61 protein-coding genes, 1 tRNA gene, 2 pseudogenes and 1 riboswitch (1 of these 65 only partly in view) are annotated in these 54414 nt (G+C 56.7%); of the genes and pseudogenes, 28 read left to right on the top strand and 36 right to left on the bottom strand.

Annotated features, from left to right (window positions below; all coding sequences use genetic code 11):
- The 5 genes from ACR0C3_RS21010 to ACR0C3_RS20990 all read left to right on the top strand — a co-directional run.
- Positions 1 to 134 carry the 3' end of a trypsin-like serine peptidase gene (locus tag ACR0C3_RS21010; RefSeq protein ID WP_480760357.1) on the top strand. Its footprint begins 658 nt before the window's first position, so 134 of the gene's 792 nt are visible here — the last part of the coding sequence; its start codon lies beyond the left edge, outside the window; the stop codon is at positions 132 to 134.
- Positions 131 to 946: a trypsin-like serine peptidase gene (locus ACR0C3_RS21005; RefSeq protein WP_480760356.1), complete on the top strand. Its 816-nt coding sequence runs from the start codon at positions 131 to 133 to the stop codon at positions 944 to 946. The genes ACR0C3_RS21010 and ACR0C3_RS21005 overlap by 4 nt, the downstream gene beginning before the upstream one ends.
- A gap of 126 nt (positions 947 to 1072) precedes the next feature.
- Positions 1073 to 1540 (top strand): Hsp20 family protein, encoded by a 468-nt coding sequence (locus ACR0C3_RS21000; RefSeq protein ID WP_170484927.1) that lies wholly within the window; start codon positions 1073 to 1075, stop codon positions 1538 to 1540.
- A gap of 189 nt (positions 1541 to 1729) precedes the next feature.
- Positions 1730 to 2770: a glycosyltransferase family 2 protein gene (locus ACR0C3_RS20995; protein WP_480760355.1), complete on the top strand. Its 1041-nt coding sequence runs from the start codon at positions 1730 to 1732 to the stop codon at positions 2768 to 2770.
- Positions 2770 to 5010, top strand: a complete 2241-nt coding sequence (locus tag ACR0C3_RS20990) for a glycosyltransferase family 2 protein (RefSeq protein WP_480760354.1) — start codon at positions 2770 to 2772, stop codon at positions 5008 to 5010. The genes ACR0C3_RS20995 and ACR0C3_RS20990 overlap by 1 nt, the downstream gene beginning before the upstream one ends.
- Before the next feature lie 3 nt (positions 5011 to 5013).
- On the opposite strand, the gene ACR0C3_RS20985 is transcribed toward ACR0C3_RS20990, so the two are convergent.
- Complete coding sequence (locus ACR0C3_RS20985) at positions 5014 to 5982, bottom strand: glycosyltransferase family 2 protein (protein ID WP_480760352.1); 969 nt, start codon at positions 5980 to 5982, stop codon at positions 5014 to 5016.
- Positions 5983 to 6175: 193 nt separating this feature from the next.
- Between ACR0C3_RS20985 and ACR0C3_RS20980 the strand changes: the two genes are divergently transcribed.
- A complete protein-coding gene (locus ACR0C3_RS20980; protein ID WP_480760351.1) occupies positions 6176 to 8386 on the top strand; it encodes a glycosyltransferase family 32 protein in 2211 nt (736 codons plus the stop codon).
- Positions 8387 to 8395: 9 nt separating this feature from the next.
- Here ACR0C3_RS20980 and dxs read toward each other — a convergent pair whose 3' ends face one another.
- From dxs to ACR0C3_RS20950, 6 genes are all read right to left on the bottom strand, one after another.
- Positions 8396 to 10324, bottom strand: coding sequence for a 1-deoxy-D-xylulose-5-phosphate synthase (dxs, locus tag ACR0C3_RS20975; protein WP_480760349.1), 1929 nt, complete (start codon positions 10322 to 10324; stop codon positions 8396 to 8398).
- 16 nt (positions 10325 to 10340) lie between these two features.
- Positions 10341 to 11207, bottom strand: a complete 867-nt coding sequence (locus ACR0C3_RS20970) for a polyprenyl synthetase family protein (RefSeq protein WP_480760348.1) — start codon at positions 11205 to 11207, stop codon at positions 10341 to 10343.
- Positions 11208 to 11450, bottom strand: coding sequence for an exodeoxyribonuclease VII small subunit (locus ACR0C3_RS20965; RefSeq protein ID WP_170484940.1), 243 nt, complete (start codon positions 11448 to 11450; stop codon positions 11208 to 11210).
- A complete protein-coding gene (locus tag ACR0C3_RS20960; protein WP_480760347.1) occupies positions 11447 to 12373 on the bottom strand; it encodes a histone deacetylase family protein in 927 nt (308 codons plus the stop codon). Before ACR0C3_RS20960 ends, ACR0C3_RS20965 begins: the two co-directional genes overlap by 4 nt.
- A gap of 69 nt (positions 12374 to 12442) precedes the next feature.
- Positions 12443 to 13144 (bottom strand): response regulator, encoded by a 702-nt coding sequence (locus ACR0C3_RS20955; protein ID WP_170379735.1) that lies wholly within the window; start codon positions 13142 to 13144, stop codon positions 12443 to 12445.
- Positions 13141 to 13653, bottom strand: a complete 513-nt coding sequence (locus ACR0C3_RS20950; RefSeq protein WP_170661757.1) for a MarR family winged helix-turn-helix transcriptional regulator — start codon at positions 13651 to 13653, stop codon at positions 13141 to 13143. Before ACR0C3_RS20950 ends, ACR0C3_RS20955 begins: the two co-directional genes overlap by 4 nt.
- Before the next feature lie 159 nt (positions 13654 to 13812).
- Between ACR0C3_RS20950 and ACR0C3_RS20945 the strand changes: the two genes are divergently transcribed.
- The 4 genes from ACR0C3_RS20945 to ACR0C3_RS20930 all read left to right on the top strand — a co-directional run bounded on the left by ACR0C3_RS20945 (position 13813) and on the right by ACR0C3_RS20930 (position 16655).
- Complete coding sequence (locus ACR0C3_RS20945; RefSeq protein WP_170679620.1) at positions 13813 to 14679, top strand: branched-chain amino acid aminotransferase; 867 nt, start codon at positions 13813 to 13815, stop codon at positions 14677 to 14679.
- 111 nt (positions 14680 to 14790) lie between these two features.
- Entirely contained in the window at positions 14791 to 15741 is a 951-nt protein-coding gene (locus ACR0C3_RS20940) for an AraC family transcriptional regulator (protein ID WP_480760346.1), read from the top strand.
- Positions 15742 to 15852: 111 nt separating this feature from the next.
- A complete protein-coding gene (locus tag ACR0C3_RS20935) occupies positions 15853 to 16218 on the top strand; it encodes an SPW repeat domain-containing protein (protein ID WP_170459394.1) in 366 nt (121 codons plus the stop codon).
- Between the two features lie 251 nt (positions 16219 to 16469).
- Positions 16470 to 16655 carry a hypothetical protein gene (locus ACR0C3_RS20930; protein WP_480760345.1) on the top strand — a complete coding sequence of 62 codons (186 nt, stop codon included), beginning with the start codon at positions 16470 to 16472 and terminating at the stop codon, positions 16653 to 16655.
- Here ACR0C3_RS20930 and cobO read toward each other — a convergent pair.
- The 5 genes from cobO to ACR0C3_RS20905 form a co-directional block, all read right to left on the bottom strand.
- A complete protein-coding gene (gene cobO, locus ACR0C3_RS20925) occupies positions 16652 to 17251 on the bottom strand; it encodes a cob(I)yrinic acid a,c-diamide adenosyltransferase (protein ID WP_480760344.1) in 600 nt (199 codons plus the stop codon). The two genes, ACR0C3_RS20930 and cobO, sit on opposite strands and share 4 nt — an antisense overlap.
- Before the next feature lie 56 nt (positions 17252 to 17307).
- On the bottom strand, positions 17308 to 18243 hold the full coding sequence (locus tag ACR0C3_RS20920; protein WP_480760342.1) for a DMT family transporter: 936 nt from the start codon (positions 18241 to 18243) through the stop codon (positions 17308 to 17310).
- A gap of 54 nt (positions 18244 to 18297) precedes the next feature.
- On the bottom strand, positions 18298 to 18960 hold the full coding sequence (locus tag ACR0C3_RS20915) for an HD domain-containing protein (RefSeq protein ID WP_480760341.1): 663 nt from the start codon (positions 18958 to 18960) through the stop codon (positions 18298 to 18300).
- Positions 18944 to 20044, bottom strand: a complete 1101-nt coding sequence (gene aroC / locus ACR0C3_RS20910) for a chorismate synthase (protein WP_480760340.1) — start codon at positions 20042 to 20044, stop codon at positions 18944 to 18946. The genes ACR0C3_RS20915 and aroC overlap by 17 nt, the downstream gene beginning before the upstream one ends.
- Before the next feature lie 139 nt (positions 20045 to 20183).
- The gene (locus tag ACR0C3_RS20905) at positions 20184 to 20621 is read right to left on the bottom strand and encodes a 6,7-dimethyl-8-ribityllumazine synthase (RefSeq protein WP_480760339.1); all 438 of its coding nucleotides are present in this window, start codon (positions 20619 to 20621) and stop codon (positions 20184 to 20186) included.
- Positions 20622 to 20696: 75 nt separating this feature from the next.
- A riboswitch (FMN riboswitch) is annotated at positions 20697 to 20851 on the bottom strand.
- A gap of 54 nt (positions 20852 to 20905) precedes the next feature.
- Between ACR0C3_RS20905 and ACR0C3_RS20900 the strand changes: the two genes are divergently transcribed.
- Together ACR0C3_RS20900 and ACR0C3_RS20895 are read left to right on the top strand one after the other, a co-directional pair.
- Entirely contained in the window at positions 20906 to 21535 is a 630-nt protein-coding gene (locus ACR0C3_RS20900) for an FMN-binding negative transcriptional regulator (RefSeq protein WP_480760338.1), read from the top strand.
- 56 nt (positions 21536 to 21591) lie between these two features.
- Complete coding sequence (locus ACR0C3_RS20895; RefSeq protein WP_480760337.1) at positions 21592 to 22200, top strand: glutathione S-transferase; 609 nt, start codon at positions 21592 to 21594, stop codon at positions 22198 to 22200.
- A 3-nt stretch (positions 22201 to 22203) separates the two neighbouring features.
- Here ACR0C3_RS20895 and ACR0C3_RS20890 read toward each other — a convergent pair whose 3' ends face one another.
- Positions 22204 to 22647 (bottom strand): cytochrome c family protein, encoded by a 444-nt coding sequence (locus ACR0C3_RS20890; RefSeq protein ID WP_170679603.1) that lies wholly within the window; start codon positions 22645 to 22647, stop codon positions 22204 to 22206.
- 462 nt (positions 22648 to 23109) lie between these two features.
- Between ACR0C3_RS20890 and petA the strand changes: the two genes are divergently transcribed.
- Genes petA through ACR0C3_RS20875 form a run of 3 tightly spaced genes read left to right on the top strand, consistent with a single transcriptional unit; the run spans position 23110 to position 25846 of the window.
- On the top strand, positions 23110 to 23694 hold the full coding sequence (gene petA, locus ACR0C3_RS20885) for a ubiquinol-cytochrome c reductase iron-sulfur subunit (protein WP_170379708.1): 585 nt from the start codon (positions 23110 to 23112) through the stop codon (positions 23692 to 23694).
- A gap of 14 nt (positions 23695 to 23708) precedes the next feature.
- Positions 23709 to 25040, top strand: a complete 1332-nt coding sequence (petB, locus tag ACR0C3_RS20880; protein WP_170379706.1) for a cytochrome b — start codon at positions 23709 to 23711, stop codon at positions 25038 to 25040.
- A gap of 17 nt (positions 25041 to 25057) precedes the next feature.
- On the top strand, positions 25058 to 25846 hold the full coding sequence (locus ACR0C3_RS20875) for a cytochrome c1 (RefSeq protein WP_170644066.1): 789 nt from the start codon (positions 25058 to 25060) through the stop codon (positions 25844 to 25846).
- 140 nt (positions 25847 to 25986) lie between these two features.
- On the opposite strand, the gene mtaB is transcribed toward ACR0C3_RS20875, so the two are convergent.
- Together mtaB and dapF are read right to left on the bottom strand one after the other, a co-directional pair.
- Positions 25987 to 27243: a tRNA (N(6)-L-threonylcarbamoyladenosine(37)-C(2))-methylthiotransferase MtaB gene (gene mtaB, locus ACR0C3_RS20870; protein WP_480760336.1), complete on the bottom strand. Its 1257-nt coding sequence runs from the start codon at positions 27241 to 27243 to the stop codon at positions 25987 to 25989.
- On the bottom strand, positions 27240 to 28082 hold the full coding sequence (gene dapF, locus ACR0C3_RS20865; protein WP_480760335.1) for a diaminopimelate epimerase: 843 nt from the start codon (positions 28080 to 28082) through the stop codon (positions 27240 to 27242). Before dapF ends, mtaB begins: the two co-directional genes overlap by 4 nt.
- 212 nt (positions 28083 to 28294) lie before the next feature.
- On the opposite strand from dapF, the gene ACR0C3_RS20860 reads away from it, so the two are divergent.
- Positions 28295 to 28370: transfer RNA gene (locus ACR0C3_RS20860), tRNA-Lys, on the top strand.
- A 355-nt stretch (positions 28371 to 28725) separates the two neighbouring features.
- Here the strand turns inward: ACR0C3_RS20860 and ACR0C3_RS20855 are convergent.
- From ACR0C3_RS20855 to ACR0C3_RS20835, 5 genes are all read right to left on the bottom strand, one after another.
- Entirely contained in the window at positions 28726 to 29205 is a 480-nt protein-coding gene (locus ACR0C3_RS20855) for a hypothetical protein (RefSeq protein ID WP_480760334.1), read from the bottom strand.
- A gap of 273 nt (positions 29206 to 29478) precedes the next feature.
- Entirely contained in the window at positions 29479 to 29748 is a 270-nt protein-coding gene (locus ACR0C3_RS20850) for a hypothetical protein (RefSeq protein ID WP_480760333.1), read from the bottom strand.
- Between the two features lie 189 nt (positions 29749 to 29937).
- Entirely contained in the window at positions 29938 to 31362 is a 1425-nt protein-coding gene (locus ACR0C3_RS20845) for a S1C family serine protease (RefSeq protein ID WP_480760332.1), read from the bottom strand.
- Between the two features lie 102 nt (positions 31363 to 31464).
- The gene (locus tag ACR0C3_RS20840) at positions 31465 to 31968 is read right to left on the bottom strand and encodes a hypothetical protein (RefSeq protein ID WP_480760331.1); all 504 of its coding nucleotides are present in this window, start codon (positions 31966 to 31968) and stop codon (positions 31465 to 31467) included.
- Positions 31969 to 32027: 59 nt separating this feature from the next.
- Positions 32028 to 32459 (bottom strand): hypothetical protein, encoded by a 432-nt coding sequence (locus ACR0C3_RS20835; protein WP_480760330.1) that lies wholly within the window; start codon positions 32457 to 32459, stop codon positions 32028 to 32030.
- A 74-nt stretch (positions 32460 to 32533) separates the two neighbouring features.
- Here ACR0C3_RS20835 and ACR0C3_RS20830 point away from each other — a divergent pair, with 74 nt between their 5' ends.
- The gene (locus ACR0C3_RS20830) at positions 32534 to 32785 is read left to right on the top strand and encodes a helix-turn-helix domain-containing protein (protein WP_480760329.1); all 252 of its coding nucleotides are present in this window, start codon (positions 32534 to 32536) and stop codon (positions 32783 to 32785) included.
- Positions 32757 to 33539, top strand: a complete 783-nt coding sequence (locus ACR0C3_RS20825) for a hypothetical protein (protein WP_480760328.1) — start codon at positions 32757 to 32759, stop codon at positions 33537 to 33539. The genes ACR0C3_RS20830 and ACR0C3_RS20825 overlap by 29 nt, the downstream gene beginning before the upstream one ends.
- A 191-nt stretch (positions 33540 to 33730) precedes the next feature.
- Here ACR0C3_RS20825 and ACR0C3_RS20820 read toward each other — a convergent pair whose 3' ends face one another.
- Positions 33731 to 34066, bottom strand: coding sequence for a hypothetical protein (locus ACR0C3_RS20820; RefSeq protein WP_480760327.1), 336 nt, complete (start codon positions 34064 to 34066; stop codon positions 33731 to 33733).
- A 279-nt stretch (positions 34067 to 34345) separates the two neighbouring features.
- A complete protein-coding gene (locus ACR0C3_RS20815; protein WP_480526930.1) occupies positions 34346 to 34813 on the bottom strand; it encodes an SH3 domain-containing protein in 468 nt (155 codons plus the stop codon).
- Positions 34814 to 35201: 388 nt separating this feature from the next.
- Here ACR0C3_RS20815 and ACR0C3_RS20810 point away from each other — a divergent pair, with 388 nt between their 5' ends.
- From ACR0C3_RS20810 to ACR0C3_RS20785, 6 genes are all read left to right on the top strand, one after another.
- On the top strand, positions 35202 to 35552 hold the full coding sequence (locus tag ACR0C3_RS20810; RefSeq protein WP_480760326.1) for a hypothetical protein: 351 nt from the start codon (positions 35202 to 35204) through the stop codon (positions 35550 to 35552).
- A gap of 56 nt (positions 35553 to 35608) precedes the next feature.
- On the top strand, positions 35609 to 35842 hold the full coding sequence (locus ACR0C3_RS20805) for a hypothetical protein (protein ID WP_480760325.1): 234 nt from the start codon (positions 35609 to 35611) through the stop codon (positions 35840 to 35842).
- Between the two features lie 17 nt (positions 35843 to 35859).
- Complete coding sequence (locus tag ACR0C3_RS20800) at positions 35860 to 36027, top strand: hypothetical protein (protein WP_480760324.1); 168 nt, start codon at positions 35860 to 35862, stop codon at positions 36025 to 36027.
- Between the two features lie 9 nt (positions 36028 to 36036).
- Entirely contained in the window at positions 36037 to 36219 is a 183-nt protein-coding gene (locus tag ACR0C3_RS20795; protein ID WP_480760323.1) for a hypothetical protein, read from the top strand.
- A gap of 214 nt (positions 36220 to 36433) precedes the next feature.
- Positions 36434 to 36616 carry a hypothetical protein gene (locus ACR0C3_RS20790; protein ID WP_480760322.1) on the top strand — a complete coding sequence of 61 codons (183 nt, stop codon included), beginning with the start codon at positions 36434 to 36436 and terminating at the stop codon, positions 36614 to 36616.
- A gap of 221 nt (positions 36617 to 36837) precedes the next feature.
- The gene (locus ACR0C3_RS20785; protein WP_480760321.1) at positions 36838 to 37170 is read left to right on the top strand and encodes an ArsR/SmtB family transcription factor; all 333 of its coding nucleotides are present in this window, start codon (positions 36838 to 36840) and stop codon (positions 37168 to 37170) included.
- 1111 nt (positions 37171 to 38281) lie between these two features.
- Here ACR0C3_RS20785 and ACR0C3_RS20780 read toward each other — a convergent pair.
- From ACR0C3_RS20780 to ACR0C3_RS20765, 4 genes are all read right to left on the bottom strand, one after another.
- A complete protein-coding gene (locus tag ACR0C3_RS20780; RefSeq protein WP_480760319.1) occupies positions 38282 to 40117 on the bottom strand; it encodes a hypothetical protein in 1836 nt (611 codons plus the stop codon).
- 146 nt (positions 40118 to 40263) lie between these two features.
- Positions 40264 to 41493: a hypothetical protein gene (locus tag ACR0C3_RS20775; protein ID WP_480760318.1), complete on the bottom strand. Its 1230-nt coding sequence runs from the start codon at positions 41491 to 41493 to the stop codon at positions 40264 to 40266.
- Between the two features lie 238 nt (positions 41494 to 41731).
- Positions 41732 to 41965, bottom strand: coding sequence for an HGGxSTG domain-containing protein (locus tag ACR0C3_RS20770; RefSeq protein WP_170379274.1), 234 nt, complete (start codon positions 41963 to 41965; stop codon positions 41732 to 41734).
- Positions 41966 to 42236: 271 nt separating this feature from the next.
- Positions 42237 to 42995, bottom strand: a complete 759-nt coding sequence (locus tag ACR0C3_RS20765) for a hypothetical protein (protein WP_480760317.1) — start codon at positions 42993 to 42995, stop codon at positions 42237 to 42239.
- Between the two features lie 192 nt (positions 42996 to 43187).
- Here ACR0C3_RS20765 and radC point away from each other — a divergent pair, with 192 nt between their 5' ends.
- Complete coding sequence (radC, locus tag ACR0C3_RS20760; protein WP_480760315.1) at positions 43188 to 44105, top strand: RadC family protein; 918 nt, start codon at positions 43188 to 43190, stop codon at positions 44103 to 44105.
- Between the two features lie 44 nt (positions 44106 to 44149).
- Positions 44150 to 44545, top strand: coding sequence for a thermonuclease family protein (locus tag ACR0C3_RS20755; protein ID WP_480760314.1), 396 nt, complete (start codon positions 44150 to 44152; stop codon positions 44543 to 44545).
- 307 nt (positions 44546 to 44852) lie between these two features.
- Here the strand turns inward: ACR0C3_RS20755 and ACR0C3_RS20750 are convergent, their stop codons facing one another.
- Entirely contained in the window at positions 44853 to 45152 is a 300-nt protein-coding gene (locus ACR0C3_RS20750) for a hypothetical protein (RefSeq protein WP_480760312.1), read from the bottom strand.
- A 611-nt stretch (positions 45153 to 45763) separates the two neighbouring features.
- Here ACR0C3_RS20750 and ACR0C3_RS20745 point away from each other — a divergent pair.
- Positions 45764 to 46732, top strand: coding sequence for a trypsin-like serine peptidase (locus ACR0C3_RS20745; RefSeq protein ID WP_480760311.1), 969 nt, complete (start codon positions 45764 to 45766; stop codon positions 46730 to 46732).
- Here ACR0C3_RS20745 and ACR0C3_RS20740 read toward each other — a convergent pair.
- The 5 genes and pseudogenes from ACR0C3_RS20740 to ACR0C3_RS20720 form a co-directional block, all read right to left on the bottom strand.
- Positions 46726 to 47694, bottom strand: a complete 969-nt coding sequence (locus ACR0C3_RS20740) for a trypsin-like serine peptidase (protein ID WP_480760309.1) — start codon at positions 47692 to 47694, stop codon at positions 46726 to 46728. The two genes, ACR0C3_RS20745 and ACR0C3_RS20740, sit on opposite strands and share 7 nt — an antisense overlap.
- A complete protein-coding gene (locus ACR0C3_RS20735) occupies positions 47691 to 48434 on the bottom strand; it encodes a transporter substrate-binding domain-containing protein (protein ID WP_480760308.1) in 744 nt (247 codons plus the stop codon). The genes ACR0C3_RS20740 and ACR0C3_RS20735 overlap by 4 nt, the downstream gene beginning before the upstream one ends.
- Before the next feature lie 251 nt (positions 48435 to 48685).
- Complete coding sequence (locus ACR0C3_RS20730) at positions 48686 to 50788, bottom strand: S1 family peptidase (protein WP_480760306.1); 2103 nt, start codon at positions 50786 to 50788, stop codon at positions 48686 to 48688.
- A gap of 377 nt (positions 50789 to 51165) precedes the next feature.
- A pseudogene (locus tag ACR0C3_RS20725) lies at positions 51166 to 51345 on the bottom strand (IS3 family transposase); the annotation flags it as partial.
- Positions 51346 to 51454: 109 nt separating this feature from the next.
- Positions 51455 to 51697 (bottom strand): annotated as a pseudogene (locus tag ACR0C3_RS20720) (integrase core domain-containing protein); the annotation flags it as partial.
- A gap of 78 nt (positions 51698 to 51775) precedes the next feature.
- Between ACR0C3_RS20720 and ACR0C3_RS20715 the strand changes: the two are divergent.
- Positions 51776 to 52156, top strand: a complete 381-nt coding sequence (locus ACR0C3_RS20715; protein WP_480760305.1) for a GNAT family N-acetyltransferase — start codon at positions 51776 to 51778, stop codon at positions 52154 to 52156.
- Between the two features lie 51 nt (positions 52157 to 52207).
- Here ACR0C3_RS20715 and ACR0C3_RS20710 read toward each other — a convergent pair whose 3' ends face one another.
- From ACR0C3_RS20710 to ACR0C3_RS20695, 4 genes are all read right to left on the bottom strand, one after another.
- Positions 52208 to 52522 carry a hypothetical protein gene (locus ACR0C3_RS20710; protein ID WP_480760304.1) on the bottom strand — a complete coding sequence of 105 codons (315 nt, stop codon included), beginning with the start codon at positions 52520 to 52522 and terminating at the stop codon, positions 52208 to 52210.
- On the bottom strand, positions 52519 to 52965 hold the full coding sequence (locus ACR0C3_RS20705; RefSeq protein WP_480760302.1) for a DUF5681 domain-containing protein: 447 nt from the start codon (positions 52963 to 52965) through the stop codon (positions 52519 to 52521). The genes ACR0C3_RS20710 and ACR0C3_RS20705 overlap by 4 nt, the downstream gene beginning before the upstream one ends.
- A 104-nt stretch (positions 52966 to 53069) precedes the next feature.
- Positions 53070 to 54158 (bottom strand): bifunctional DNA primase/polymerase, encoded by a 1089-nt coding sequence (locus ACR0C3_RS20700; RefSeq protein WP_480760301.1) that lies wholly within the window; start codon positions 54156 to 54158, stop codon positions 53070 to 53072.
- Positions 54159 to 54365, bottom strand: a complete 207-nt coding sequence (locus ACR0C3_RS20695) for a transcriptional coactivator p15/PC4 family protein (protein ID WP_480760300.1) — start codon at positions 54363 to 54365, stop codon at positions 54159 to 54161.
- Positions 54366 to 54414: the final 49 nt, after the last annotated feature.

Below are 54414 nucleotides of genomic sequence, written 5' to 3'. Positions count from 1 at the left end.
TATCGCTGGGCACCGCGCTGGATGGATCGCTACAGCTGCTGCAGGCGGAACTGTCCAATGGAAATGGGTTTGGCCTGTCTTCGGGCAGCACCGGGTCTGGCAAGAATGTCGGAGCAAGGTTTATCCGGCCATGAGGAATGCCTTTGCCCTTTTCGTCCTGTGCGCCTCTTTGGTGGCCACGGCGGCGCAGGCCCAAAGCAACAAACGCACACTGACGGATCGCGATGACCTCTACGGGTGGGAGGCGATCGGCCGCCTGGATGTGGGCAAACGGTCTTTCTGTACGGGAACGCTGATTGCGCAGGACATGGTGCTGACAGCCGCCCATTGTGCCTTGGATAAACGCACCGGACAGGCCTATGAGCCGGGCGAGGTGACATTCCGCGCTGGGCTGAGCAATGGCGTCGCCCTGGCCGAGCGCAAGGTGGTTCAGATTGCCACGCTGCCAAGCTATGGGGCCAATGACCCTCTGTCGAATAAAGGTGTGCGCGAAGACGTGGCGCTGATGCGGCTGGACGAGCCGATCCCCTATTCGGTTGCCGACCCGTTTGTCCTGTACAAGGGCCCCGTCATCGGCTCGGAACTCAGTGTAGCCTCTTACGGGCGAGGCCGGTCCGAGGCCATAACGCGCGAAAAATCCTGTCGAATCCTAGATCGGAGAGACGGGCTGATCACCTTTGATTGCGATGTCACCTTTGGCTCATCGGGGTCGGCCGTTCTGACCAAAAACGGGTCGCGCTGGCAGATTTTGTCGGTTGTCTCCGCTATTGGCGAGAGTGGGGGGCGCAAGATCGGCTTCGGGATGGAGCTATCTCCGGTCGTCTCCGAACTCAAGGCGATCATGCGGCGGGATGCGCCCCAACCCAAAGCCACGATCCGCAGATTGCAGGTGGGTTCGGGCAAGTCCGGTTCAGGAGCGAAATTCATCAGCTCGGGCGGGGGTTGAACTTACGTAAATCGTTACCCATTTGATTTGTATCGGATCGCCACAACGGGGTCCGGTATCACCCGAGGCCCGTCCAGATTGGAGGGCTGAACATCGTAAATCGCTCAAGGATGAGGATAACGACACATGCGTAGTTTTGATTTTGCACCGCTGCACCGCGCCACCATTGGTTTCGACCAGATCGCCGACATGATGGACCGCGTTCTGACCAACGACGTGGCACAGCCCAGCTATCCCCCATACAACATCGAAAAAACCGACGCCGACACCTATCGGATTTCCGTCGCTGTCGCCGGTTTTTCTGAAGAAGACCTGTCCGTCGAAGTGAAGGAAAACGCACTGATCGTGGCTGGCAAGAAAGCCGCCGAGGACAAGGACCGCAGCTATCTGCACCGCGGTATCGCCACCCGTGCGTTTGAGCGCCGCTTTGCCCTGGCCGACCATGTTCGCGTGACAGGTGCCAGCCATGAAAACGGCATGCTGAACATTGACCTCAAGCGCGAAGTGCCCGAAGCGCTGAAACCGCGCCGGATTCAGATTTCCTCGGGTAAGGCCATCGAAAAAGATGTGGTTGATGCCAAGGCCGTGAACTGACGCGCCTTAAGTTCCTGCGGCGGTCTCCTCCTCCCTGACTGCCGCAACACCCGCCCCGCGTTCCTCCAGACGCGGGGCGTTGTTTTTTGGCGCTACCCAAGGGCTCTCTTCCCTGATCAACCACGTGGCTTTCCTGTTCCGATCTGCCTATAAGTGAATGAAAAGACCAAGAGCAGTCAGAGGTCATGCATGACCCTATTGGGCATCACATGTCAGAAGGATGACGGGCCGTTTCTGGTGGAATGGCTGGCCCATCACCTTGCGGCAGGCGTCGATCGGTTTCTGGTGCTGAGCCACGATTGCTCGGATGGGTCAGATGCGTTGTTGCAGGCGCTGGCCCAGGATGCGCGGATTGAGCATTTTCCATTCAACCCTAAGGGCAATAAGGCCGTGCAGTGGCAGGCGTTGAAACACGCCTCGGATCACCCAGCTTACGCTTCGGCCGACTGGGCGCTGTTTTTCGATTGTGATGAATTCTTGTGTCTGCGGGATGCCACTCTGCCAGATTTGTTGACCCGGTTTGAGGCAGCATCAGGGTCCTTCGATGCCCTTGCCTTGCCGTGGCGGTTTTTTGGCACGGGTGGTCAAGTACAGCGTGGCAGCGGTTTGACGCCCGAGAGGTTTACACAAGCCGCGCCCGAGGATTTGCATTTTCCGCTCGGCCACCTGTTCAAGACGCTCCACCGTCCGGCGGCGTTTCAGAAGCTGGGGGTGCATCGGCCCCGCAGCAAACCGTCAAAACCCGCGCGCTGGATCGGGCCGGATGGGGCGGACCTGCCGGTGGGCTTCGTGTGGAATGATAGCGCGATTTCGCTCTATGGTCTGCCTGTGGACGCGCGTCAGGTCTGGTTGAACCACTATGCCTTGCGCTCGCGCGAAGAGTTCATGGTTAAACGCGTGCGCGGTTTGCCGAACCACACGGAGCGCGAAATCGGGGTGACCTATTGGGCCGAGCGCAACTGGAACACGGTCGAAGAGACAAGCATTTCCGCAATGATGAACGTGACCCGTGCTGTTTACGCCGACCTGATGGACCTGCCCGGCGTAGCTGCCGCGCATGAGGCCTGCCTGAACTGGCACCGCGCCGCCTATGCGGCCTTGCAGCAAGATATCGAGGCCGTACGGCTGGAGTTCCGCCTAGGGCTGGTCAACAGCATCCCGCCCTCGGCGCAAGAGGGGGCCGCGTTTGTTGCCCGACAGGTCTCGCTTTTGTCAAAGGCGGCTGAGTGATGGGGCTGATCGAACGGCAGCTTGCAGGTCAGGATTTGGGTGTCGCGATCCTGCTCGATGCGGTTGTGCATCAGGATGGCGGCGCGCAGGTCGTCACGTTGTTCTTTGACCGTTTGATCGAGCCTGAGGACGTCATCCCCTCTGATGGCAGTAAGCTTGAGGAGATGGGCGCTGTGGGCGACGCGCGCATCCTGCGATATCGCTTGCCGCAACACGCTTTGCCTCGGTTCACGATCTGCGGTGTTCCGTTTGAGGCCAGTGCGCCCTCGGAATGCGCGCTGTTTGAGGGACAGAATGCGTTTATCGCTCAACGCAACGGCGAAAGCGTTGAGATCGTGTTGCAGTGGCTGACCTATCACATCGAAACGCAGGGTCTTGAGGCCGCGGTGGTCCTCGACCGTGCCAGGCCGGGTGCCGAGGATGGGTTTGCCGCCGCGCTTCGCGAGGGTCTGGAAGCTCACGCACTGACCTGTCAGGTGGTTCTCGTCCAGAGCCCGGTGCCGCTTGGTAAACCCGACCTTCCGCCCGAGGCGCACCCGTTTTGCGTTAGCGAGTCTCCGGGCAAGGACCGGATGAACGTCCCGCCCCCCAGCCCATGGGACAGCCCCCTTGGCGCGTTTTCGGTCTATGAGATCATGCGCACACGGTTTCTGGCGCAGGCGCGCGCTGTGGCAAATATCGACGTGCATGACCTTATGGTCGAAACAGATACATCTGTCTTCGACGCAGCCGTCGCAGCCGAGGGCGGGCTGATCGCGCTTTTCGGGCGGCATTGCTATCCGTGGCGCGTGCGTGCGGGCCAAAAGGCACATTTCGGCGATCATACATGCGTGCAGTTCGATGCGACGGGCGGTCGGCAGCGCTGGTGCATCGCGCCGGCCAAATCCGCCCCAGATGCGGTCTGGCGGTTGGTCCGGGTTGGAAATGCGCGCCCGGATTCGACCCTAACTATGGGGTTCTACCGTCATATGCTGTTGCGGCACCCAACACGCTCGATCTCGAAAATCGTGCCCAAGACCTCTCTGATCGAGCATGAGCCGTTGTTGCAATTGTCCGCCACGACCTGGGGGCACAAACCGGTGCGGATGCCCGAGTTGGAGGTCACCTCAAAGGAAACAGGGCGCGGACGCTGTGCCATCGTGACCACGATGAAGAACGAAGGCCCGTTCATTCTGGAATGGCTCGCCTATCATCGGGCTATCGGGTTCGATGATTTCCTGATCTACACCAATGACTGCACCGACGGCACTGATACGATGCTGGAGATGCTGCAAAGCAAAGGCCTGGTTCAGCACCGAGACAACCCGTTCCGGCAGATGGATATGCGTCCGCAGCACGCGGCCCTGCATTCCGCGGATGATGAGCAGATCGTCAAAGACGCCACGTGGGTCGCCTGCATTGATGTGGATGAATACGTGAACATCAAATGCGGCGACGGCACTCTGGACGCGCTGTTTGCCGCTGTACCTGATGCGAACATGATCGCGATGACTTGGCGTCTGTTCGGCAACGGCGATTCGCACGAGTTCGAAGACAGGCCCATTATCGAACAGTTCCAGCGCTGCGCCCCTGAATATGCCCGCAAACCGCATCAGGCCTGGGGGTTCAAGACGCTGTTCCGCAATATCGGCCTGTTCCGAAAGCTGGGTGTACATCGCCCCAAGGGCCTCAATCCGCAATTGTGGGAGGAGATCAACTGGGTCAACGGGTCCGGCGCGCCGATGCCGCGTTCGATGTTTCGCAATGGCTGGCGCTCCACGATCAACACCTATGGCTATGATCTTGTGCAGTTAAACCACTACGCTGTCCGCTCGGCCGAGAGCTTTCTGGTCAAGCGCGACAGGGGCCGGGTGAACCACGTTGAGCGTGATCAAGGCCTCGCCTACTGGTTCCGTATGAACAACAACTACGCCGAGGATCATTCCATCGCGCGCATGGTGCCAGCGATGCAGGCCGAACTGGACCGCCTGCTCAGCGATCCCGAGATCGCCGCCGCGCATGCCCATTCGGTAGATTGCCACCGTGCCAAGATCGCAGAGCTGAAGGCCACGCCGAACTACGCCGCTTTCTACGCCGAACTGACAGGCGCGCGCCTTGAAAAGCTTGCGCGTCTGCATCGGCATTTCGGGGCGAATGTGTTCCTCAAAGGCCCCTCATCCATTCCGGATGACGTGCTGGAGCATGACCCCGACAAAGATTGGTTCTTTACCGTCGATCATGACGGGGAAACACAGCATTAGAGCCTAAAGCGCGGCTTTCAGCCCGTTTACAAGTTCATCCATTTCCGGATCCAGCTTCATCGAGGCTGCTTTGCGCCGGTGCCATTCGACCGCCCGCGCATGCAGATCGCCCAAAACCGGGTCAGATTTCAACTCATCCGCCAGCTTGTTGCTTTGCGGGGCGTAGCGCTCGATCGAGGTGTCTTTTTCGTCGTTGAGGTTGAACCTGTCCCAGTATTCCATACCCAGCACGTGGTGGCTGTGGTTCGCCCGCCCACGCGCGCGTTTGATCAGAAAACTCTCCATCGAACGCAACGCGTAGTGGTTGACCTGCGCGTGGGTAAACAAAGGCGGGTTCTCGGTGCGGGCGCCATCAACGACGTAGTCCGCGCCGCCGGGCAGAACACGCTTCGTGTCCGAGACATGCTCATCTAGCGACACCGGCGCATGCAGGCCCATCCGCTTGAATTTATGCTGGTTGGTGTAGAGAGACTTGACGAATTTACCGGTTTTGGGCCGTTCCTCTGCGTCCCATTCAAGCTCGCCCATGGTGAATTGCTGGGTGACGGGCGCGTCGTCGAACCGCTCGATATGGTCCGGGCCGAAGACCCGCCAAGGGACCGAGATTACATCCGCATCCGCACCAGACCCTTCGACCAGCGCGCGGGCCGAGCCATCGCCCATATGGATATTCAGGTACTCATCCACATCGCAGACAAAGACCCATTTGGCATCCATCACGATGTCGTAGCGACGCGAGGCCTGCCGCAGGGCCGAACGGTGAATGCCGCCGCTGCGAATGATCGTGTTGTGCTGGGTGACCAGCCCCATCTCTTGCAGGCGCAGAAGGATTTCGACGGTGGGGTCGGTGCAGTCATTCGTGCAGACCAGAATGTGGTCAAAGCCCAGCGTTTTGTAGTGCGCCACCCAATCAATGATGTAGGGGCCTTCGTTTTTCATCGTGGAGACGACTGTATAAGTCTCATTGCTCATGACTGTCTGCTCGCTTGCCTGCTTTGGCGCTTGGGTCTTGTCTATGCGGCGCAAAACGGGATGCACCAAGGTCACGCCCGGCCAACTATTCGCGCCTGCTGCGTAATCTGGCGGTACCCAAGCGCGGCGCAAGACCTTAGGATCAAGAAAACGACGCGTGTGCCAAAATACACGCAGGCACAAGGATACGCGGATGGCACGCACGCGCGAGGTTGGCACGTTATGGATCGGTGGCCCGCTCAGTTGGCTTGAACAGCTGTGCCTGAAATCCTTTGTGGACAAAGGGCAGAAGATCACCCTGTTTTCCTACGAGGATATCCCCAACGTCCCTGATGGTGTGATCCGCCGCGACGGGCGCGAGATCATAGATACCGACGATTTCATCAAATACGAACAGAAGAACTCATTCGCGCTGTTTGCTGATTGGTTCCGGCTGCACATGATCCAGAAATGCCCCGGCATGATCTGGATCGACACGGATGTCTTCTGCCACCGTCCTATGACCTATGACAGCGACTATGTCTTTGGCTATGAGCTGCCGGACTCACCTCGGATCAACAACGCGGTGCTGGGCATACCCGCTGACAGCGAGCTGCTGCGCCAGATGCTGGACTTCACCGAGGATCGCTATTCCATCGCGCCGTTCCTGCCGAAGGCGAAACAGCGCGCCATGCAGCAGGCGGCGGAAAGCGGCAACCCGGTTCACATTTCGCAGCAGCCATGGGGTGTCTGGGGGCCGATGATGGTAACACATTTTGTTCACGCGTTGGGTTTGGAGCACCACGCCCTGCCGGTCAGCGCCTTCTACCCGGTCACCTTCCCCGAGCGCTACAAGTTCATGCGTCGTGTGGCGTTGGCCAAGCAGCTGATTACCGAAGACACCACGGCACTTCATTTGTGGGCCTCCAACAAGCGCCAGTTGGGCAACCATCACAACGGCCTGCCGCCCAAAGGCACGTATCTTGCCAAACTTGTGGCAGAGACGGGTATCAACCCGGTCCTCGCGCCGATCAAAGGGCGCGGGCACACGGTGTTTGACGGAGCGCTGATTGATGAGGTCGACCTGACCGAGGTCCGCTCGGTCGCGGATCTGACCGGCAAGGCGCGGAGCTTTGTTCTTGCGCTGCATCACAAGTTCGATTGCGACGTCAAGCTGGTCGACGTCAACCGTCGCGGCAAGTTCAAACCCGAAGAGGAGCCTTGGATTGAAAACTACGTCGCCTTTCTGACTGATCATGAGGTCGACCCGGACCGGATCGAAATCATCACCGCTGAGGACCGGCTGAAGCCGGTGGATGTGCTGTGCAATCTCGAAGGATTTGGCGATCGCTACAAGGTGCCGTTCCTTGAGAAATTCCTGACTCGGATGCTGCATTCCGACACGCGGCTGTTCATGGATATCCGCAAAGGCTCGGGCGCGTTTCCATTCCTTAAGGCGTTTGGGACCAATGAAAAGATCGCCACGCATGAGGTTGACGGGCACGAGGTCACCCGCGTGAAGGTTCTGCCAAAACCGCCAGAACCCACCGATGCGGAAAGCAGCTGGGCGCGGATCGCGACGGATCTTGCAGGCAAGGACGGCTGGTATCGTCCCGGCGAGAACGGGCATTCACTGCTTTATATGCCACGGTCCAAGGACACTCTTGTGGTGACCTTCGACAATCTGGACGTGGCGATGAACAACCGTAAAGACCGTCGCCCATGGGGATATTCCTTCATCAAAGAGCAGAACTGGTCGATGCTTTCGGCCATCGCGGGCGGCTGGACCTGGTATCGTGAACCCTGGGTTTATGACCAATTCGATGAGTTGAAGCAAAGCGGTTTCTTCCAGCAGTTTCAGCGTGTTGTCTTTTATGGGGCCTCGATGGGCGGCTATGCGGCCTGCGCCTTTTCTCCGGCAGCGCCGGGCTGCGATGTGGTTGCGATCTCACCGCAAAGCACGGTCGACAAGTCCGTTGTCCCGTGGGAGACGCGCTATAAAACCGTGTGGGATCGGGACTTTACCGGCCATTATGGCGATGCCGCGCAGGTCAGTCAGGCGGCGCGACGGGTGTCGATCCTCTATGATCCCTATGAGCCGCTGGATGCGGGCCACGCGGCGCGGTTCACGAACGCCAACGTCTCGCATCTGCGCGCGCCGCTGTTGGGGCATCGGTTGGGGTCGTCTCTGCTGCAGATGGGAATCTTGCACCCGATCATTCTGGGGGCGTTGAACGGCACCCTGACTGAGGCTGAGTTCTACACCCTTCTGCGCGCCCGCAGACAATTCCCGCGCTACCAGCGAGAGCTGTTCAATCGCGCGGTCAAGAAAGGGCACAAGGACCTCGCCCGCCGACTTGGCGCACATATCCTGAAACAAAACCCCAACCGGGCCGTGCGGCTGGGGTTGAAAGAATTGGGCTAGACGAGGCCGCTAGGCGCGTTTTTCGCCGATGGTCGCAACGCCCAGAATATCCAGAACCTTGGCTTCGATCTGCTCGGCATTCATGCCCGCCACCGCGTACATGTCCGCCGGGCTGGCCTGATCAATGAAGATGTCGGGCAAGACCATCGAGCGGTATTTGAACCCGCTATCAAACACCCCTTCGTCGGCCAAGAGCTGCGCGACGTGGCTGCCGAAGCCGCCAACGGCCCCTTCTTCGATGGTGATCAGCGCCTCGTGGTTTTCGACCAGATCGAGGATCAGATCGCGGTCCAGCGGCTTGGCAAAGCGCGCGTCCGCTATTGTCGGAGTGATGCCGCGTGCCGACAAGGCCTCAGCTGCTTTCTGAACCTCGGCCAGACGGGTGCCGAAGGATAACAAAGCCACGCGTGCGCCTTTCTGTATCAACCGGCCTTTGCCGATTTCAAGAACTTCGCCCCGTTCGGGTAGATCAACGCCAACGCCCTCACCTCGGGGATAGCGGAACGCAATTGGGCCATCATCATGGGCTGCGGCGGTGGCCACCATATGCATCAGCTCGGCCTCATCCGCGGCGGCCATGACCACCATGCCCGGCAGATTAGCCAAATAGGCGATGTCGAATGACCCGGCATGGGTGGCCCCATCCGCGCCAACAAGCCCTGCGCGATCGATGGCAAAGCGCACCGGCAGGCGCTGGATCGCCACGTCATGCACAACCTGATCATACCCGCGCTGCAGGAACGTCGAATACATCGCGCAGAAGGGTTTCATCCCGCCTGCAGCCAGCGCGGCACTGAAGGTCACGCCATGCTGCTCCGCAATCGCCACGTCAAAACAGCGAGAGGGGTAGCGTTCCGCAAACAGGTTCAATCCGGTACCATCGGGCATGGCGGCAGTGACGGCGACGATCTTGTCATCTCGCGCAGCTTCTTCCACCAACGTTTTGCCGAAGACCGAAGTATAGGACGGCGCGTTTGAGGGTGCTTTTTTCTGTTCACCCGTGACCACATCGAACTTGGCGGTTGCGTGGCCCTTGTCGCGGGCCTGCTCAGCCGGGGCGTAGCCCTTGCCCTTTTTGGTCAGCACGTGGATCAGGATCGGCCCCGTGGCCCGTGCCTTGACGGTGCGCAGAACCGGCAGCAACTGGTCCATGTCATGCCCGTCAATCGGGCCGAGGTAAGAGAACCCGAGCTCTTCGAACAAGGTCCCGCCAACAGCCATCCCTTTGAGCATCTCTTTCGCGCGTTTGGCTCCTTCGCGGAAGGGCTCGGGCAGCAGAGAGACCGCGCCTTTGGCGGCGGCTTTCAACTCGTGAAACGGTTCCTCGGCGTAGATGCGCGACAGGTAGGTCGACAGAGCGCCGACGGGTGGCGCGATGCTCATCTCGTTGTCGTTCAGGATCACGATCAGGCGCTTTCGCAGGTGGCCTGCGTTGTTCATCGCCTCAAACGCCATGCCCGCAGACATCGAGCCATCGCCGATCACCGCAATCGCATCGCCCAGCCCTTCTGGGGTTACCCCGCCCAGATCGCGGGCGACGGCAAAGCCCAATGCGGCACTGATCGAAGTGCTGGAATGCGCCGCACCAAACGGGTCATAGGGGCTTTCACTGCGTTTGGTGAAGCCGCTGAGGCCATCCTTCATGCGCAAGGTACGGATACGGTCGCGGCGTTCGGTCAGGATCTTATGCGGATAGCACTGATGCCCGACATCCCAAATAATCTTGTCGCGTGGTGTGTCGAAGACTGCGTGCAACGCCGTCGTCAACTCAACCACACCAAGGCCCGCGCCCAGATGCCCGCCGGTGACCGACACGGCCGAGATCGTCTCGGCCCGCAATTCCTGCGCTAGCTGATGCAGTTGCGCGTCCGAGAACTGCTTCAGATCCGCAGGGCGGTTCACAAGGTCCAGCAGTGGCGTATTCGGACGGTCAGACATTTGGCGCGTTCCTGGCTTAGCTGTCCCGGGCAATAACGAAGCGAGCAGCGTCCTTCAAGGTTTCAGCCTTGGCCCCATACCCATCCAGCGCGGCGCAGGCTTCGCCCACCAGCTCTGCTGCACGGGTTTTGGCTGCATCCAGCCCCAGAAGCGAAACAAAGGTTGCCTTGCCCGCATCTGCATCTTTTTGCAGCCGTTTTCCGGCCTTTTCGGCATCGCCCTCGATATCCAAGATGTCATCGGCGATTTGAAAAGCAAGCCCAAGGGCTTGGGCATATTGGCGCAACGGGGTCGGATCGGCTTGCGCCAACCGAGCGCCCGCACAGGCGGACCATTCGATCAACGCCCCGGTTTTACCCGCTTGCAGCCGCGTGATTTCGCCCAGCGACAGCGGGTCAGAGGCCGTTTCAGCCGCAATATCCAGTGCCTGACCGAGAACCATGCCCTGCGCCCCACTTGCCTTGGCCAGAGTCATCGCCAGTTCGGCGCGAATCTCGGGCTTGCCGACTTCGGGCCGTGTGCAAAGCTCAAACGCCAGGGTCTGCAAAGCATCCCCGGCCAGAACGGCAGTGCCTTCGTCCCATTTCACGTGAACCGTTGGGCGCCCGCGTCGCAGGTCATCGTCATCCATACAGGGCAGGTCATCATGGACGAGAGAATAGGCGTGCAACGCCTCAATCGCGGTCGCGGGCCAGATCGCCTGCGAGGCACTAACGCCATGCAGGCGCGCGCTTTCCAGAACCAGAAACCCCCGCAGACGCTTTCCGCCATCGGTGGCGTAGGCCATGGCCCGCGTCACATCCAGATCGTCAAGCGCCCCCAGCACCAGGTCAAAATAGTTCTGAACCCGCGCCGCATCCTGCGCCAGCCTGTCGCGAAACATTTACTGACCTTCGACTGGAGTCGTCCCGGTTGGCTGCCCGCTGGCGTCCAGTGTGATGGCGGCCACTTTTTCCTCAGCGCGCTTCAACTCATCTTCGCAGCGCTTCTTCAAAGCCGCGCCGCGTTCATAGAGCGCAATCGACTGATCCAGCGCCACGTCACCGCGTTCCAATTGGCCGACTACGGCCTCAAGCTCTTTCATCGCCTGTTCAAACGTCATCTGCTCAACGGGGGTATCGGTCATCGTGCTGCCTTCATCAGTTCTTCCACATGGGCGTGTGTCGCCTCGGCCAATGCGTTCAGATCATACCCGCCTTCGAGAGTCGAGACGATACGGCCCTCACAAACCTCGTCGGCGATCTTGCACAGCTCAGACGTGATCCAGGCGAAGTCGCCCGTGGACCAGTTGAGATTGGCCAGTGGATCGTCCTGATGGGCATCAAAACCGGCCGAGATAATGATCAGTTCGGGCTTGAAGGCTCTCAGGCGCGGGAAGGCCTGCGACTCATAGGCTGCGCGCATCTCAGCCCCACCGCTTGCAGGTGGCAGGGGTATGTTCAGAACCGTGTCGTAAGCCCCGGTTTCATCGGGTCGACCGGAGCCGGGCCACAGGGGCATCTGCTGGCTGGTGATCACAAGCGCGCGTTTTTCGTCCCATAACAGGTCCTGTGTGCCATTGCCGTGGTGCACGTCGAAATCCACCACCGCAACACGGGCCAGCCCGTGATGGTCCAGCGCATGTTTGGCACCCAAAGCGGCATTGCCGAACAGGCAAAACCCCATCGCCTTGTCGGTTTCCGCGTGATGACCCGGCGGACGAATGGCGCAGAACGCATTCGGGACCTCGCCAGACAGCACCAGATCCACCGCCCGAACAACGGCCCCAGCGCCGCGATACGCGGCATCGACCGACCCCGGAGACATAAACGTATCCCCATCAATCTGCGTAAACCCTTCGGCAGGCCGCGTGGCCCGGATATCGCGGATATAGTCCTCAGGGTGAACCCGCAGCAAATCGTCATCCGCCACCATCGGAGCGGTCCTGCGGTCCAGGTCCAATGCCTCCAGCGCATGTAGTATATGCTCTAGCCGCGCCACCCGCTCAGGATGGCCATCGGGGGTGACATGGCCCAGACAATCTGCATGGGTCAACAAGGCCGTCTTCATCGGGATCCTCTCTTCATCTGGCTAAAAGTATCCTCGCCGAAGGCATAAGATCGCCGCGCAGCGGCCCGGTCAATCCGGTGCCAGCATATACCCTGCTCCGCGAACGGTTTGCAGGTATCGAGGCTGCTTGGGGTCCTGTTCGATCTTGCGGCGCAACCGCGTGATCTGCACGTCGACGGCCCGCTCCTGCGCCTGCCCCTTGTCGCGTCCCAGATCCTCAACCAGTTTTGCCCGGCTGATCGGCTCCCCCGGTTTGGCCGAGAAGATCTTCATCAACTGGCTTTCAGTTGCGGTCAGACGCACCGGATCCTCACCCTGCCACATCTCTCCCCGCTCGATGTCATAGCGGATCGGGCCAAGGGTCAAGATTTTCGCTGCCGCATCCTGAGCAGGAGCTTCGGGCATCCGCCGCAGAATGGCGTTGATGCGCAGCAACAGCTCTTTCGGCTCAAACGGTTTGGCCAAATAGTCATCGGCCCCGGCCTCAAGCCCAGCAATCCGATGCTCGGTCTCGCCACGCGCCGTCAGCAAAAGGATCGGAGTGCTGTGGGTCTCGCGCAGCGCTTTGGTCAGGCTCACGCCATCCTCACCGGGCATCATCACATCCAGAACGATCATGTCGAAGTCTAGCCCGGACAGCACCCGACGCGCATGCGCCGCGTCGCGCGCGGCGGTCACCAGAAACCCGTTCCGCATCAGAAACTTCTTCAGCAGGTCTCGAATGCGCTCGTCATCGTCGACGATCAGCAGGTGGGCATCCATATCGCTCATGAGGTCGTATCCCGCAACTTCTTGTAAGCATGACGCATATCAGCATCCATCATTGCTTCAAGTACTTTGCGAAAACCGGCCACGGCCTCGGGGCCTGCATCCTTGTAAGCGGCCCGCATGCGCGCGCGTTGGGCGTCGGACAATGTTGCCTCAAGCGCGCGGCCTTTTTCCGTCAGAAACAGATGCCGCTCGCGCTTGTCCACGGTCCCAACGCGGCTTTCGACCATACCGTCTTCGATCAGCGTCCGCAGCACACGGTTCAGGGATTGTTTCGTCACGCCCAGAATGGCCAGCAGGTTGTTGACCGTCGTCCCGGGGGCGCGGTTGATGAAGTGGATCGCCCGGTGATGCGCCCGCCCGTAAGACATGTCCGCGAGGATACGATCCGGATCCGCCGTAAACCCCCGATAGGCGAAAAACATCGCCTCAATCCCCTGCCGCAACTGCTCATCGGTTAGGAATAACAGGCTTTCGCCCCCATATATCGGGGCGGGGCGGATTTCGGACATATCATGCCTCATGCGTTACTCGGTCTACAGTTTAAGTCAGCCTTATTGACATTCCAAGGGCAGACAGGTATCGAATCGCAGTTTTTGCGCAAGATTGTGTCCGCTCCGGTCCTAACTAGCGCAACATTCGCAAATTCAACCCGGTTCAGGAGGTTTCGCATGGCGGGGTATGATGATCGTGATGGCACCATCTGGTTGGATGGCAAGCTGGTCCCATGGCGCGAGGCCAATGTCCACATCCTGACACATGCGATGCACTACGCCTCGTCCGTGTTCGAGGGCGAGCGCGCCTATAACGGCAAGATCTTCAAAAGCCGGGAACATTCCGAACGTCTGATCGCCTCGGCCGAGGCGCTGGACATGCCGATGCCCTACGATGTGGATCAGATCGAGGCCGCCAAGGAAGAGGCCCTGAAAGCCAGCGGCCTGAAGGACGCCTATGTCCGCGCGCTGGTCTGGCGTGGTTCGGGCGAGGATATGGGCGTGGCCTCGGCCAAGAACCCCGTGCGGATGGCTGTCGCCGTCTGGCCGTGGGGGGCCTACTACGGCGACGCCAAGATGCAAGGTGCCAAGCTGGACATCGCCGAATGGAAACGCCCCAGCCCTGAGACCATTCCGGTTCACGCCAAGGCGGCGGGCCTCTACATGATCTGCACCATCTCCAAGCACAAGGCCGAGGCTAAGGGCTGCTCGGATGCGCTGTTCATGGATTGGCGCGGTTATGTGGCCGAGGCCACCGGGGCCAACGTCTTCTTCGTCAAGGATGGTGAGGTCCACACTCCGCTGGCGGATTGCTTCCTGAACGGCATCACCCGCCAGACCGTCATCCAGATGCTGAAAGACAAGGGCATTACCGTGCATGAGCGCCGCATCAAGCCCGAGGAAATGGCTGATTTCGAGCAATGCTGGCTGACTGGCACGGCGGCCGAGGTCACTCCGGTCGGGCAGATTGGCGACTACACCTTTGAAGTGGGCGATCTGACCCGCGAAATCGCGGAAGACTACGAGAAACTCGTCCGCTCCTGATAAGACCTGAAACCCCTGCTTCGGCGGGGGTTTTTGTTACAGATCGTGCAGAGTGTCTTGCAGATCGTTCAACAGCATGGACCTTGGTGTGCTGCGCTGTATCTTTGCCCTATGTTGGACCTTCTCAGCGATATCCTCACCCGCCTGTCCCTACGCGGCACGTTCTATTTCCGGACCTCCTTCACCCCGCCTTTCGGGATTCAGGTGCCCGGCTTTGAAAACGTGGCCCGGTTTCATTTCGTCCAGCGCGGAGAACTGAAGGTCCACATCCCGGCAACCGGCGAGACCGTGCGTCTGAAACAGGGCGACCTGATCGTGATCCCGCATGGTGCGCAACATGTGCTGCTGTGCAATGAGGTCAGGCCATTTGACGCCTTGCCATTGGAACAGGTGCTCGACATTGCGGGCTATACCGGTGACGGCGTTCTGGTCTATGGCGGCGCGGACGAAGAACGCGATACCCAACTGATCTGCGGACATTTTTCGTTCACAGGACCAGCTGGCCGGAATGGCACCGGTCATATGCTGATCGACCGGCTACCGCCCTACATCCTGATTCAGAATTACGGAGAAGAAGCGGGATCGTGGATCGAGGCCACCCTGCGCATGATCGGCTCAGAAGTGTCCGGCGCGCGGATTGGCGGCGACCTGATTGCTCTGAAACTGTCCGAAGTTCTGTTCGCACAGGCGATCCGGGCCTATCTGGAACATCAAAGCCCCGACGATGACGCCTTGGCCGGATTTGCCGATCCGCGAATCTCGCGCGCTTTGACTGCATTCCACCAAGCCCCCGCGCAGGAGTGGAGCGTGGCCAGCCTTGCCAATGAGGCCGCGATGTCGCGCACGGCCTTTGCCCAACTTTTTGCTGAGAAGATGGGAACCACGCCGATGCAATATCTGACGGACTGGAGGATGCAGATTGCTTGCCACGGTCTGACCGAGGGGCGTTGGAACGTGGCCGACGCCGCAGCCGAGGCCGGTTATGCCTCTGAGGCGGCATTTTCGCGGGTGTTCAAGAAACAGGTCGGAGTGTCTCCGGCCGCTTATCGCGAGATGCACTGATCCACCAATACTTCTGAACGATCTGCAATGTTTTGAAAACGATCTGGGCTGCTGCGTTCCCAAGGCAGGTCCTATTCTTGATCTGTCTCTGATTGAGGAAAGGAAATCCAGATGTCCCTCCGTTTTGTCACCCGCAATATTCACGCCTATCTCGACTATCCCGTTGCCATTGCACTGATGGTGCTGCCCTTTGTGCTTGGACTGGGCCAATCCAATCCGCTGGCGCTGTGGCTGTCCGTTGTCACCGGCGTTGCTGCTTTCGTCCTGACGGTACTCACCGACCATCACCTGGGGATCTGGCGGGTGCTGCCTTACAAACTGCATCTAGCCGTGGATCTGGCCGTTGGCGTGACCTTCCTGCTGGCCCCCAGCTTGCTCGGCTTTTCGGGAATCGACGCGCTGTTCTACTGGCTGAACGGGGCCGCTGTTGTCGCTGTGATCTCGCTCAGCGCGCCTGAACAAACCGCAGCGGCCTGAATCCAACCTGCATCTCACTGCTCAAAGCCGCGCTGTCCTGTGCGGCTTTTCCTTTATTAGGGTCTGTTTTTCTGGGTAAAACAGGCCCGCTGACTTGCTCCGTTGTTTTTCCTTGCAAAAACCGACAAAAACAGTCAGAAAAAAGCAACGCCAGATGAACCGATCAAGCACAAGGTTCCGGGGCGGTCTGTGGGCTCAGCAAGTTCAATCGTGATGGCCTGCCACCGTTCCGGGAACGACCGAGGGCACCGATGCGTACCAGATTTGAAGAGCTGCTATCCGACCCGTGTTGCGCGTCCTGCGATTGCGACGCACTAGCCTCGGATGTTGAGGCCTATCTGGATCGCAAAACCTGCGACGCAGAAAAATGCCGAGAGCTGAAACAGCAGCCCTCGGACGAATTTGTCAGAGAAACACCCAAAGGGGCGCGTGGTTAGTAGTCCACGCCGCGCTGGGCTTTGATTCCGACCTTGAAAGGGTGCTTTTCTTCGGTCATCTCGGTGACCAGATCGGCATAGTCCCGCAGTTCTTGCGGGGCATCACGTCCCGTCAGGAATACGCTGGTCTTGTCGGAGCGGCCATTCAACCCCTCAATCACACGTTCAACCGACAGGTATTCGTAGCGCAGTGCGATGTTGATCTCATCCAGCACGACCAGATCGTAGTCCCCGCTGGCCATCAGGTCGCAGGCCTTGTCGAACGCGGCGGTGGCGGCGGCGATGTCGCGCTCACGATCCTGAGTGTCCCAGGTGAAGCCTTCGCCCATCGTGTGCCATGTCACCAGATCGCGTTCTTCGAAAAAGCGCCGCTCGCCGGTTTTCCACTTGCCCTTGATGAACTGTACAACGGCAACCTTTTGGCCCCAGCCAAGCGCACGGATGACCACGCCAAAAGCGGCCGAGGATTTGCCCTTGCCCTTGCCGGTATTGATCAGCACCAGGCCACGGTCAGGGTCGACCGCTTCGGACACTTTTTTGCGGTGCTTGGCCTGCACCTCTTGCATCTTTTCCTTGTGGTCTTGTGCGTCACTCATGTTGGGCCCTCATTGATTGTTGCGCTCAAACTAAGCGAAGTTGGCGAAAGGTAAAGTCACGGTTTGTGGTCGGTCAGAGACCGCGCCTTGCCGCGCTCCAACCCCAGCTGATGTTCGCGCCAAACCACGACCACATTGCCGGCGATCACCAGTGCCGCACCAAGCAAGATCGCCAGCGTCGGCAGCTCATCGAACCAGAAATAACTGATCGCAATGGCGAACAGCATGGTGGTGTAGTCATAAGGTGCCAGCATCGATGCCTGACCAAACCGATAGGACGAGGTCACAAGGATCTGCGCAACCCCACCGATCAGGCCAACAACGACCAATAACAGAGCCTGATCCAGTGTCGGCATGGTCCAACCCCAAAACACGGTCAGCGATGAAAGCAGCGTCGCCGTGATCGAGAAATAGAACACGATGGCGGCGGGGTGGTCGACCTTGACCAATTGCCGGATATGAATTTGCACAAAGGCCCGCGCGATGGTTGCAGCCAGAACGCAAAGGGCGCCAATCGTTGCCGCCACTTCCATCTCGGTGCTGCCAAGCCGGGGCCAGAGCATGATCAGAACCCCGACAAGCCCCAGCATCACCGCACCGATGCGGATCATGCGGATGCGCTCGCCCAACAAAATGGCGGCTAGGACGAGGGTGAAAATCGGGGTCGCGTAGCCGATGGCCGTGACCTCGGGCAAAGGCAGTAGGCTGAGGCCGGTAAAGGTCAAACCCATTGCGCTGGTGCCCAGAACGCCACGCCAGAAATGGCCCATGGGTTTCTTGACGACAAAGCCCTGCGACAGCTCTCCGCGCCAGATCAGCCAGGCGATGATGACGGGAATCGCCAGGAGCGACCGGAAAAAGACCAACTCACCCGGTGGAAAATCTTCGGACAACGCTTTGACCAAGGCCGACATCAAGGTGAACAGCATCAAGGCGGTCAATTTCAGGCCCACAGCAAGAGCGGGGCGGTGCGATGTCAAGGATTGTGCCATTGGCCGGGAACCTGCGCTTTTGGCGCGGAAAGATCAACGACGGGATTGTACCAATTAGGTTGTTTCCCATGGCGCGGGCACGGGGTGGCCGATTTCATCCGCGAAGGCCCTGAGGAATTCAAGCATCTGCGCCCTGCGTTCTTGTGCCAGAGCATAGCCGGCTTCGGTCAGCATGTCGTCGGGCAGGCTCAGCAGTTTCACTTTCCAGTGGTCGATCGAGAAATTCAGGTCGTCCAGATCGCGCGCCTTGGCAAAGGGATCCTCGGGGTCGTAGAGATCACGGCCCAATGCACCAGCCACCGCAAAGGTGCGCGCAATACCGATCGCCCCCAGCGCATCAAGCCGGTCCGCATCTCGCAGGATCCGGGCTTCGGATGTGCGGGGCGGGATGTTGGCTGAGAAGCTGTGGGCCTCAATCGCGTGTTGGGTGGCTTGGATTTGCGCGTCAGAAAAGCCAAATTCCTTTAGAATAGACTCTGATTCCTGAGCGGATTGGCATGAGGCCAAGTGGCGGTTCGGGTCGTTCTTTGGCAGATTAATCAGATCATGCAGATAGCTGGCAGCCAGCAACACAGCCATGTCCGCCTGATCATCCGCAATCGCCTGAGCATTCCGCCAGACCCGATCCAGATGGGCCAGATCATGTGCAGGATCGGTTTGCATACGCTGCGCGACGATGCCGCGCAGGCGCGTGCGCAGATCAGCCAATATGTCCACGGTTCTCACCAATCTGGCCTCGGTGCAGCAGCAGATGGTCGAGGATCACGCAGGCCATCATTGCCTCCCCCACAGGCACAGCGCGGATACCGACGCAAGGGTCGTGGCGGCCTTTGGTGATGATCTCGGTTTCCTTACCCGATTTGGTGATCGTCTTGCGCGTGGTCAGGATGGATGAGGTCGGCTTTACCGCAAACCGCACCACGACGTCCTGTCCGGTGGAGATTCCGCCCAGAATTCCGCCCGCGTGGTTCGAGCTGTACTGAGGGCCGTTCTGGCCCATGAAGATCTCATCAGCATTGGCCTCGCCAGTCAGCTCAGCTGCGGTCATGCCCTCGCCGATCTCGACGCCCTTGACGGCGTTGATCGACATCATCGCTGCGGCCAGATCAGTGTCTAACTTGGCGTATATCGGTGCGCCCAGCCCGGCGGGGACGCCACGCGCGACGACTTCAACGATCGCACCGACCGAGTTGCCGGATTTGCGCAGGTCGTCCAGATAGACGGCCCAGTCTTCGGCGGCTTGGGCGTCAGGCGTCCAGAAGGGGTTCTGTTCGATCTGCGACCAGTCGAAATTGGCGCGGTCGAATTTGTGCGGGCCGATCTGGGTCATGTAGCCGGTGATCTGCACATTGGGTGCGATCTGTTTGATCGCTTCACGCGCCAGCCCTCCAGCCGCAACGCGCGAGGCGGTTTCGCGGGCCGAGCTGCGCCCTCCGCCGCGATAGTCGCGGATGCCGTATTTCTGCCAGTAGGTGATATCGGCATGTCCCGGGCGGAACTTCTCCATGATATCACCGTAGTCTTTCGAGCGCTGGTCGGTGTTCTCGATCATCAGCTGAACGGGCGTGCCGGTGGTTTGGCCTTCGAACACGCCAGAGAGGATTTTGACCTGATCAGGTTCGCGCCGCTGGGTGGTAAACTTGTTTTGCCCCGGTTTGCGTTTGTCCAGCCAGTGCTGGATCATCGCCTCGTCGATCTGCACGCCGGGAGGGCAGCCGTCTACCGTAGCGCCCAAGGCGGGCCCGTGGCTTTCGCCCCAGGTGGTGACGCGGAAGAGGTGTCCAAAGCTGTTCATCGACATGGGGCGGGCTCCTTTGCGGGGTTGTGATTAGCGGGGAGAGCCTTTGGCCTCAAGTGGATTTGCGTTTGAAATGGGGGAGGGGGCTCTGCCCCCGCCGCGCAAGCACGCCTCCCCGAGGTATTTTCAAACAGAAGAAGGATCAGGTTGCGTTGATCGCCTGACGGGTTTTCGTGATGTTGAGGGCGGCGTTGGCGGCCTCGCGCCCTTTTTGCACGAAGTGGTCGCGGTAGATGGCGTTGTGGTGGTCGGTTTCCTGATATTGATGTGGGGTCAGCGAGACCGACAGGACCGGGACGCCGGTGCCGAGGCTTGCGCGCATCAGGCCGTCAACCACGGCCTGGGCCACGAAATCGTGCCGGTAGATGCCTCCATCAACCACGAACGCGGCACAGGCGACAGCCGCATATTGGCCGGTTTGGGCCAGATCGCGTGCGATCAGGGGCATTTCAAACGCGCCGGGGACGTCGAACACGTCAACCTGATCGGTGGGGATGAGTTCCAGAAACCCCTCGAGCGCGCGGTCGACGATATCGGAATGCCAGTTGGCTTTGATAAAAGCATAGCGGGTGTGTGTCATCATCATCTCCTTAGCAAAACAGACACTTCACCCAAGGCGATCACGAGCAGACACGCCGTATCACCGACGCATCTGGCACGTTCTCTTTCATCCGGACTTTAACCGTCGGCTCTGGCTTTTCACCAGATCTGCTGACACCCCTTCGTAAACACGGCGAGGCCGCTCGCGGGCTTGCGGGTCAACGCCCGCATACCGCCGGTAGGGAATTTCACCCCGCCCTGAGAACGAGGCGGACCTTGCATAGATTGGGCCTCCTCTGCAAGAGATTTGGCAGGAGGAGTCTCATGCACCCGAATCCCGCCTTTCGCGCTGAAGAGATCAGCCGACATATCGCCTTTGCCCGTGATCGCGCCTTTGGCGTTTTGGCCATGTCGACGGATGCCGCGCCTTTGATCAGCCACGTGCCATTTCTGTTGTCCGAAGATGGCGCGGTGGCGGAGCTGCACCTTGTCCGGTCGAATCCGATTGTCCGGCTTTTGAAGACGCCGCAGGCAGCGCGAATCGCGGTTTCTGGTCCGGACAGCTATGTGTCGCCCGATTGGTATGAGGTGAGCGATCAGGTGCCGACATGGAACTATGTCGCCGTTCACCTAACCGGCATTCTGGAATTGCGCCCGGCGGAGGAGATGCGGGATTTGTTGGATCGGCAGTCGGCGTTTTTTGAAGGCCGGCTGCGCCCGAAGCCGCCCTGGCACAGCAGCAAGATGGATGGCGACGCGCTGGAGCGGATGATGCGGATGATTCTGCCCTGCCGGATGCAGGTCGAGGACATTCAGGGCACTTGGAAGCTGAACCAGAACAAGCCCGATGACGTTCGGATGCGGGCTGCAGAGCAGGTCGGGAGTTTTGGAATGGGCTCGGAGGTGCAGGCCCTACAGGAGTTGATGCGCGCTGTAGAGCCCTCGGGGAAATGACGGCTTTTGTTTTCTGCACCCTGTTGTAAGGTCGGCCCAAACAAAGGAGTGCGCGCATGAAACTCTATCACAGTCTGACTTCGCCCTATGTCCGTAAAGTCATGGTTTTGTTGCATGAAACAGAACAGCTAGAGGATGTTGAGTTGGAAACCGTGGCGGGTACGCCAGTGGCCCCGGCCGCGCCCTTGATTGGCAAGGCACCTTTGACAAAGGTTCCGGCCCTGGAGCGGCCCGACGGCCCGACCCTGTTCGACAGTCGCGTGATCTGCGCCTTTCTGGATGACCGCGCCGGGGGCCAGCTTTACCCCGAAAGTGCGCGGCGCTGGGATGTTCTCACGCTTGAGGCGCTTGCAGATGGCATCCTGGATGCCGCGCTGTTGATGACCTATGAAAGCCGGCTGCGTCCCGAAGACAAGCAATGGGATGAGTGGGTGGATTCGCAGTGGGTCAAGGTCGAGCGCGCCTGTGCCGTCCTGAACCAGCGTTGGATGGCACATCTGTCGGGTCCGCTGGACATGGGACAGGTGGCCGTGGGCTGTGCGCTGGGTTATCTGGATCTGCGCCATGACGCGCGGGGCTGGCGCAAGGGCAATGATGCCCTCGCAACCTGGTTTGCCGAGTTTGACGCGCGTCCGAGCATGGTCGCTACGCGCCCGGTGACGTAAACTTTACTGGCTGAACGTCGCCAGATAGGCGGCAATGTCGTCCGCGCCTTTCTTGAGCTTCACGCTCATATTAGGGCGGGCGGTATCGTCCTGCAGGAACTCTTTGATGAACCCGATCGGGTCTTCGGAGTATGCGGCGATGTTTTCCTCGGTCCAGACCAGACCTGCGTCACCGGCGCGGATCATGTCGTCGGTGAACATGCCGATGGGTAGGCGTTCGCTGCCATAGCGATAGTCGTTCTCGGATCCGGCGGTGCGGCCCACAACCCCGTATAGGTTGGGGCCTGTGATGCCGCCTTTGACCAGAACCTCGCCATCCTTGATGATCGCGTGGCAGGCCGAACAGCGGTTGTAGAGTTTTTCGCCTTTGGCGGGGTCTCCGGCCGCGGTGGCTTGGGTCGAAATAGAAATCGTTAACAGAACGGCGGCCAAGTGGGTCTTTGACATGGGGTGTCTCCTGATCGGCGTTCGCGCGAAACCGGGCATCAGGTATTCGCGCAATAAGTGCAACAGGAAACATGCCCGTTCGGCACGCGAAAAATCGTCTATTTCAGGCATATGATTTGTTGCTGAACAAACCCGGTTTCGTATGTCGGATTTTTCAGGTTTTCGCACCAATGCGACCCGCTTGTGCTGTCGGCCCAGGTTCGCTGGTCCCGGTCAGATCGCGGTCATAGGGCGCGAATCAAATGGGGCTGATTCGACGCGCCGTTGAAACATGAGGGCGAGAAACATCAAAAAGACTGCCCCGCGCGATGATAAATTACGCAGATGCGGCGTATTGCGCATTCAACACCGCTGGACGAATACTATTCTGCTCGGTAGAGAATTCCGCTAAGACCCGGCATCCATGCCGGGTTCCAGCTATTGGCCCGTTCGCACGGGCGCTAGACAATCGGAGAAAACCTCGTGTCCCACGTAGAAGACCACGAAGGCACCCGCAGAGATTTCCTGTACTACGTCGCGGGCGGCGCAGGGGTCGTAGCGACCGGTGCTGCGGTATGGCCTATGATCAATCAGATGAACCCGTCGGCGGATGTGCAGGCTCTGTCCTCGATCCGTACGGATGTAAGCGGTGTTGAGCCGGGTACACAGCTGACGGTCAAGTGGCTGGGTAAACCGGTCTTCATCCGTCACCGCACCGGCGCTGAAATCGCCGAAGCGCAGCAGCAGGACGAAGAAGCGGTAGGTAACCTACCTGACCCGCTGGCCCGGAACTTCAATATCAACGCAGATGCACCCGCGACCGACGCCAACCGCGTCATGCCATCGCCTGAAGGCGAGGCAGAGGGCGCGTGGATCGTTCAGATGGGCGTTTGTACCCACCTGGGCTGTGTGCCTCTGGGTGATGCAGGCGACTTTGGCGGTTGGTTCTGCCCCTGCCACGGCTCGCACTACGATCTGGCAGGCCGGATCCGCAAAGGCCCCGCGCCTGAGAACCTGCCGATCCCACCGGTCGAGTGGGTCGACGCTTCAACCATCAAACTCGGCTAAGGGAGACCCAACTTATGTCCGGCATTCCCCACGATCACTACGAGCCGAAGTCAAACGGCGAAAAGTGGCTGCACAGCCGCCTGCCTATCGTCGGCCTGATGTACGACACCCTGATGATTCCCACACCCAAGAACCTGAACTGGATGTGGATCTGGGGCATCGTTCTGGCCTTCTGCCTGGTGCTGCAAATCGTTACCGGCATCATGCTGGTTATGCACTACACGCCGCATGTCGATCTGGCCTTCGCCAGCGTCGAACACATCATGCGTAACGTGAATGGCGGTTACTTCATCCGCTACCTGCACATGAACGGCGCATCGCTGTTCTTTGTCGCGGTCTACATTCACATGTTCCGTGGTCTCTACTACGGCTCCTACAAAGCCCCGCGTGAGATCACGTGGATCATCGGTATGCTGATCTACCTGATGATGATGGGCACCGCCTTCATGGGTTACGTTCTGCCCTGGGGTCAGATGTCCTTCTGGGGTGCGACCGTGATCACCGGCCTGTTTGGTGCGATACCGTTTGTGGGGGATGCGCTGCAGACATGGTTGCTTGGCGGACCCGCAGTGGATAACGCCACGCTGAACCGCTTCTTCTCGCTGCACTATCTGCTGCCGTTCATCATTGCGGCGCTGGTTATCGTGCATATCTGGGCCTTCCACACCACCGGCAACAACAACCCTACGGGTGTTGAGGTTCGTCGGGGCTCAAAGGCCGAGGCCGAGAAAGACACGCTGCCCTTCTGGCCGTATTTCGTGATCAAGGATCTGTTCGCTCTTGCGGTCATCCTGGTCGTGTTCTGGGCCATAGTGGGCTTTATGCCGAACTATCTGGGCCACCCCGATAACTATATCGAGGCCAACCCGCTCGTGACACCTGCACATATCGTGCCCGAATGGTACTTCCTGCCGTTCTACGCGATCCTGCGCGCCTTCACCGGCGAGGTTTGGGTTGTTCAGTTCGCCAGCTTCATCACCGGCGGCATCATTGATGCGAAATTCTTCGGTGTTCTGGCGATGTTCGGTGCGATCCTGGCCATGGCGCTGGCGCCTTGGCTGGACACCTCGACCGTGCGTTCGGGTCGGTATCGTCCGATGTTCAAATGGTGGTTCTACCTGCTGATCATCGACTTCTTTGCCCTGATGTGGCTGGGTGCGATGCCTGCGGAAGAGCCCTACGCGACTTTCTCGCTGATCGCCTCTGCGTACTGGTTTGCGTATTTCCTCGTAATCCTGCCGCTGCTTGGCGTGATCGAGAAACCTCTGGCCCCGCCTGAGACCATCGAAGAAGACTTCAACGCGCATTATGGCAAGGCTGACGCCGACGCCACGCCGGCCGAGTAAGAAGAGGGACCGGAAACATGTTCAAGAAACTTGCAATCGGCGCTGCGTTTGCCCTGGCCCTTACCCCTGCCGCCTCTTTTGCGGCAGGCGACTATGACACTCATATCGAGGATTTCGACTTCTCGTTTGAGGGTCCGTTTGGAACTTGGGATCAGAACCAGCTGCAACGCGGACTTCAGGTCTATACCGAAGTCTGCGCGGCCTGCCACGGCCTGCAATACGTTCCTCTGCGCGATCTGGAAGCGCTGGGTTACAGTGAAGAGCAGGTAATCACTTACGCGGCGGACAATTTCGAGGTTTTCGACCCCGAGTTGGACGATTTCCGCCCGGCAATCCCGACCGACCACTTCCCGGCGAACAACGGAGTTGGCGCGCCGGACCTGAGCCTGATGGCAAAAGCCCGCGCGGGCTTCCACGGCCCTTATGGTCTGGGCATCAACCAGCTGGTCAAGGGCATGGGCGGCGCGGAATATATCGCTTCTCTGCTGGACGGCTACACTGGTGAAGAGAAAGAAGAGGCAGGCACCATCCTGTACGAAAACAAGGCCTTCCCCGGAGGCTGGATTTCGATGGGACCGCCGCTGTCCGAAGATCAGGTTGAATTCGCCGATGGCCACGCGGCCACTGTCGAAGCCATGTCCGAAGACGTTGCAGCCTTCCTGATGTGGGCCGCTGAACCCAAGCTGACGGACCGTAAGAACGCCGGTTTTGTCGGCGTAATCTTCCTGACCGTCCTGTCGGTGCTGCTGTATCTGGTCAACAAGCGCCTGTGGGCACCGCACAAAGGCAAGCTGCGCGAGCAGTAAAGCTTTTGAGCTTTTGAAATTGAAGACCCCCGCGCCTTTCAGGTCGCGGGGGTTTTTCTTTTTGATGGGGCAAATGGGCCAGCCCCTCTTGGCCTGCGGCCAATTCACCCCGAGGTATTTTTGGCCAGATGAAGAGCGGATCAGGCTTGTAGCTGGGTCGCAGTTTGTCCGGTGATCGTCGCGGTGACGATTTGACCTTCGGGATGGGGGGTGTCGAAACTGACTTCAGTGAATTGTTCGGTGCGGCCCATATGCGGGTTTTCCATGAGGATGTGATGGGTTTGACCGATCTGTGCTGAGAGGTGCTTGGCGACCTGCGCCTCTCCGGCTGTGCGCAGGCGGGCGGCGCGGTCCTTGATGATCTTGCCGTTGACCTGCTGTGGGATTCGCGCCGCTGGCGTGCCTTCGCGCTTGGAGTAGGGGAAGACATGCAGCCAGGTCAGGTTGCAGTCCGTGACCAGCTTGAGGGAGTTTTCAAAATGCGCCTCGGTTTCCGTGGGGAAGCCAGCGATGATGTCGGCACCAAAGGTCATGTCGGGCCGCAGGCTGCGCGCCTCTTCGGTGAAACGGATGGCGTCATCGCGCAGGTGGCGGCGTTTCATCCGCTTCAGGATCAGGTCGTCGCCATGCTGCAGGGACAGGTGCAGATGCGGCATCAGTCGAGGCTCGGTCGCGATGGCCTGCATCAGGTTTTCGTCCACCTCGATCGAATCGATTGAGCTGATGCGCAGGCGCGGCAGATCGGGCACGAGTTTCAGAATGCGCATGACCAGATCGCCCAGTTTGGGCTGTGCAGGCAGGTCAGCGCCCCATGAGGTCAGATCAACGCCGGTGAGGACAACCTCGTTATAGCCTTTGTCGACCAGCCGCTTGATCTGATCCACGACCACACCAGCTGGCACGCTGCGCGAGTTCCCGCGGCCGTAGGGGATAATGCAGAAGGTGCAGCGATGATCACAGCCATTCTGGACCTGCACATAGGCGCGTGAGCGGGTGCCGAACCCGTCAATCAGATGCCCTGCTGTTTCGGTGACCGACATGATGTCATCGACCTGAACGGTTTCGGTCTCGCCGATGAAATCAGCCGCCATGCCTTTCCAGGTGTCTGGCTGCATCTTTTCGGTATTGCCGATCACCGCATCAACCTCGTCCATGGCCGAGAAGGTCTGCGGTTCCGTCTGCGCGGCGCATCCGGTCACGATCAGGCGCGCGTTAGGGTTCTCGCGGCGCAGCTTGCGAATCTCTTGCCGGGCCTTGCGAACCGCCTCGGCCGTAACGGCGCAGGTGTTCACGATCACCGCATCTTGCAGACCCGCTTGCTGAGACAGCTCTTTCATCGCCTCAGTCTCATAGGCGTTCAGACGACAGCCCAGAGTGGTGAATTTGGGGGCGCTCATCCCAGTGACCTCAAAAATCCCGGGGTCAGAGTGCCCGAGAACACATGGCAGGTGGGTCCGGTCATCCAGACGCCATCATCGCGCCAGTCGATCCAGATTGTGCCGCCGTCCAGCTCGATCTGCACCTTGCGCCCCGTCAGACCGCGCCGGGCCGCGGCGACGGCTGTGGCGCAGGACGAAGACCCTGAGGCCAGCGTGATGCCCACGCCACGCTCCCAGACGCGCATGCGGATGTGGTCCGGTCCAATCACCTGCGCCACCTGCACATTGGTGCGTTCAGGGTAAAGGGGGTGGTGTTCGTAGCGCGAGCCGAAGTCGGCCAGGGGAATCGCTTCAGCGTCGTCCACGAAAAACGTGCAATGGGGGTTGCCCATGCCTGTTGCCGAGGGTGCGCCCTCAATCGGGAGTTCCAGCGTGTCCATCTCTTCGGCCAGCGGTATGTCCTGCCAACCTAGCTGGGGCTGCCCCATATTGACCGAGGTCAGGCTGTTGCCTGCATCCCGCGCGTACAATGTGCCGCGTTCGGTCGTCAGAGTCAGGTCTGTTTTGCCGCTCTCTTCCATCAGGAAACGGGCGATACACCGTGTGGCGTTCCCGCAAGCGGCCGAGGTCGACCCGTCTGCGTTGTAGAACACGAGATGAGCGTCAGCCGCTCCGTTTTCGATCACGGCCAACTGATCGAATCCCACACCAAACTGGCGGTGCCCGATTCCCTTTGCCAATGCAGCGCTGATCGACGTCGCCTGCGTACGCGCGTCGACAATAACGAAGTCATTGCCCAGCCCGTGCATCTTCATGAAGGGCAAACCGGTATCGAGTCTCTGTTGCATGGCGGGCATATAACGTTGGTCCTGCGATGAATCCACCCTGCGGTGACGATTCCTGAAAAAAGGGCTTGACCCCCCTGCGCCACCTGCCTAATTAGGCCGCCTATCGGGTCGCCGGAAACACTGATTACCCTGGCGAAACGAGGTGCAAAATAAGGTCTTGAACCCGGTTGGGAAAATGCCTTAAAGAGCGCCACGGATCATAAAGATCCAGACAAAAGAGTGGGCCGTTAGCTCAGTTGGTAGAGCAACTGACTTTTAATCAGTGGGTCGCAGGTTCGAATCCTGCACGGCTCACCACTTTTTCCAGTTTAAAAACAGAGAGTTGAGGCTGGCATTGTCCAGATACACTCAAGCCAATACGTGCTGCTTTGCCGTGCCAGGGGACATATGGGGGACAAAGCTATGAATTCTTGCTTTGAAACGAATGAGAACAAGAATAGAACATATGTTCATGAGCAAATGGCCCAGAACAATTCCCTTCGACCTCAAATGCAATTTGGAAAGCATTCGCGAATACCGCAGCGCTCCATCACTACAGGATGATTGGGGTGTGATCTTTGAGTGGTTGAACCAGCACGGGATCCAGCCACCAAAGCATCCGCTGCCTAGAGAGCCAGAGATCAAACACCAGAGAGGTCGAAACTGACGCTGCCTAAGCCTCAGGCGTCATTTCATCTATCATTTCTTTGATCACTTCCAGCACGAGTACGTTGGCATTCTCGCGCCCGACAAATGTATAGCCATGTTCCCCCAGAACAGCGACAGAGCTACCCTCCGAGTAAGTAAGCGTTGCTGGTGCGAACAACCTTACTGTGACCGCCCCATAGCAAGTACCAACCTTTGTACGCGCGCCGTTGACCGAAACGTAAAAGTCCAACTGTTTTCTGGCTTCAGCATCTTCACCTTCAACGTAAATGGAGTGACCAAGCTCTCTCAGCTTGTCTTGCGCATAAGTCTTCGCCTCACCTATATTGGTCCAGCAGCCACCGACAGCTTCGTCTTGGACCACGACCTCAACGCCTCGCATATTATCGGGCGTCACTACGTCCTCCAAAACCCAAGCCTGGGCAGTCGTTGGTAAAACAGGTGCAGCTACAGCAGCGACAAATGCAATTGGTGCAAAACGTTTCATCGATATCCCCTTTCCACAGCAGTCAAAATTCACATAGGAACACATATCCCAATCGGCATGTGAGTTGCTGACATATTCAGAGCAAAAGGCTGAAATGATGGCAGGAACCAAAAAAAATCCCGCGCTACCGAGGGATGGAAAGGTGAGCGCGGGGAACAGTTTGGGGTAGATGAGTTACGTGCCCGGGGGACAACTGGATGAATTTATGCTCGATTGACAAAACGAAGCGATTTCAAACTGGCCGGTATGGGTTCTCCGCGACAGGCAGCTCTGTCAATCTTGCCCGTACCGATTGGCTCGCTTTGCCTCGGAGACGCCAACGGCAAGAGGCCCGTTATTTTCAACAGAAATCCAAACAAAAGCCGTTTGAACCATCCTCCAGTTTGCTCCAAATTCCACGAATAGAGCGTCCAAAAGATAAATTCGGAATACATTTTCCAAGTTCCGCTCAGGCATGCGAAAGATACCGTGTTTTAAACGGAGTTTTGCATTGAAGCGTATTGTATTGGCTAGCTTTCTAGCGGTTTCTCTTTTGCCTTCCATTGCGCAGTCTCAAAACGCTGACACACGCGCGCCTACTCAAACCTTTTGGGATCGAGCCAAAGCCCTCAGTGAACCTAACAGACTAAACGCAGCCTGTTGTAGGGTTTGCCGGAAAGGAAAGGCGTGTGGGAATAGCTGTATAAATCGGAACTATACTTGCCGCAAAGGACCGGGTTGTGCCTGCGATGGCTAGCGGCATTCCACAAAGGTTGTGAAGCTGGCAGCCAAGTTGGCAACTTCCTCTGGCTCCAAGTGCTTGTCGTCCAGACTGAGAATCGGATTTATGGCATTTTGAGCCAAGAACAGCTTTGCAATCTCTCCTCGCACAGCGAAGTTTACATTTTGCGGCGTATCACCGAGGGCATCAGCTACCACTCGTTCATTCAGTTTTGCGACAACCACTCCGACCACCTCGCCATCAGATGCTAGCAAAGGACCACCTGAGTTGCCGCTTTGTATGGGGCTTGTAATTTGCATGGTGCTCAGGTCGCCACCCAAGCCCTTCAAAGAAGAGACGGAACCGCGAGTAACGTTGAGCCCTCCGAGGAGACCCGCATATGGGTAACCAACAGCGGTTACGTCTGAATTCAATTTGGCCGGGCTAGCCGAAAAAACGGCGATTCCCCTGTCTCCCGGTGCGTCGTACTTTAGTAGCGCTAGGTCGTACTCTTCGGATGAAGAGACTACCGTGGCGGGCCTGTCGTCTACGAAAACTTGTGTGCACCCGCTTACGACATGCTGGTTGGTAAGAACATGTCCAGCCCGTGAGACAATAAAGCCGGATCCTGCACTTCCTTGATTGCCCGAGTTGGAATCCTTCGGATCTTCGTTAGTTTGCTCATCCGCCTCTTCGAGCGCAGCGACCACTTGCTGGATCACCCTGTCAAGTTTGCCGTTGTTTGAAATATCCAGTGAATTGGCGCGGCCCTTAGAAATACTAGAGGCCACTGCACCCAAAATGTGGCCGTCTCGTTCGCTCGCTGACAGCATAACTGTTGACCAACCCCCATTTACGAAATCCGACCTGGTATAGAGAGTGGAGCCGTCTCTTTTTGTTGCCGAGGAAACGGCGAGGTTGTTTTTTCTAACTGTGTAAGGATCACCCCCCAACTGATGAGATTGGACTGTAAAGTTGTGAAGATTCTGGGCAATTTCGACTGAGTGAATTCCAAAAGAAATAGAAAAGCTGCTGTTGGAGTGACGATAATTCAGAAAGTAGTCGGTATCGGCTTCGCGACGAATAGCGTTTCCAGGCCAAAGGAAAGATAAGCCCAAGCCCTCAAAGTACTGGATATCCCAACCGTCTTGGGAGATACGCTCGAATAGCGTCCACGCCAGAAACGCCATGTGCCAGTCTTCTGGAGCCGTTTCGAAAACGTCGCGAGAATAGCTGTCTAGCGCTCGGCTGCTGATTTTGCCCCACGCTCCATCCAACAGGCCATGATAGTGACCCTCAAATGCGAGTGCAGTCTGCAGAAACCGCTTGTCCTCGTAGCTGAGATTGCTCGCGTCAAACCCTTGCAGCAACGCCTCAAAGTCTTGCGCGCGTGCCATCGAGGGAAAAACCACAAAAGCAAGGACAATACTTGCAACGAAATTTCGGAAAATTCTCATTAACCAACTCAACAGTCTGCACTCTTTCGGTGGTGTTAGTTTACATGCAGAAGTGGGCATTTCTAGGACGGCAATGATTGGTTTTTTGTATCGTGTGAAGAATCAAACATTGCTGGAACCTTTCGCGACCACCAAAGGTGGCTCCTTCGGAAACGACCTGATATCGAACCACTTGAAACAGGTGCCGTCTGGATTGCGCTTGTCGCCCATATGCAAAAACGCCCCTGCCGTCCTGTGCCGTATCAGCGCCGCTCTGAACGCCCTCAAATCTATCAACCACCAGTTACGGATAGTCTGCCCATCTGGCCCCGCATGGCCGTAGAACATCCAGTCTCCATGGCCGTTCACTATCTTGGATAGCTCCGTTTCTGCGCCTGTCGGCAGTTTTGCTCTGATTGTGAACTGATGCGGGTATCTGTCGGCGAACCCGTGGCGTCTCACCCTGGCTGCAATCCGCATGTCTTTGGCGTCCAGCATCAACAAGTCTGTGGCATGAAAGTGGTCCAACGGATCCGGCGCGGCCTGAAGGATGTGGCTGCCAATGATGCTCTTTATCTGAGGCAAGAACTGATCCGACCAATGCCGATTGACGCTGTAGAAACTCATATCCAATCTCACAAAAGAAAACGAGCGCAGAGAAAGTCGCGCCCAGTAAAGTTGCTATTTTATGCGGCTTCTTCTTTGACTTCCTTCAAGGCTTGTTTTGCCGCCTCGATTGTCTGTTCCATCGGGGCCAAGCCACTGATGTAGGCCTTCATACCAATCTCGATTGCTCGCATTTGCTCGTCGTCGAGCAGTTTCAGATTCTCCGCGATTTGCTGCTCGTTTCTCCGCGATTTCCGGAACGCTACAGCCATACCTTTCGGGTCGCCACACGCCAGCCAGTCGATGGAAATAGCCTCTTCCTTGCACCAACTAAGAAACACGTCGTCAATCAGGATATCGCCGTCTTCGTCGTAGCGCAGCCCTGGGTCAGGTAGTTCGAACCATTTGCAGAACGCCTGTACTCGCTGCTCGCATGAAGCCAAGTCTCCATGGTCAGCCATGAAGAATTCAGGTTGAGCGCTATCGTTCGCGCAAACGCGTTGTTCAGCCATTGCTGTTTCCTCCGATTGTGATATGATCCTTTGGGATCAATATAACATTTGATCCGAAGGGATCAAGGGGCGAAATGACTGGCAGACAAATTCAAGCAGCAAGAGCATTGCTAGGATGGTCTCAAGCAGACTTGGCACAAGCGGCTGAAGTATCAATCCCGACTGTGAAGCGTGCCGAAGGCTCAGGCAGAATTCTTGCTTCCGCAAAGGCAATTGAAGCAATCGGTTTTGCGCTAAGAAATGAAGGAATATTTTTTCAAGAAAACGGAGATGAGACTAAGGGAATTGGGGTTTCTTATGACCAAAACCACGAGAAAAAACCTTAAAAAGAACAGACCAAACGTCCTTGCAATGCGAAAGAAGGCGAAGACAACTGTTTTGTTACCCAGCCCACGCACGAGCCAAAAAGACGGATGGTTCGAGAGACATTTTAAACTTCTTACACCAATCGCAATTGCTGCAGCTGGCTTGCTTATTTCTTTCACTCAGTACTTGGATTCAGTGAAAAAACTAAAATACGAGCGCTCGACAAATACAGTTGAACAGTTTGAAATAGAGATTGATATTCTTACAAGTTTCATACTCTTTTTTCCGCCTGAGGATAGTGACAGCTTTGAGTGGGCGCGTACTGGGCTCACGCACAAGGACAAGATTGATCGATTGAATGCTGACTACGCGGCTTCAGAGAAGCTGCTTTCGATCAAGGACCCTCCCGTGAGAACGCAGGACTTGTTCCCTATGAACCCCAATGCGTATGCAAGAGCTGCTCCGGTCTCACTGAGTATCACTCAAGAAATAAGATTTGCTCACTCCAGACTTCTTGATTTGGCTGAGACTCCTGAGTTTTCGCCGATCCTAGCAATGCTGAGAGAATTTCAGCGCTGCTTGAATAGCGGTGATTGCGATGGTGTTTCTCTATGCGCTCGCTTGTCTCCACTTCTCTATACTTGGCGCACGTATCAGGGACGCATTGATAGAGGTATTGACGAATGGCGTAAAAATTCTCCGCATCCAGCTCAGATTGGGATTGTAGCTCAACTGCAGGGACTTACCGAACTGTGTTCTTCCGGTCGAGCTTGACTTACACACTAGGAAATCTCGTGCGCCAAAAGAAAAATTACGTTCATCCCAGGCTAGATTGAAGCCCAAAGAAGTCAATTCTTAGACGAAGGCGATACAGCCAATGGGGTTGATGTGGCGCTTTCAGAGGCAGGCTCTAAGTGAGTTTTGCGGCCTACACATTGAGGACCGCAGCGATATTGCGATTGGCTTCATGCAACCCGCATCATCAAAACCATAGCCAAACAGGCACAGCCAATGCCTGCCAGCTCGCGAATCCCAACATACTCGTCGAAGAAAGCCCAGCCAGCGCCGCATAGAATAATCAATGATAGCATTGAATAAGCTACTGCGGCTTGCCCAAGCGTCACATGACGCATGGCGAAATACCAAAGAATGGCAGAGCAGGCATAGAGAAGGATGCCCACAAGCATGGGCGGAGACGTAATCGCCCTAGCTCCATCCGCTGCAACCTTGATGAATAGGTCTCCTGCAATGACCACTGCAGCGGTGAACATAGAAAACAAGAATCCATAAAAAACGCTCATAACAGCTCCAATAAAAAACGCTGAAATTAATGCCGCGCGAAATACATGCGCCTAAGCGACTATCGTCCGCTATGAGCAAGCTTCTGTCAAACGCGCCGGAGTCAACCACCATTGGCGCATGTGATCCGCTTCACTGACGGATCAGGCGGAACCGTGCATTCTCTTGGTATTGATGAACTAGCGTTAGTGTATTTGAGAACGCGAGTTTTTCTCCTCCCTGTTGGACTAGGGCGCGCTTGTGGTACGGCGCGCCCTTTTTTGGCGTTCTACTCTAGACCGTTAATGATGATGGTGCCCGTGACCGTTGCTGTAATGATGGTGATGCCCTTGACCGCCGTCGTGGTGGTGATGTGGAGCAGCCTGATGAGACGGAGGGGAGTAGTATGGCCCGAATTGACACTCAGGGTCTTGAGGAGCGTGGTAGCAATACGGGCCTGGAGCCGGATGGTAAGGGTGGTAGTAGCGGTTCCAATATGCGTACCAAGGGTAGGCTTGGTAGTGGTTTTCCCAATACGCCTGACTGAATTCTACAATCGCTATACCAAGAGCTGCCGCAAGCACAGGGTTCATGACTTTCTTCGAGCCATCACTGTCAGTGAGAATGTAGTTTGACGATATCCAGCCGCGAGCGCCATTCCACCCGGTATCGCACCAGCTATAGCCTGTCTGGCAACCGTATATTTCGATTGTCGCGTCTTGCGGCAATGTGGCGACGACTGGATAGTTCGTGCTTGGACCGGCTCGCATGTGAACAGAAGTGGTCGTAAAACCTTGTGTTTGGGCTAGGGCTGAATTTGCTATCAATGGTACAAAAAATGCCACTGACAAGCAGAGAAATAAGTATCGCATAGGTTTTCCCAACTGCAAAATGAACTTGGGAAACTACATCGCCCAATCTAATTTCAGTCAAGTTAAACCCCAAACTACAGACAGAATTTGCACTACCAGTCAGCGTTAGGCTTCATGGCATGATTTTTGGGCGCGGGAGACGGAACGGTTGACGGGTTGTGGCGGTCAGCTCAGCGGTTTCGGTCGCAAACTGTTTATTGCCACGTTCGGTCATAGTGGAACCATCAGTTCCACTTTTCTTATGGGCGTCCCAATAGTGTTTTCGCTTGGCTAAATGCTCAACCTGATGCGTTCGGAACTCACGCCGACGCAGATGGCGGAGCATTTAGCCAAGCGGAAGGAGCTTTGGGAGGCGCGGGAAACCACGACAAATTGTCGTAGATTTGAAGGACGAGGCAACAAGGGCTTCGCTTCAGGTGCCGCCAGTTCAACAGGTGTTGATACTCGAACTGTTCAGTGCGCCGTCTCTCGCGCCGAAGGTGTCACACAGGAAGCCAGAGATGCCATCAGAGGCACAGAGCATGACAAGGGTGTGGTTCTGGATGCGTTGAAGAAGCTGCCTGCAACAGAGCAGGCAGAACATGCCGCCGACATCGTCTGCGCTGGCGGTCTTTTTGCGTTTGGGGTGGTTGCGTAAGAGTACGGAAGACCTCAAATATTGCTGTGATTAAAAAACAGGACTAGGGGCAAGAAATGAGTGATTTTCTCGATGGTGAAGGAACAAATTGCATCCGGTGTGATGTAGAGCTTGAAGTGAAGGCACCGAGTATGAAGGTCGCGGCGGGATGGGCAGCGAAGGCGCTACGGGAAATCGCCGACAAGCTAGAGGCTGACCAATACGACGACGGTCATCATGATGTGACTGATCGACACGGTAAAAAGCTCGGTGAGGTGTACTTCGATTTCTACGAAGAAATGCAGATTTAGGCGACAAGTAGGAGCAGGTGCTGAACCGTTTGATTGAGCGGTTGACGGAAAGGCTTTGGCGCAAGGGGCATTCAGTAACTGAGGAAATGGGCGTTCGCCGTATCAATGATGGGGATGAGTTAACTGAATTGGAGTTCATGGCGGCGGCTCGGGAAATTTTGAGTGAGCCAGATGGATCGCAATGAGGTGGCACAATGAAACTCGGAGACAGGGTGATAGCGACTTTCCCGGACGGCCTATTCAGTGATGTTGGAGAGATTATCGATGGCCCGGTCTTTCGAAACGGTATAGCAGCCTTCAAAGTGCGCCATGATGACTTTGACAACTGGGTTCCTGCTGATTGGCTCAAGCCTTTCATTCGGCCTGTAGATGAATAACGGGAGCAGCATTTGAAACACGAACGCGCAACACCTGGTTCAGCCGTCGCAAATGCCTATGCGATGCACGAAACTGATGCGGAAGCTAGCGCCGCTATGTGGGCGGGTTGTGCTCTCATGGCCATGCACGATGACAGGTCAGAGGTGTTTCGTGAGCATGCCGAGAGTTGGGCTAAAAAGCTTAGACCTCCTAGTAAACAAAAAGAGGCCGAGCATGACTGATGCTCAACGCCAGAAACTCCGTCAGAAGATTAAGGAGTGGCGTGCAAAAGCTGAGCCATCAGGTCCGCAGCATGCTCTGTGGGATACGATTTTCGACGCAGAGGCGCTACTCGTTGGGCGTGTTACGCTTCAGCCAGAAGAGAAGATTCTGGCGCTTGTCGAAGGCGGCGAGTAAAGTCTTTTGAGTGCGCGTTCCGAAATACATACTGGCCCTTAAGACCTTCTATTTGGTGGGCGCTCACACTTTTTCTCTTAAAACAGACGAAATCGAAGACAGGGTCATCATTGATCTGGAGCGTCTGGTATCGGAAGGTTTGGTTAGCCGAGATCCGCCGAAATCTGGTTCTGGCCCAACCTATCGAATAACTGAATTGGGCGTTATTGAACTGAGGGAATATGAAAAGCAAAATACGCAGTAAAGAAGCGCCCATGCACACCCTCCTGAAGGGCAAAGCAGAGGAAGCTGCGGATTTCCTCAGGGCGATGAATCACGAAGGGCGTCTGCTTGTGCTCTGTCATCTTTCCACGGGCGAGAAAGGCGTGAGCGAATTGCAGAAGCTGTTGGGTATCAGGCAGGCCGCTGCGTCTCAAATGCTTGCCCGGCTTAGGCGGCAGGATTTGATTTCTGATAGGCGTGACGGGAAGGAAGTTTACTACAGTATCAGCGACGAGCGAGTTTTGCGCATTGTTCGGGAACTACATGACATGTTTTGTGCTGATGAGAATTGAGGGCAACCCTGCCAATGCAAGGGTATAGCTAGTACCGACACCCCCAGAGAGGCGATGTTTAGACCACTGGGCGACAAACGGGCTGCGTGACAGCAACGTATCACCCTATTGCGCCTGACGGGCGTACTAGGGGCATGCGAGGCTAAATGCGGATCTGACCCTCATCGGGGAGCAAGATGGCATTGTGCTAGTTTTTCTCCGATTGCGACCTGATTTCACGAAACTTCTCTACTTCACGCAACACCCAACTATCTTTGTTGGAAAGCAGAACCAACAGACATACAACAGCAGAAGCTACCGAGACAGCTACCAATGTTCCCAGTGCTTTTTTGTCCCCAGGCTTTTGGGGTATCATTTCAACTAATCACCCGAATAATTCTTTCGGTTGCGATATCGTAGAACCACACAAATATCCATTCGCAATTTGCACGGAAGCCGCTAAACAGCGTGTCGATGTGTCGAATGACTTCAGGGTGAACGCCGTTTGCGTGCGGCGCGTTTTCTACAACCTTCTGAGCAATACTGCGCATCTACCCTGAGATAGTCGGGCAGTTCATCACCACACCAGTGGCAAGCCCAAGTGCCACCCTTCACACGGCGTAGCATGGTCTTTGCCCTCTCAATCCGGTTCCCCAGGTTTCCGGTCCAGAAATAGCACTCTGCCATTGCAACAAAGCCGCCTTCCTGTTCCTCTATCCAAACTGTCCCCGGTTCCGGTCCCGGCATTTTGCACCTCGTTTTTTCCGCACCCACAGACGGGTCAACCTGTTGAATTTCCGCCTCTGTTAGAGGCTAACTCTCCAGTGGGCTGTACAGTCTGCGCCCCAGTGCCCATCTTTGGTGTATGACTGTTGCTGACCTATCCATTTTTCAACTCTACTGCGTGATTGCTGCGTCTGCTTCGATATTTGCGGCGTTTTGCTGGGCGCTATTGACTGTGGCGAATGACACAGACAGGCAGCTTTCTTGGTTGGGCTGGGGCGCTCTCAGCATTGCTGCTTTAGCAATAGCGGTCGGCCCCGCATTGTACGGGGCTTGGATACTGTACACGGCCCTCTACTGACGCCTCATCATTGACTGCGCGGACCACAGATATTCAACCAATGATCCCTTAGTTTGCGTCGGGCTGTGTAGTGATTGCGTTGAGCATTAGCGCACGGGTGAGAATGCCCTTGAGGGGACTAGTCACTGATTGCGCCGTGCTCTTGATTTGAACGGGTAAAATCCCACCCGTCAGCATTTCAGCTACAACCGGGGCTACACGCGCCTCTCTGCCCGCTGTAGCCTTTCTGAGCAAAGCTCCTCCGCCATGACGTGCAGCCAGCGCAGCACCAGCGCCAATACCAGCACCCTGAAGGTCACCTGTCACCGCAAAGCCTGTGCCGCCACCTGCGCCGCTCAATAGGCCATGTTCGATGAGTTGGCGCGCCGTAGTGGAATTTCCCGTAAGCGCCCGTTGCGTGCCGGAAAAGATGCGTTCATTGGCAATCTGCTTTTGAACTATAGCCGCCCCCTCTGGCCCCAGCGCGACTTGCATAGCGTCCTGCTGTCGGCGTGGGCCAAAAAGCGCATCAACAACACCCGGCGTTTCCCTGCGGTTCTGAAGCTGGTCAATTTTGCCGGATGCGTAGCCTTGGGCAACTTCGTCAGGATGTGCCATTGCCGCCTTTTCGGCACGGCGGGTATAGTCTGCCGATACACGGGGTTTTGCACCCTCAGCACCGACGTTTACGGCATTCACGCGGGTGTGTGCGCTTGCTGCAAGTTCGCGAGCACCGCCATATTCGGGCATCAGGTCATCGATGCGCTGACGAACCTGCTTAGACAGCATTCCTGCGATTGCCTGCTCATTAGTCTGCGCCTGACCAAGAGAAGGGCGGGCCATGTCATCCAGTGCTTTTTTGGTCTCATCTAAAATGGCCAGTGCTGACGGCTCACTCTTTAAACCCACTGCCGCCAAGCGGTCTCTGGCTAGGCGTTCGCCTTGCTTCAGAGCCTTGCGCCCCATGCCCGTCCGAAACAGGTCATCAAAGGCACTCATGTCTATGTCATGGCCTAGCGACCGGGCCTCATCATAGGCTGCGTTGATACCGGGGCGGGTTTGCTTGCGAATACCAGACACCAAATCATCTATTGATTGCGGTACATCCATGCGGGAGGCTGTCAAAAGGCTATCAGTCAAACGGTCGCTCTGACCCGCCATACGGGCGTGTGAGGCTGTTTCAAGCATTTCGCGGGCCTCCGGGCTGGAATTGGCCGCAGCGCGCCCTAGAGCGCGCCCACGTTCGCCAAGAGCGTCAATAACCATGCCGTCAGGGCCTAGGTCGTCGAGCTTAGCCGCTACCTCTGGTGTTAGTGCCTGCTTTACCCGTGCTGCCGCCTGGGACGCTGGCGCTCCAAACCGGCGGGCTAGATAACCGTGCATTGCGGGAACGCTCGAAAGAATGCCGGAGGCTACACCACCTGTGACTGCGCCGATCCCGGCACTCGTCGCTGCGCCCTTTCCGCGCTCAACAAGACCGCCATCGGTGTGACCAAAGCCCGCCAAACCACCGTATAGCCCGCCGTCAGCCATAGATCCTGCAACCAATTTACCCGGAGTAGATGCTCTAGCCGCCAAGCTCAGCCCAGCTTTGCCGATCCCTGCTACGCCGGTTGCAAGCCCTGCCACATCGCCAATATTCGAAGCGGTTGGGTTTTGAACTCTTGCTGACTTTGAACGCGCTTGCTCCTCGGCAAGGTTTTCGCTGAAGCTTTCCGGTTTCTGTCCGAACAAACGAGGCGGCAAGCCGTAGGCCGCTGGACCGGCGGTTTTGACCAGTGCCTGCGCTTCATCGCCAAACCCGAACAAGGCCGTATCTGCTGCTGCCCTCGCGCCAGCCCCGATGGCCTCGAAGTCCCGAATATTGGCGCGCGGAACAATCCCGCTTTGACGTAAGCCTGTCATTGCCCGTTCAAACAATGACTGCTCGTAGGGGGCGACGGTTGAGCCATCGCCTAGAGGTTCTGCGCTGGCCTTGTCGGCATATTTTTCCCAAGGCCTACCTTCCGGTTTGCTTGGAACTTTTTTGTACTTTTCCCAGGGACCAGCCATCAGTTTACTCGCTCCCAGCTTTCCGGGTTTTGCGGATCACCACCGAGGAAACGGTAGCCGTCTTCGATTGTTCCGACTTTCGGCCCGCTGGCGCTCGATTGTGTTGCGACGGTAGTTGCCTCCACGGTGCCGTCCTCCAGCATTTGCCAACTTCCCTCACCATAGGCGAGATCCAGAGCAAGCTGGCGATAGGCTTTGGCAGCGCGGGTGTATTCTTCAGCACTGGTGGAGCTGTTCAAAGCCGTCACCGCATTCCCGATTGCAACACGCTCACCATCTGTAAGGCTGCCGACCGCGCCCCCTGTTGGGCTGTTGTCCCGCATGTTTTGAATCTCGGCGAGCGCTGCTGAGTCAGTGATTTGATTTGTACGGTTGCCAAAGTCTATCGCGTCTGAACCCGTAAGAAGCTGACCAACCCCTGTACGCCGAAAATCTCCAACCGCACCCGTGACCGGCAAGCCGCCGTCTGATATTTCCCCCAAGTTCAGGCCAATTGAGGTCAGGGTTGTTCCTAGTTTTAGTTTTGCCTGATTGTCTTTGTTGCTCGCTTTTTCGGTGGTCTGTTGCGTCTCAACTGCGGCGGGTCCGCCTGGGATAGGCTCCGCACGTCCGGCCTTTCGATCATATCGCCAGCCTTGGGGCAGGCCTGCATCCTTACCGTAAAGGTAAGGGTCAGGTTCGCCCCCACCAGTCGTGACGTTTACATGAGTTCCTCCACCGCCCACTTGGGTGATTTTGCCTGTGTTTGCGCCACTCAGCCCGCGTTGCCATGCCTTGCTTGCATCCAGGCCCAATGCACTGGCCTGTTCTGGCGAAAGTGACTCCCAGCCTTCAGGGGCTTTTGGTGGGGCAGCGACGTTCGGCAACACCCGCGTTCCATCCTCGAAGTAGTTGAAGCCGTTAGCGCCTTTGATGATGCGCCTTTGCATTGGCTCCTGCGGCATCATTGTCTTCATGATGAAGGGCGCAGCAATTGAGGGAGGCATTGCAGCAAGTATTTGACGCATGCCCGGTTCCATGCGTTCCAACGCCGGACCAATAGCCTCCTGCATTTGCTTTTGCCTGTCCTGTTCTTGCATTCGCGCATAAACCGGCGACAGGCTTGGCATCCGGCCAGCGTCAAGCTGTGAAAGCCCGAGGCCGATCCCCTGCATGATATTGGCAGTGCGGGGCGACGTATTGCCGAACAGCCCGCGTTTCTGCCCTTCTTTTGCTTCTCTGAACAACATATCGAATTCCCTTTAGTGTGGCCCGAACACGGAAGAATGGACCTCTAGCTGCCAATACAGTTGAGCGTAGACACGCAAAGCGGCCCTGCGCATTTGCGGGTCAAAGTCAGGTTCCAGAAATGGCTCCAACCAAGGTGACAGCTCCACCAGGTCAGGGGGAAAACGCTGCATCGCAATAGCCACCAAATGACCAGCGGCGGCTCGCGTTCTTTGCCTGTCAGACAGTCTATGCTGAAACTCAACTTTGTTTTGCATCGCCAGCCTCCTGCGCTTTGTAGGCTGTTAGTGCAGCGTGAAGAATACCCCAGCGCTGAACCTGGGCGTCTGCAATGCGTTTGCGCCCCTCCGCTGTTTTCGGGCCAGTAGAAGCGCCGCCATGCAAGCGACAGCGGCCAGTGCCGTTGACTGGCAGTTCCTGACACGGGCCGTCAGGCGTGCGGGCACCGCAGCGCTTAACCGTAAGAGTTTTCATGCATTCCATGCCGCTATTTCTCTGCCAATCTCAATGCTCCAATGGTATCATATTACCCCAAAAAAGCAAGAACAACATAGGAACATCCTCGTGCAAAATAGCTATCAGTCACGCCGCACTCGTTTCCGAGTTTGGGCAATCTCCGCCAGATATGGCCAATGAGTTGGGCGCAGAAATCAAAAGAAGGTTCACGCAGCGATCAGATGCGCTCTTCCAAAAGCGGACTTAACTTCAGATTGGCTCGTAGATTCTAATTTCGTGATCTTCGATTCTAAACACTTACTCCGAGAGCCTTGAATGCACGAGTTAGGTTTCGGTTTGCTTTATCTTTTTTGGCGTCCTTTGTAAGACCCTTCAGCCATCCATCGTTGATAGATTTTTCCTTAATGACACTCGTAATTTCAGCGTCTGCTTTCTTTACGATTTTCGCATGGGCCTCGTGAATTCTCTTCGCTTTAGGTCCAACAGAACCGTACTCTTTCAAAAAGACAAATGCTGTCGCTTCATGTGATGCAGTTTCTGGGGACTTCACGCGTGTTTTGAGTATGAACTCATAAATGCGTACTGACGCCTTGTGTGCCTTAACCAGACCTTGATACACCTTTTCCTGTTTCTTTGATTCCCGACTGTGGATCTTGCAGAGGAACCACCGATCCTGAAGCTTTTTACCGTACGCTTTGAGTTCGCTGACGTATTTGGTGCGCGCGCTGAGCGCTTCTTTGCTATCGATACCGTGCTTACTCACCATTTTGGCCCAATTTTCCCAAAGCTTTTCTTTCTTAGTGGGTATTTCTGCGTATGTGGCGGCAGCAGCGGCCTCGGTCGCCTTGACCCGCTTATCAAGCGACTTTTTAAGCTTTTCGGCTTCCTTGCTCGAAATACCGACTAGCTTCTTGAACTGTTCGATGTCGTCTGGACTTATCCCTGCCGCTTTTGTCACCGTGTTGACATTGTCGTACAGCGATTTGGCTTTGCCGTAGTAGTCGTGGCTTTTTTCTAATATTTCAATCGCTTCAATCGCGCTGGGCATAACAACCTCCAGAATTGGAATCTCTAACGTGAAACTTTGGGGGTCATGCACAATTTAGCACACAAATGTTGGGGCCTGTGTAACCCGCATCACTGACCATCCACGTGCGTCCTTTCTTAACCACTCATTAACTAACCTTTGAGCAAGCTCACTCGGAAAGCGTTAAGAACGGGTGCAGTGATGAAAAGCCAAATGCTCGTCCATCTCAAACAGGTCATTGCCGGAGACAAGAAGAGGTTCGGCAAGCTGGTCAAATACGATGGGCAAGGCGGTTTTTCAGAAGATGCGTTGCAAGGTCTGAAGGATCTGGAAGCCCGTACTCCACCACCTGACGCAGTTTTGGAACCGGCCTGTGCGCCTACCTATGTCAACCGTGACCGACTATCGCCCAAAAATGCTGCTGGTGGTGGTCTGGTTAAGGGGGATGACGGGGCCAAAAGGCCACATTACTGGGGGCATCGAGAACGGCTGAGAACTCGCTTCCTTAAGGGCGGTCACGCGCCAATGCCCGAGTACGAGCTGCTAGAGCTACTATTGTTCAACGCGATTCAACGGATTGACGTAAAACCACTGGCAAAGCGCCTCCTGGCTGAGTTCGGTGATTTGAATGGCGTCATTGCTGCGTCCAAGCATCGTATTCTTCAGGTCGAAGGTGCAACCGATTGGGTCTACTACCATCTCCGTGTGGTCGAGGCCTTCGGGCACAGGATGGCCCAGGCCCAAGTGATGAAAAGGGACGTCGTGTCATCATGGGAAGCATTGGTGACCTACTGCCGTACTGCCATGGCCCACCGAGAGGTTGAGCAATTCCGTGTCCTGTATCTGGATCGTAAGAACGTCTTGATTGCCGATGAAGAACAGGCACGAGGTACTGTTGACCATGTGCCAGTCTATCCGCGTGAAGTCGTCAAACGTGCTTTGGAACTCAACGCGAGCTCATTAATCTTGGTCCACAACCACCCATCAGGAGACCCGACTCCCAGCAAGGCAGATATCGAAGTGACTGAGCGCGTACAGGATGCCTGTGACACATTGGGCATTTTGATACATGACCATGTTATTGTCGGGAAGAAGGAGGAATACTCTTTCAAAAGCAACGGGTTTCTGTAGAGGTTTCCTCAAGTGGTTTTAAAGTACGGAAACTATATCGCCTCATGAAATACTTGATGTTTGCCATAGTTGTGTTTCTGGCTGCGCCAGCAATTGCGGGTTCCCTGCACGTCCGAGACGCTGACACAATCGTCGTAGACGGCACTCCGGTTAGGTTCCAAGGCGTTGACGCGCCCGAGCTGGACACACTAGCTGGTCAGGACGGAAGGCGCTGGATGGTGAACTATCTGCGTGGCAAATCCATACGATGTGAACTGACTGGTGAGAGAAACGGAGACCGCTTTATCGGGACATGCTATGCGGACGGCGAAAACATCAGCGCCGCTGTTATCGCCGCAGGGCATGCGCTAGACTGTCGTAGGTATTCAGGTGGCCGATACAGGCACCTAGAGACGTCAGCAGCGAAATCACGGCTCAAGCGGGCCGGTTATTGTAGGTGATGAACTGAAGCGAGTATCGGCGTCGCGGACATGTACGACTTTGCCTTCAAGCGTCGTTGCATGACCACGCAATGCTGCAAAGCGGCCCACTGCGAGAATAGCAGCTGTAAAAGTTCACTTCATTCTGCATCTCCCAAAGCCAGTAGTAGGAGACAGGCTAGAATAGGTGATCCTACAAAACTGATAAGAACCCAAATCAGTTGGCTACGATTTCTCCGTTCCGCCATACCTGCGGGCAGCAGGATATACAGCCAGACCAGGAAAAAGAACGCCAACGCTCCCGCGATAATTACAAATTGTTGGTCCATCACCAGCCGCCCATGTACTTAAGTTCGCCGGTTTCGAGGTTCATCGCATGAGTTGAGCCAACCCGCATATACATGTCGTTGGAGCCAAGGTGCATGAACATATCTTCGCTGCCCATACGCATATATGTCTGCCCATCAATGGGGTTCACCCAAACTGTTTGGGTATGAACTTGGGATGCTGCGCCGGAAGCCGTCGGAGCGCCCGCGGGCACAGGTGTGTAGGTCGGAGAAGGCTCAGTTTCTTCTACGGCGCAAGCCGCAACTGCCGTTAGTCCAATGATTGCTATCTGTCGGTTCATGCATCTAGCCCGCATCACTTGGTTAACACAAAATCTAATATTTCGTGCAATTACATGCATTTGAGTGACAGCCAAAAACGTCTTATTTTTTGCCAAAATTGCATCGCGCGTTCTTGCCGAAGATATCAGCAAGCGCCTCCCATTCGCCAGTGTGGTGAATTGAACACAATATCATGGTTTGCCAGGATACCGCGCCGTTCGATGCCTTTGCGGTAACTTATCATAACGCCAAAATTCACAAATGGTATTCAATCCAGTGGGGGCTAGACAGCGCGTCTGAGTAGTTGGCAGCAAGGAGACTATAAACTCAGAGCCGCCATTCGCTGCGCAGCGCATCAGTGACCGCTGTGCGGGCACACCGGACTTTTGCTCATGCGGCTTTCCCTTACGCAGAGAATGTTCGCGTCCGCAGCAAGTTTTTGGCGATGCAGCGGATTTTCCGTTTCCGGTCATTCAAAGAGGCAGATTTCGCCAGAAATCTGAACCTACCCTTTACGGGGGACTGATCCTACAGACGCACGTTTCTTTCAACGCGCGGCACAGGCTTTCAGAGACAAATTGCCAGATTTGTGTTATCTTTCCTGCAGATATTTTTTTGAGGAGTTTTAACGATGTCGCTTTGGAAATCTCTAGGCATTCTTGCCACGCTTGGTGTGACTACCACCGTTAACGCACAGTCCTTCACCCTGCCATTGCCACCCGTCAGCGAAGACGAGCGGCTGTTCGCCCTGGAATCCGCTTCCGACCAGGAAATCGAGGGCGCAGAGCAATTAGCAGAACTGCGGATGCTGCGAATGGCCGAAAGTCTCTGCGGCCCCGACGATATGCAGGACGTAGAACTCTACGACGGAACGCTGGGTGTGACACAAGAATTCGTCGCCAATCATGAACCGTCGACAGGCCAGATCCAGTGGCGCGATAATCTTGCCGACACCTTCGGCGACGGCGCGGGCAACGTCAGCGGTGTGAGATGGTGCACTGGAACGCTGATAGCCGATGACATGTTCCTGACAGCCGGACATTGCTTCGACCAGAACGATGATCCCTTCGGCTGGCAGACCCCCGCGCGGCTCGTGGACGGCGACAAGGTTCTGGCCGAGCCGGACGAACTGGCAACGCTGATGAATGTCAACTTTGGCTTCCAGATCGACGCCGCCACCGGAGATCTACGCGACCCGACCGTGGTGCCTATCGAGCAAATGTTGGAGTATCGGATCGACGGGCTTGACTTCGCCGTAGTGCGTCTCGGGCAGACCGAAAACGGGATGCTTCCCGGCAAAACTTTCGGCATTCGCGAGATGCACACTGCCGGAATCAGCGATGGCGATTCTCTCACCGTGATCCAGCACCCCGCCGGACGGCCGAAGAAAATCGAGGCGGGAACAGAAACCTTGGACGACGGCACCTTTGTGACCTACGGGGATCTTGATACGCTCGGTGGATCTTCAGGCTCTGGCGTTCTGAACGACGAAGGTCGGATCGTCGCGGTGCACACTAACGGCGGCTGTGGACCGTTCTCTGGGCAGAATCTCGCTCTATCATTGGCACGGATCGCCCAAGTCTCTGCCCACGTTCAGTAGCCCGACTCATCGCCGATCCAGATTTCAATGGTCGCGATCCGATCATCTGTCAACCGTGTGGCGTGGTTGACGAACGCCACATCGTTCTCCGGCGTCCAGCCGGGGCCCGGAGTCATGTAGGTATGAACCGCCAAGATTTCCGGCGCCTCTTCGAGAAAGATCGGCGAACCCGACATTCCGCCAGTGGTATCGATCAGATGATCCACCTGGAACTCCGAGGCGCGGACGATTTGCCCCGCGCCGCGATACTGTCTGCCGCGGGCGATAGCTTCGCCAGGGTAGCCGTGAATCACGGCCTCACTGTCGATATCGGCGTTGTCGAACGCCCTGAGGTCTAGAAGCCCGGTTTCCGCTCCTACCTCGCAATCGAGGAAAAGTACCGCAAGGTCGTAGTCTGGGTCCAGGTTGAGCCACTCCGGAAACAAGTTGATCTCCCGGACACCGCAGCTACCAAATGGCTGGATCGCGGCGTTCCGTCCTGGGATTACCACGTAGTCGCTGTGCCATTCGGTCGTATACACGCAGTGGCCGGCGGTCAGCACCGCGTCCTCGGCGACCATGGCGCCGCTGCACAGATTGTCTTCGCCGCGACCATCCACGTAGAGGATCTGCACGATGGAGCTCGATGGCGGATCGGTTGTCGGATTGACTGCGACCCGGTCGTCATCTCCTATGAGTCCGAATTTGGCGATGGCGTCGTCATCCTCGGTTGCCGGCTCCAATTCTACGTAAGGGGCAAATCCGGGCGCGGCGCGGGACAGGCGCTGGAGTTCATCGGCTGGAACCAGGCCCGACGCGCGTGCCTGCCCAGCGGGCACACGGCGGCGCGGGGCCTCCAAGTCGACTATGCTCTGAGTGCGCTCGTCCAGCCGGTAGATTACAGTTTCCACGGGTTCGGCCGAGGCTTGGATGGCGCGGGAAACCAATACAAAGTAGGCCGCAAGTCGGATCGACCCGGTCATTCGGGTAGCGACTGGATTAGAAACAGATCCTTCAAGCGCGAGTCGTGCAGCCGGTTCGGCACGTGGTTAGCAATCAACTCGAAGATTTCGCCGCTGCGGAACAACTCGGCGAGAACGTCGTCGATCCGGATGCGTAGGTCGTCATCGCCCAAGCGCACCGCGATGGCGTAGGGTTCGTAGGACAAGCTGCCTTGCCCTAAGACATGGCTCTGATTCAGCGAGTCGTTTGCAGCAAGGATCTCCTCGATCAGTTCGCGGTCGGCTATGTAGGCATCGAGCTTGCCGTCCGCCAGCGCCGCGGTCGCCTCCTCGTGACTTGGCAGCGCCAGGAATTCGAATGGTACCCCTCTGCCGCCGACGATGTCGCCGTCCCGCCATTTCTCGTAGATCGTCGAGCCTTCCAGAAAGCCCACCATCACCGTTTCACTATAGTCCTCGTTCTCCAAAACTGCCTTCGGCAACAAGAGAGCCGATCCAGTTAGGAAAGTGATGAGGCTGTATTCAACGCCGTTACGCCGCCGCTCCATGGTTACCGTGGTGGCTTCACACAGCATATCGCAGCCACCGGACTTCAGAACGTTGAACCGGTCCTCGGCCGTCACCTCAACTAGCTTGGGCTCAACTCCGCTCTTCTTGGCTACCCTGCGACAAATCTCTACGGAATAGCCCGAAGCTTGACCGGCCTCGTTCTTGTAGGAAAACGGCGCTGCGTCGGTCCGATAACAGATCGCATCGGCCACGGCGGCATCTATCATCCAGACCAATGCAAGCCCCGTAGCGACTAGCCCGCGACCTAGCACGTGGTGCATCCGGGGATCGTGCTGCAGTCAGTGGAATAACCACAACAACCATCGCAACAGCACCATTTCTCGCCGGTGGAATCGATAGTCAGCGTCGAGGACTGGGCCGAACAAATCGGCACTCCACCGGACAACAGCGGCACCACGGCCAGAGCAAGAATTAGGCGTGTCATATCATCGAATTCCTTTGATCATATCGTACATCTTTCCGGATCCCCCAGATCACGCAGTTCGACATCGGTCGAATAAAACATCGCAAGCATAAGGTGAGTCAGGTAATCGACCATGGTTTCGCGCCTGATGCCGATGGTCTCGGCCGCATCTTTCGTCTTTTGCAGTTTCTTGACGTGGTCGTAGAGCACCCCCTGCCAACTGGCGTATTCCATGTATTCGCAAATTACATCGATGACCCCGTTTGACAGGTCGACCCGCCGTTCCTCGCGTGACCTAAGCCCCCGACCGTTCCTCACATAAGCCTGGTTCACGTCCCAGAGGTCGATAACGATGGGATCGCTATGAAAGATCGGGGATAGATCGACGATGGCCTTCCAGACGCGAAGCTCCTCGCGGTCGGTCACGCATTTGACTTTCAGGACCACGTCGTTGAAGAGGGGCGCTTGCTTTAGAATGTCCAGTTTAGATAGGCCGGCATCGGTCAGGAAGTTTCGGAAGTGTAGCTGCGCGGGGTAACTCGCAAAATCTGCTTTGTGCTCCTCCCGTTCGTCCCTGAGGGCTTCGTTCAGATTCAAGAGCTTGTTGCGGTTAAGCGCCGTGTCAGTGTAAACCTCGATTTTCTTAGGGTTGCCGAGCGAGCCATAAGTGTCGGTCTCTTCACCGCAACTGGTGGTACGCACGATCGTACGGTCACTCTCCGAGAGTGCCTTGGCTACATTAATCATGTTGTCGGGCGGGTTCCTCAAAGTGCTGACAGCGAACAACGCCCGAAAGGTTTCCGCTGCGATCGACGGCGTTACCACCTTTATCTTCGTGGCGCGGCTTCTGATCACGCCATCCGGCCCTTTCGTACAGAGACTGTAATAAAGCGGACGAGGATATTGCGCCCCTTCACGTTCGGCATTGGGATGGTACTTGGTGGAATAGGCGTAAAACATCGCGCGCCGCACCTGACAGGCCGGATCTTCGTCGAGCGTTTGGGGATTCCGACGGACGACAAAGGGATCGTCGTTTTCCACTGCATTCTGCGATTTCGAGAGCTCCGCCAATTCCGTGTTGGCAAATTGCAAATCCTCGACATCCTCGGTCCTGAGATAGGAGAGATAGCCGGCGAGATAGGGCCAGCGATCCTTTGACACCGCAAGGATGGGCAGTTCTTCGGCCGGATCGCACCCGTCGTCGATGCGTTTGCAAACCTTGAAGACACCCACACCGCGGGCGAAGACGAAGCCCGCGTTCACCGGCGCTACAGCCTTACGGTCGATGATCACGCGTAATCCATATTCCGTTTGGAATACAGTCCGGGTCACACCGTTGATCGTGATGTCGTAGTCTGGCCGCAGTATCAGCCCCATAGGAAAGTAGATTAGCTTGGCCTCGGTGCCGCCCCGGCAATTGATCCATCGCGCCGGGCCGGTGTTGATCGTCACCCAGAATTCCGCCTGCTCAGAAAGTTCCGATGCCGGGCTCGGCACTAAGTTCCAGTCCTCGGCGGCCACCTCTGGGTACCTCAGGCCCACCCGACGTCGAAAGTGCGTAGTACAGGGATCTTCGTTGGCCAGTTCGCGCGAGATTACATCTTCGAGGGATATTTCGCTCGTCGCGTCATCCAACTGGGTGCGCGTCAGGAAGGTTTGGATCTCATTCTCGAAAGCCTCGACGGCGACAACTTTGTAGCTTGTTGGGATCGCATAGGTCTGCGACAGCCGCGCGCCGGCGGCGATGCCGATCAGTTTGCCGTCAATTGCCACCGGTCCGCCGCTCCAGCCCTCGGAGGTAAGAACGTCGGTTCCAACAAGTCCGTCGGCGTCGATCTCCACCGACTGAAGCGTACCAGTCGCGCGTTCCATTGCGCCGGTTCCGTTATTCGGAAATCCATGGGCAACCACCTGTTTCTTTTCCATCCCAGCAACGAGCCGGAGGAAGGGGACTGCCTCGAACACCTCTCCAGGCCGCGGCGTAAATTTCAGAACGGCCATGTCGAAGCGATCGGATGTGTGGGCGCGTGTGAGATTGCGCGTCGGGTCGGTCGCCGCTGTGCCTCGGACGCCCTTGCAGACAGCGTCGTCGTGATGCAAAATGTGTTGTGCTGTTAGAATCCGACCTTTGTTGTCGATCACAACGCCGGTTCCTCGCCGTGTAACATTGTTATGTGTGCATTCGACATAAACGACAGAAAGCGCTGAAACATCCTGTGCTGCCGTTGGCCCAACAGTGGTAGCTAAAGCACCGAAAAGAATGGCCGTTCTGAAAAAAGCATTTATCACTATTTCTTCCCCCGGAAATCAGAGGCGGAGACCCCTAAAAATAAAGGGCCAAGGGAAAGGTTATCATTCTTTAGAGGATTCTTCAACCTCACGTTGATAGATGCCGCGTATCTCATACTCAGGTGAGGATCACACAAGAGACCGCCAGTCGTATTCGGCTCGCCGCCTCTCATGGAATACTCACTGAATGTGGCCCGCCCCCTGCTGATCTTCATTTATAGCGAGAGTCTTCAGGTTTGTTTTGGGTGGCCTGGTTCCCCGTTTGGCGCAAGCGCGCCGGGCGCGGATATCTCACTTTTCTCAAGCGCCAGGCGCGCTTGCTGCAGTGTCTGGTTGGCCCGTAACGAGTGCGGTCTGATGGTTGTGCAGCCATATCACCCAAGGGCCAGCTTGTGTCGAGCACCTTGCAGACCGCCTACACTTCGTTTGGCATTTCAGCCACGGAAGCTGCAGGATAGATCCGCCCGGGAACAAGAGAAACTCTGATCAAGCCCCGGTTTCTGCGATAAAGCGTCAATACTAGGTGTTCAGTCCCGTCATCTGGTGAATCGACTTAGGATGAATCGATCTGGTTCTGATGTCCAGATTTTGCAGATGTATTCTTAGGGCGTGAGACCAGAGAGCGTCTTGATGCGACGAGCGAAGTTGTACGCATCAAGGAAGTCGGCCAGATGTGTGCGAAGCTGATCGTGGCTTTCATAGTGGTAGCGTTTGACGGTTGCGTCCTTGATCGTGTGGTTCATGGAGCTCAACCTGGCCATTAGCTGTGCTTTTGCCTGTATCGTGAGTTTGAACTTGTGCTAGTGGCATCCTTGCATGTGAAAATGACTAGGAACTGACTTGGTTGAAAGAAATATCGAAGTGCTCGAATTCCTGAACAAGAAATTTGGGGGGAAATACTGCCGAGAAAACAAAAGGCTTACGACATCGCTAAGCGAACGTCAGCTGAGCACTGCGTTCTGCGAACTTGTTGCGAAACGTCAAGGTTGGATCGAATTGAAAGCGATCCAAGTCAGTGGTGAAAATAGGGGACAAGGAATTGGGACTCAAATGCTCCAAACTTTGTGTGCCGCTGCAGATATGTTTCAGATAGAGCTATGCTGCACGCCAGCATTTTCTGGTGAGAAAAGAGAGCGGCTACAGTCCTGGTACTCAACATTTGGATTTTATGAGCAAGAATTGTCGCTAGAGCTTATGCGTGCTCCGGTGCCTATGTCCTAAAGCGCACAGCGGAGACGGGCGAGCCAGTCGCGGGCGCCCAACCAACTCCAATCAGATCCACTTCACATCCCATCGCAGTGTCACAGTCGCACCGACCCTTTTGCCGATTTGGATACCCATTTGCTCGAAACGGCGCATGAATTCGGCGCCTGTCTCACCATATTTACGCTCTAGGATCTCAGCCTCTTCCGAACCGGAAACACTAACGATGGCACGATGTGCGTTCTCTTCCAGATTTCGCGGATATTCGCCTTCCGTTGAGATGGGGGCACCGTTTTTGTCAAAGAACTGGCCTTCAGTGACAACGACCTTGAATTCGTTTTCTGATGCTGTTTCCAGTTTTTTGATACGCTTTCTCATGCTCATTTTGCTGCCTCCAAAGCCGAGATCCGGCGTTCGAGTTCGGTTGTTTCCAGCACCCGCCGATATTGCTCAACCAGCCCCATGACCGTTGCACCCTCCAATGGTGTCACTTCGCCCTGGGAAACCGCCTGTAAGACCGCCTGAGCGGCCTCTGACGCGTCGGCAGCGGATTTGATGGGCGGCAGGTCGAAACTAACCGGCGCGTCCTTCCTCGTAGGCGCTATCCGCTCCAAGCAAAGGCGCAAGGCCGTGCTGTCACCCTCTAGCGCCATTTCCACCGCCTTCTGCGTGATTGCTTCTGACTGCCCCTCAAGCAGCTCCTCAACCGCGCGTGTGACCTTGTGACGTGCTCCTCTAGGTCGTCCTGAGTTACCAGTTGCGAAAGTGCCGTCCGGGTTTCGCTCGTCCGTAGTCATGCCGTTTTTTCGGTCTGATTCATCCGTCATTGCTCATACCTCGCTTGTTGGATTGTTCGTTGTTTTCGGGCCGGAAGCCCCTTTTGACCGGAAGCGGTCAACATATGTAATTAATAAACCCCTCCCCCCGTACACTAGGACACCTCCTTTGCTGTGAGCAGTGAATGGACGTTGGGCAAATCAGGGCGCATGCGCAGAAGTTGATAAGTCCTATGACTGCGGCCAACCGAGTACTCCTTTGCTACTCCGAGAAGGCCCGCATGGCGGAGTGACGAGATAGCGTTTGAAAAACGGCGGCGTCCCAAACTGGTGTGACCAGCCTTCGCCATTCCCGCGTGATCCAAGGCAAATGTCTTGCCAGCGATATGGCCGTGGTTGGCAAGGAGAGTTGCCAATAGTGCGATGGCATCAGATGCGTTGTTGTAACCTGATAACTTGTCCAACGCGGCGCGGTTCATGCGAAACTCACTGTCGCGGTCTCGGAACACTTTGCCCTCCAGCCTCTTGGTCCAGGCCCAGTCGACGATTTTGCGAAGTTCAGTATCTGGCAACGTGGCAGGATCTTCGCATTCGTCATCACGGATGAAGGCTAGGTTGCCGAAGAGCTCTTCTGGGCCGTCGACCGCCTCCACCATTCCGATTGCGGCAAGGCTCAGTTCGCGGTTGCGGTTGCCTATCGTGATAGCTTCGGTGCGGAATTGCGTCGCGCCCGTTTCTAGTAGAATCGCGGGCAAATGGTTCACACCCAAAATTCCGGCTAATGGTTGATATGTGCCTCCATCTGGCCGGATAGAGTACGGTCCGACAACGTAGCTACTGGAGCCGCGCTTCACGTCTACAGGGTAGCCCTCGTTACGTAGTTTGGGTGCCTGCCCGCCAACATCCCTAAAGTACAAATGCACTCCACGCGGTGTGGACACGTGGACCGGAGACGCCCCGAAGCGCGCCTCCATGTCCTTTACCAAAGATGGGCTGTGTTCGTCGCAATCGACGACTGCTAGGCCATCTAGGCGAACCCCAAAACAGGAGCTGCCTTTGCCGTACATTGGTCCTAACACGCGCTTGAGTGGCAGGCGTGATGGATCGGCCAAGCTGAGAAGTGGGGACTTCCCGTCGACGCCACCTCCAAGCGGCAACAAGCTGTGTCCCAGTGAGTGAAGGCGGGACATTTCTTCAACCGGCACGCAGCCTGATTGGGTGTTGAGTGCTTCGTGACGTCCCATCTAGGCCACCTCCGCCTTGCTGAGCGCATCAATGAACTCAGGCAGCAATTCAGCCTTGAAGGCGACTCCTTGTTTGCCAGGTAGCATCTCTCCGTCTTTCGAGACGAAGAACACGCGGATGTTGATGAGGTCGTGCCCTTGGAAGTCATCTCGGCTGACACGGTATTCCTCGCGGCTGTTCTTGGGGATCTGGGTAATGAGGGCCATTAGCGACCCTCGCCGTAGTAAAGGGTTGCTACGATGCGTGCAGCGGCTT

The sequence above is a fragment of the Ruegeria sp. CK3 genome (genome assembly GCF_056536565.1).
The sequence above is the reverse complement of the archived record's forward strand: the minus strand, read 5'-3'. Positions and strand labels throughout refer to the sequence as shown.

Excerpts from the sequence above, each read along its gene's own strand:
- ACR0C3_RS20945 (WP_170679620.1), top strand. The coding sequence starts at position 13,813 with ATGGCGGGGTATGATGATCGTGATGGCACCATCTGGTTGGATGGCAAG.
- ACR0C3_RS20875 (WP_170644066.1), top strand. The coding sequence starts at position 25,058 with ATGTTCAAGAAACTTGCAATCGGCGCTGCGTTTGCCCTGGCCCTTACC.
- radC (WP_480760315.1), top strand. The coding sequence starts at position 43,188 with ATGCTCGTCCATCTCAAACAGGTCATTGCCGGAGACAAGAAGAGGTTC.
- ACR0C3_RS20820 (WP_480760327.1), bottom strand. The coding sequence starts at position 34,066 with ATGAGCGTTTTTTATGGATTCTTGTTTTCTATGTTCACCGCTGCAGTG.
- ACR0C3_RS20785 (WP_480760321.1), top strand. The coding sequence starts at position 36,838 with ATGAAAAGCAAAATACGCAGTAAAGAAGCGCCCATGCACACCCTCCTG.
- ACR0C3_RS20755 (WP_480760314.1), top strand. The coding sequence starts at position 44,150 with ATGAAATACTTGATGTTTGCCATAGTTGTGTTTCTGGCTGCGCCAGCA.
- ACR0C3_RS20810 (WP_480760326.1), top strand. The coding sequence starts at position 35,202 with ATGCGTTCGGAACTCACGCCGACGCAGATGGCGGAGCATTTAGCCAAG.
- aroC (WP_480760340.1), bottom strand. The coding sequence starts at position 20,044 with ATGTCGATGAACAGCTTTGGACACCTCTTCCGCGTCACCACCTGGGGC.
- ACR0C3_RS20705 (WP_480760302.1), bottom strand. The coding sequence starts at position 52,965 with ATGACGGATGAATCAGACCGAAAAAACGGCATGACTACGGACGAGCGA.
- ACR0C3_RS20965 (WP_170484940.1), bottom strand. The coding sequence starts at position 11,450 with ATGACCGATACCCCCGTTGAGCAGATGACGTTTGAACAGGCGATGAAA.
- ACR0C3_RS20775 (WP_480760318.1), bottom strand. The coding sequence starts at position 41,493 with ATGTTGTTCAGAGAAGCAAAAGAAGGGCAGAAACGCGGGCTGTTCGGC.
- ACR0C3_RS20835 (WP_480760330.1), bottom strand. The coding sequence starts at position 32,459 with ATGGCTGAACAACGCGTTTGCGCGAACGATAGCGCTCAACCTGAATTC.
- ACR0C3_RS20830 (WP_480760329.1), top strand. The coding sequence starts at position 32,534 with ATGACTGGCAGACAAATTCAAGCAGCAAGAGCATTGCTAGGATGGTCT.
- ACR0C3_RS20970 (WP_480760348.1), bottom strand. The coding sequence starts at position 11,207 with ATGTTTCGCGACAGGCTGGCGCAGGATGCGGCGCGGGTTCAGAACTAT.
- mtaB (WP_480760336.1), bottom strand. The coding sequence starts at position 27,243 with ATGAGCGCCCCCAAATTCACCACTCTGGGCTGTCGTCTGAACGCCTAT.
- ACR0C3_RS20765 (WP_480760317.1), bottom strand. The coding sequence starts at position 42,995 with ATGCCCAGCGCGATTGAAGCGATTGAAATATTAGAAAAAAGCCACGAC.
- ACR0C3_RS20900 (WP_480760338.1), top strand. The coding sequence starts at position 20,906 with ATGCACCCGAATCCCGCCTTTCGCGCTGAAGAGATCAGCCGACATATC.
- cobO (WP_480760344.1), bottom strand. The coding sequence starts at position 17,251 with ATGAGTGACGCACAAGACCACAAGGAAAAGATGCAAGAGGTGCAGGCC.
- ACR0C3_RS20770 (WP_170379274.1), bottom strand. The coding sequence starts at position 41,965 with ATGAAAACTCTTACGGTTAAGCGCTGCGGTGCCCGCACGCCTGACGGC.
- ACR0C3_RS20805 (WP_480760325.1), top strand. The coding sequence starts at position 35,609 with ATGAGTGATTTTCTCGATGGTGAAGGAACAAATTGCATCCGGTGTGAT.
- ACR0C3_RS20990 (WP_480760354.1), top strand. The coding sequence starts at position 2,770 with ATGGGGCTGATCGAACGGCAGCTTGCAGGTCAGGATTTGGGTGTCGCG.
- ACR0C3_RS20935 (WP_170459394.1), top strand. The coding sequence starts at position 15,853 with ATGTCCCTCCGTTTTGTCACCCGCAATATTCACGCCTATCTCGACTAT.
- ACR0C3_RS20700 (WP_480760301.1), bottom strand. The coding sequence starts at position 54,158 with ATGGGACGTCACGAAGCACTCAACACCCAATCAGGCTGCGTGCCGGTT.
- dxs (WP_480760349.1), bottom strand. The coding sequence starts at position 10,324 with ATGTCTGACCGTCCGAATACGCCACTGCTGGACCTTGTGAACCGCCCT.
- ACR0C3_RS20780 (WP_480760319.1), bottom strand. The coding sequence starts at position 40,117 with ATGACAGGCTTACGTCAAAGCGGGATTGTTCCGCGCGCCAATATTCGG.
- ACR0C3_RS20980 (WP_480760351.1), top strand. The coding sequence starts at position 6,176 with ATGGCACGCACGCGCGAGGTTGGCACGTTATGGATCGGTGGCCCGCTC.
- ACR0C3_RS20855 (WP_480760334.1), bottom strand. The coding sequence starts at position 29,205 with ATGAAACGTTTTGCACCAATTGCATTTGTCGCTGCTGTAGCTGCACCT.
- ACR0C3_RS20840 (WP_480760331.1), bottom strand. The coding sequence starts at position 31,968 with ATGAGTTTCTACAGCGTCAATCGGCATTGGTCGGATCAGTTCTTGCCT.
- ACR0C3_RS20995 (WP_480760355.1), top strand. The coding sequence starts at position 1,730 with ATGACCCTATTGGGCATCACATGTCAGAAGGATGACGGGCCGTTTCTG.
- ACR0C3_RS20905 (WP_480760339.1), bottom strand. The coding sequence starts at position 20,621 with ATGACACACACCCGCTATGCTTTTATCAAAGCCAACTGGCATTCCGAT.
- petB (WP_170379706.1), top strand. The coding sequence starts at position 23,709 with ATGTCCGGCATTCCCCACGATCACTACGAGCCGAAGTCAAACGGCGAA.
- ACR0C3_RS20890 (WP_170679603.1), bottom strand. The coding sequence starts at position 22,647 with ATGTCAAAGACCCACTTGGCCGCCGTTCTGTTAACGATTTCTATTTCG.
- ACR0C3_RS20815 (WP_480526930.1), bottom strand. The coding sequence starts at position 34,813 with ATGCGAGCCGGTCCAAGCACGAACTATCCAGTCGTCGCCACATTGCCG.
- ACR0C3_RS20795 (WP_480760323.1), top strand. The coding sequence starts at position 36,037 with ATGAAACTCGGAGACAGGGTGATAGCGACTTTCCCGGACGGCCTATTC.
- ACR0C3_RS20930 (WP_480760345.1), top strand. The coding sequence starts at position 16,470 with ATGCGTACCAGATTTGAAGAGCTGCTATCCGACCCGTGTTGCGCGTCC.
- ACR0C3_RS20845 (WP_480760332.1), bottom strand. The coding sequence starts at position 31,362 with ATGAGAATTTTCCGAAATTTCGTTGCAAGTATTGTCCTTGCTTTTGTG.
- ACR0C3_RS21000 (WP_170484927.1), top strand. The coding sequence starts at position 1,073 with ATGCGTAGTTTTGATTTTGCACCGCTGCACCGCGCCACCATTGGTTTC.
- ACR0C3_RS20790 (WP_480760322.1), top strand. The coding sequence starts at position 36,434 with ATGACTGATGCTCAACGCCAGAAACTCCGTCAGAAGATTAAGGAGTGG.
- ACR0C3_RS20920 (WP_480760342.1), bottom strand. The coding sequence starts at position 18,243 with ATGGCACAATCCTTGACATCGCACCGCCCCGCTCTTGCTGTGGGCCTG.
- ACR0C3_RS20960 (WP_480760347.1), bottom strand. The coding sequence starts at position 12,373 with ATGAAGACGGCCTTGTTGACCCATGCAGATTGTCTGGGCCATGTCACC.
- ACR0C3_RS20745 (WP_480760311.1), top strand. The coding sequence starts at position 45,764 with ATGTCGCTTTGGAAATCTCTAGGCATTCTTGCCACGCTTGGTGTGACT.
- ACR0C3_RS21005 (WP_480760356.1), top strand. The coding sequence starts at position 131 with ATGAGGAATGCCTTTGCCCTTTTCGTCCTGTGCGCCTCTTTGGTGGCC.
- ACR0C3_RS20940 (WP_480760346.1), top strand. The coding sequence starts at position 14,791 with ATGTTGGACCTTCTCAGCGATATCCTCACCCGCCTGTCCCTACGCGGC.
- dapF (WP_480760335.1), bottom strand. The coding sequence starts at position 28,082 with ATGCCCGCCATGCAACAGAGACTCGATACCGGTTTGCCCTTCATGAAG.
- ACR0C3_RS20955 (WP_170379735.1), bottom strand. The coding sequence starts at position 13,144 with ATGAGCGATATGGATGCCCACCTGCTGATCGTCGACGATGACGAGCGC.
- ACR0C3_RS20750 (WP_480760312.1), bottom strand. The coding sequence starts at position 45,152 with ATGAACCGACAGATAGCAATCATTGGACTAACGGCAGTTGCGGCTTGC.
- ACR0C3_RS20695 (WP_480760300.1), bottom strand. The coding sequence starts at position 54,365 with ATGGCCCTCATTACCCAGATCCCCAAGAACAGCCGCGAGGAATACCGT.
- ACR0C3_RS20740 (WP_480760309.1), bottom strand. The coding sequence starts at position 47,694 with ATGACCGGGTCGATCCGACTTGCGGCCTACTTTGTATTGGTTTCCCGC.
- ACR0C3_RS20895 (WP_480760337.1), top strand. The coding sequence starts at position 21,592 with ATGAAACTCTATCACAGTCTGACTTCGCCCTATGTCCGTAAAGTCATG.
- ACR0C3_RS20985 (WP_480760352.1), bottom strand. The coding sequence starts at position 5,982 with ATGAGCAATGAGACTTATACAGTCGTCTCCACGATGAAAAACGAAGGC.
- ACR0C3_RS20825 (WP_480760328.1), top strand. The coding sequence starts at position 32,757 with ATGACCAAAACCACGAGAAAAAACCTTAAAAAGAACAGACCAAACGTC.
- ACR0C3_RS20950 (WP_170661757.1), bottom strand. The coding sequence starts at position 13,653 with ATGTCCGAAATCCGCCCCGCCCCGATATATGGGGGCGAAAGCCTGTTA.
- ACR0C3_RS20850 (WP_480760333.1), bottom strand. The coding sequence starts at position 29,748 with ATGGAAGGCAAAAGAGAAACCGCTAGAAAGCTAGCCAATACAATACGC.
- ACR0C3_RS20710 (WP_480760304.1), bottom strand. The coding sequence starts at position 52,522 with ATGAGCATGAGAAAGCGTATCAAAAAACTGGAAACAGCATCAGAAAAC.